At 69.1% G+C, this 56,964-nt stretch carries 54 protein-coding genes and 1 rRNA gene (1 of these 55 only partly in view); 32 read left to right on the forward strand and 23 right to left on the reverse strand.

From position 1 onward, the window contains the following. From rrf to DEJ05_RS11590, 12 genes are all read left to right on the forward strand, one after another. Window positions 1-103, forward strand: a 5S ribosomal RNA gene (rrf, locus tag DEJ05_RS11540); the annotation flags it as partial. 16 nt (window positions 104-119) lie between these two features. Continuing rightward, window positions 120-1,457, forward strand: coding sequence for a hypothetical protein (locus tag DEJ05_RS18120; protein ID WP_181440713.1), 1,338 nt, complete (start codon window positions 120-122; stop codon window positions 1,455-1,457). Beyond that, window positions 1,448-2,299, forward strand: coding sequence for a hypothetical protein (locus DEJ05_RS18125; protein WP_111110467.1), 852 nt, complete (start codon window positions 1,448-1,450; stop codon window positions 2,297-2,299). The genes DEJ05_RS18120 and DEJ05_RS18125 overlap by 10 nt, the downstream gene beginning before the upstream one ends. A 31-nt stretch (window positions 2,300-2,330) precedes the next feature. Beyond that, window positions 2,331-3,302, forward strand: a complete 972-nt coding sequence (locus tag DEJ05_RS11555) for an HAD-IIA family hydrolase (protein ID WP_258376142.1) — start codon at window positions 2,331-2,333, stop codon at window positions 3,300-3,302. Window positions 3,303-3,312: 10 nt separating this feature from the next. Next, complete coding sequence (locus tag DEJ05_RS18130; RefSeq protein WP_164941184.1) at window positions 3,313-3,480, forward strand: hypothetical protein; 168 nt, start codon at window positions 3,313-3,315, stop codon at window positions 3,478-3,480. After that, a complete protein-coding gene (locus DEJ05_RS11560; protein WP_111110469.1) occupies window positions 3,473-4,306 on the forward strand; it encodes a TlyA family RNA methyltransferase in 834 nt (277 codons plus the stop codon). The genes DEJ05_RS18130 and DEJ05_RS11560 overlap by 8 nt, the downstream gene beginning before the upstream one ends. Further along, complete coding sequence (locus DEJ05_RS11565; protein WP_071245131.1) at window positions 4,303-5,226, forward strand: NAD kinase; 924 nt, start codon at window positions 4,303-4,305, stop codon at window positions 5,224-5,226. The genes DEJ05_RS11560 and DEJ05_RS11565 overlap by 4 nt, the downstream gene beginning before the upstream one ends. Window positions 5,227-5,242: 16 nt before the next feature. Further along, window positions 5,243-6,937 (forward strand): DNA repair protein RecN, encoded by a 1,695-nt coding sequence (gene recN / locus DEJ05_RS11570; protein WP_111110470.1) that lies wholly within the window; start codon window positions 5,243-5,245, stop codon window positions 6,935-6,937. A gap of 126 nt (window positions 6,938-7,063) precedes the next feature. Further along, on the forward strand, window positions 7,064-8,779 hold the full coding sequence (locus DEJ05_RS11575; RefSeq protein WP_110864214.1) for a CTP synthase: 1,716 nt from the start codon (window positions 7,064-7,066) through the stop codon (window positions 8,777-8,779). Between the two features lie 179 nt (window positions 8,780-8,958). Further along, on the forward strand, window positions 8,959-9,534 hold the full coding sequence (locus DEJ05_RS11580) for an NUDIX hydrolase (protein WP_071245128.1): 576 nt from the start codon (window positions 8,959-8,961) through the stop codon (window positions 9,532-9,534). Next, the gene (locus tag DEJ05_RS11585) at window positions 9,531-10,130 is read left to right on the forward strand and encodes a DUF1349 domain-containing protein (RefSeq protein ID WP_111110471.1); all 600 of its coding nucleotides are present in this window, start codon (window positions 9,531-9,533) and stop codon (window positions 10,128-10,130) included. Before DEJ05_RS11580 ends, DEJ05_RS11585 begins: the two co-directional genes overlap by 4 nt. Window positions 10,131-10,166: 36 nt before the next feature. Continuing rightward, complete coding sequence (locus DEJ05_RS11590) at window positions 10,167-11,147, forward strand: site-specific tyrosine recombinase XerD (RefSeq protein ID WP_111087966.1); 981 nt, start codon at window positions 10,167-10,169, stop codon at window positions 11,145-11,147. Between the two features lie 12 nt (window positions 11,148-11,159). Here the strand turns inward: DEJ05_RS11590 and DEJ05_RS11595 are convergent, their stop codons facing one another. Further along, on the reverse strand, window positions 11,160-11,606 hold the full coding sequence (locus DEJ05_RS11595) for a DUF2510 domain-containing protein (protein WP_111110472.1): 447 nt from the start codon (window positions 11,604-11,606) through the stop codon (window positions 11,160-11,162). 124 nt (window positions 11,607-11,730) lie between these two features. On the opposite strand from DEJ05_RS11595, the gene DEJ05_RS11600 reads away from it, so the two are divergent. Continuing rightward, on the forward strand, window positions 11,731-12,189 hold the full coding sequence (locus DEJ05_RS11600) for an ASCH domain-containing protein (RefSeq protein ID WP_220037022.1): 459 nt from the start codon (window positions 11,731-11,733) through the stop codon (window positions 12,187-12,189). A gap of 25 nt (window positions 12,190-12,214) precedes the next feature. Here DEJ05_RS11600 and DEJ05_RS11605 read toward each other — a convergent pair whose 3' ends face one another. Further along, complete coding sequence (locus tag DEJ05_RS11605; protein ID WP_111104428.1) at window positions 12,215-13,252, reverse strand: LLM class flavin-dependent oxidoreductase; 1,038 nt, start codon at window positions 13,250-13,252, stop codon at window positions 12,215-12,217. A gap of 50 nt (window positions 13,253-13,302) precedes the next feature. On the opposite strand from DEJ05_RS11605, the gene DEJ05_RS11610 reads away from it, so the two are divergent. Next, on the forward strand, window positions 13,303-13,635 hold the full coding sequence (locus tag DEJ05_RS11610; protein WP_111047483.1) for a TraR/DksA C4-type zinc finger protein: 333 nt from the start codon (window positions 13,303-13,305) through the stop codon (window positions 13,633-13,635). 130 nt (window positions 13,636-13,765) lie between these two features. After that, entirely contained in the window at window positions 13,766-14,215 is a 450-nt protein-coding gene (locus DEJ05_RS11615) for a TIGR02611 family protein (RefSeq protein WP_071405873.1), read from the forward strand. A gap of 138 nt (window positions 14,216-14,353) precedes the next feature. Here the strand turns inward: DEJ05_RS11615 and DEJ05_RS11620 are convergent, their stop codons facing one another. Beyond that, complete coding sequence (locus tag DEJ05_RS11620; protein WP_111110506.1) at window positions 14,354-15,607, reverse strand: MFS transporter; 1,254 nt, start codon at window positions 15,605-15,607, stop codon at window positions 14,354-14,356. A gap of 102 nt (window positions 15,608-15,709) precedes the next feature. On the opposite strand from DEJ05_RS11620, the gene DEJ05_RS11625 reads away from it, so the two are divergent. After that, window positions 15,710-16,075, forward strand: a complete 366-nt coding sequence (locus tag DEJ05_RS11625; RefSeq protein ID WP_111110474.1) for a helix-turn-helix transcriptional regulator — start codon at window positions 15,710-15,712, stop codon at window positions 16,073-16,075. Beyond that, window positions 16,072-17,670: a methyltransferase gene (locus tag DEJ05_RS11630; protein ID WP_258376143.1), complete on the forward strand. Its 1,599-nt coding sequence runs from the start codon at window positions 16,072-16,074 to the stop codon at window positions 17,668-17,670. Before DEJ05_RS11625 ends, DEJ05_RS11630 begins: the two co-directional genes overlap by 4 nt. Window positions 17,671-17,673: 3 nt before the next feature. Here the strand turns inward: DEJ05_RS11630 and DEJ05_RS11635 are convergent, their stop codons facing one another. Then, window positions 17,674-18,537, reverse strand: a complete 864-nt coding sequence (locus tag DEJ05_RS11635; RefSeq protein WP_111110508.1) for an NAD(P)-dependent oxidoreductase — start codon at window positions 18,535-18,537, stop codon at window positions 17,674-17,676. 180 nt (window positions 18,538-18,717) lie between these two features. Then, window positions 18,718-19,308: a TetR/AcrR family transcriptional regulator gene (locus DEJ05_RS11640; RefSeq protein WP_111024889.1), complete on the reverse strand. Its 591-nt coding sequence runs from the start codon at window positions 19,306-19,308 to the stop codon at window positions 18,718-18,720. Between the two features lie 185 nt (window positions 19,309-19,493). On the opposite strand from DEJ05_RS11640, the gene DEJ05_RS11645 reads away from it, so the two are divergent. Next, on the forward strand, window positions 19,494-21,974 hold the full coding sequence (locus DEJ05_RS11645) for a glycoside hydrolase family 3 protein (protein WP_111110509.1): 2,481 nt from the start codon (window positions 19,494-19,496) through the stop codon (window positions 21,972-21,974). Window positions 21,975-22,464: 490 nt separating this feature from the next. Here the strand turns inward: DEJ05_RS11645 and DEJ05_RS11650 are convergent, their stop codons facing one another. Further along, on the reverse strand, window positions 22,465-23,478 hold the full coding sequence (locus DEJ05_RS11650) for an LLM class flavin-dependent oxidoreductase (RefSeq protein WP_111110475.1): 1,014 nt from the start codon (window positions 23,476-23,478) through the stop codon (window positions 22,465-22,467). A 122-nt stretch (window positions 23,479-23,600) separates the two neighbouring features. On the opposite strand from DEJ05_RS11650, the gene DEJ05_RS11655 reads away from it, so the two are divergent. Both DEJ05_RS11655 and DEJ05_RS11660 read left to right on the forward strand, forming a co-directional pair. Then, complete coding sequence (locus DEJ05_RS11655) at window positions 23,601-26,171, forward strand: RNA helicase (RefSeq protein ID WP_111030651.1); 2,571 nt, start codon at window positions 23,601-23,603, stop codon at window positions 26,169-26,171. A 64-nt stretch (window positions 26,172-26,235) separates the two neighbouring features. Then, window positions 26,236-26,487, forward strand: coding sequence for a DUF6458 family protein (locus DEJ05_RS11660; RefSeq protein WP_027465939.1), 252 nt, complete (start codon window positions 26,236-26,238; stop codon window positions 26,485-26,487). A 13-nt stretch (window positions 26,488-26,500) separates the two neighbouring features. Here the strand turns inward: DEJ05_RS11660 and DEJ05_RS11665 are convergent, their stop codons facing one another. Both DEJ05_RS11665 and DEJ05_RS11670 read right to left on the reverse strand, forming a co-directional pair. Continuing rightward, complete coding sequence (locus DEJ05_RS11665) at window positions 26,501-27,022, reverse strand: ribonuclease H (RefSeq protein ID WP_111110476.1); 522 nt, start codon at window positions 27,020-27,022, stop codon at window positions 26,501-26,503. A 94-nt stretch (window positions 27,023-27,116) separates the two neighbouring features. Next, a complete protein-coding gene (locus tag DEJ05_RS11670) occupies window positions 27,117-27,947 on the reverse strand; it encodes a hypothetical protein (protein WP_146245084.1) in 831 nt (276 codons plus the stop codon). A 118-nt stretch (window positions 27,948-28,065) separates the two neighbouring features. Between DEJ05_RS11670 and DEJ05_RS11675 the strand changes: the two genes are divergently transcribed. Beyond that, window positions 28,066-28,404, forward strand: a complete 339-nt coding sequence (locus DEJ05_RS11675) for a hypothetical protein (protein ID WP_111110478.1) — start codon at window positions 28,066-28,068, stop codon at window positions 28,402-28,404. Here DEJ05_RS11675 and DEJ05_RS11680 read toward each other — a convergent pair. From DEJ05_RS11680 to DEJ05_RS11690, 3 genes are all read right to left on the reverse strand, one after another. Continuing rightward, window positions 28,401-28,973: a hypothetical protein gene (locus DEJ05_RS11680; protein WP_111110479.1), complete on the reverse strand. Its 573-nt coding sequence runs from the start codon at window positions 28,971-28,973 to the stop codon at window positions 28,401-28,403. The two genes, DEJ05_RS11675 and DEJ05_RS11680, sit on opposite strands and share 4 nt — an antisense overlap. Before the next feature lie 56 nt (window positions 28,974-29,029). Further along, window positions 29,030-29,848 (reverse strand): aldo/keto reductase, encoded by an 819-nt coding sequence (locus DEJ05_RS11685; protein WP_111110480.1) that lies wholly within the window; start codon window positions 29,846-29,848, stop codon window positions 29,030-29,032. Between the two features lie 198 nt (window positions 29,849-30,046). Then, the gene (locus tag DEJ05_RS11690) at window positions 30,047-31,252 is read right to left on the reverse strand and encodes an MFS transporter (RefSeq protein ID WP_071405882.1); all 1,206 of its coding nucleotides are present in this window, start codon (window positions 31,250-31,252) and stop codon (window positions 30,047-30,049) included. 355 nt (window positions 31,253-31,607) lie between these two features. Here DEJ05_RS11690 and nrdH point away from each other — a divergent pair, with 355 nt between their 5' ends. From nrdH to nrdF, 4 genes are all read left to right on the forward strand, one after another. Next, window positions 31,608-31,841: a glutaredoxin-like protein NrdH gene (gene nrdH / locus DEJ05_RS11695; protein ID WP_017886897.1), complete on the forward strand. Its 234-nt coding sequence runs from the start codon at window positions 31,608-31,610 to the stop codon at window positions 31,839-31,841. A gap of 111 nt (window positions 31,842-31,952) precedes the next feature. Further along, a complete protein-coding gene (nrdI, locus tag DEJ05_RS11700; protein ID WP_027465945.1) occupies window positions 31,953-32,369 on the forward strand; it encodes a class Ib ribonucleoside-diphosphate reductase assembly flavoprotein NrdI in 417 nt (138 codons plus the stop codon). 17 nt (window positions 32,370-32,386) lie between these two features. After that, window positions 32,387-34,492 (forward strand): class 1b ribonucleoside-diphosphate reductase subunit alpha, encoded by a 2,106-nt coding sequence (gene nrdE / locus DEJ05_RS11705; RefSeq protein ID WP_110864196.1) that lies wholly within the window; start codon window positions 32,387-32,389, stop codon window positions 34,490-34,492. Window positions 34,493-34,582: 90 nt separating this feature from the next. Further along, entirely contained in the window at window positions 34,583-35,557 is a 975-nt protein-coding gene (nrdF, locus tag DEJ05_RS11710; protein ID WP_017886894.1) for a class 1b ribonucleoside-diphosphate reductase subunit beta, read from the forward strand. Window positions 35,558-35,878: 321 nt separating this feature from the next. Here nrdF and DEJ05_RS11715 read toward each other — a convergent pair whose 3' ends face one another. After that, window positions 35,879-36,172, reverse strand: coding sequence for a hypothetical protein (locus DEJ05_RS11715; RefSeq protein ID WP_111087954.1), 294 nt, complete (start codon window positions 36,170-36,172; stop codon window positions 35,879-35,881). Window position 36,173: 1 nt separating this feature from the next. Further along, window positions 36,174-38,645 carry a hypothetical protein gene (locus DEJ05_RS11720; RefSeq protein WP_146245086.1) on the reverse strand — a complete coding sequence of 824 codons (2,472 nt, stop codon included), beginning with the start codon at window positions 38,643-38,645 and terminating at the stop codon, window positions 36,174-36,176. 504 nt (window positions 38,646-39,149) lie between these two features. Here DEJ05_RS11720 and DEJ05_RS11725 point away from each other — a divergent pair. Then, the gene (locus tag DEJ05_RS11725; protein ID WP_146245087.1) at window positions 39,150-39,674 is read left to right on the forward strand and encodes a hypothetical protein; all 525 of its coding nucleotides are present in this window, start codon (window positions 39,150-39,152) and stop codon (window positions 39,672-39,674) included. A gap of 896 nt (window positions 39,675-40,570) precedes the next feature. Here the strand turns inward: DEJ05_RS11725 and DEJ05_RS11730 are convergent. Continuing rightward, complete coding sequence (locus DEJ05_RS11730; protein WP_146245088.1) at window positions 40,571-40,858, reverse strand: hypothetical protein; 288 nt, start codon at window positions 40,856-40,858, stop codon at window positions 40,571-40,573. Window positions 40,859-41,377: 519 nt separating this feature from the next. Between DEJ05_RS11730 and DEJ05_RS11735 the strand changes: the two genes are divergently transcribed. After that, window positions 41,378-41,770 (forward strand): hypothetical protein, encoded by a 393-nt coding sequence (locus DEJ05_RS11735; RefSeq protein ID WP_146245089.1) that lies wholly within the window; start codon window positions 41,378-41,380, stop codon window positions 41,768-41,770. 165 nt (window positions 41,771-41,935) lie between these two features. Here DEJ05_RS11735 and DEJ05_RS11740 read toward each other — a convergent pair whose 3' ends face one another. The 3 genes from DEJ05_RS11740 to DEJ05_RS11750 form a co-directional block, all read right to left on the reverse strand. Then, a complete protein-coding gene (locus DEJ05_RS11740; protein WP_181440714.1) occupies window positions 41,936-42,808 on the reverse strand; it encodes a carboxypeptidase-like regulatory domain-containing protein in 873 nt (290 codons plus the stop codon). 220 nt (window positions 42,809-43,028) lie between these two features. Then, window positions 43,029-44,264, reverse strand: a complete 1,236-nt coding sequence (locus DEJ05_RS11745) for an acyl-CoA dehydrogenase family protein (protein WP_111110486.1) — start codon at window positions 44,262-44,264, stop codon at window positions 43,029-43,031. Between the two features lie 415 nt (window positions 44,265-44,679). Then, window positions 44,680-45,105: a hypothetical protein gene (locus tag DEJ05_RS11750; RefSeq protein WP_111047495.1), complete on the reverse strand. Its 426-nt coding sequence runs from the start codon at window positions 45,103-45,105 to the stop codon at window positions 44,680-44,682. 254 nt (window positions 45,106-45,359) lie between these two features. On the opposite strand from DEJ05_RS11750, the gene DEJ05_RS17880 reads away from it, so the two are divergent. The 3 genes from DEJ05_RS17880 to DEJ05_RS11760 are packed head-to-tail and all read left to right on the forward strand — an operon-like array spanning window position 45,360 to window position 46,841. Further along, on the forward strand, window positions 45,360-46,109 hold the full coding sequence (locus DEJ05_RS17880; protein WP_146245090.1) for a hypothetical protein: 750 nt from the start codon (window positions 45,360-45,362) through the stop codon (window positions 46,107-46,109). A 5-nt stretch (window positions 46,110-46,114) separates the two neighbouring features. Continuing rightward, entirely contained in the window at window positions 46,115-46,384 is a 270-nt protein-coding gene (locus DEJ05_RS11755; protein ID WP_181440715.1) for a PLD nuclease N-terminal domain-containing protein, read from the forward strand. A 37-nt stretch (window positions 46,385-46,421) separates the two neighbouring features. Next, window positions 46,422-46,841, forward strand: coding sequence for a DUF1648 domain-containing protein (locus DEJ05_RS11760; protein WP_146245091.1), 420 nt, complete (start codon window positions 46,422-46,424; stop codon window positions 46,839-46,841). Window positions 46,842-46,979: 138 nt separating this feature from the next. On the opposite strand, the gene DEJ05_RS11765 is transcribed toward DEJ05_RS11760, so the two are convergent. Both DEJ05_RS11765 and DEJ05_RS11770 read right to left on the reverse strand, forming a co-directional pair. After that, window positions 46,980-48,029: a methionine synthase gene (locus tag DEJ05_RS11765; protein WP_111110489.1), complete on the reverse strand. Its 1,050-nt coding sequence runs from the start codon at window positions 48,027-48,029 to the stop codon at window positions 46,980-46,982. Between the two features lie 37 nt (window positions 48,030-48,066). Continuing rightward, window positions 48,067-49,023: a putative oxygenase MesX gene (locus tag DEJ05_RS11770; RefSeq protein ID WP_111030627.1), complete on the reverse strand. Its 957-nt coding sequence runs from the start codon at window positions 49,021-49,023 to the stop codon at window positions 48,067-48,069. A 119-nt stretch (window positions 49,024-49,142) separates the two neighbouring features. Between DEJ05_RS11770 and DEJ05_RS11775 the strand changes: the two genes are divergently transcribed. After that, window positions 49,143-50,084: a LysR family transcriptional regulator gene (locus DEJ05_RS11775; RefSeq protein ID WP_111030626.1), complete on the forward strand. Its 942-nt coding sequence runs from the start codon at window positions 49,143-49,145 to the stop codon at window positions 50,082-50,084. 65 nt (window positions 50,085-50,149) lie between these two features. On the opposite strand, the gene DEJ05_RS11780 is transcribed toward DEJ05_RS11775, so the two are convergent. Further along, window positions 50,150-51,550, reverse strand: a complete 1,401-nt coding sequence (locus DEJ05_RS11780) for a family 20 glycosylhydrolase (protein WP_111110490.1) — start codon at window positions 51,548-51,550, stop codon at window positions 50,150-50,152. Between the two features lie 223 nt (window positions 51,551-51,773). Further along, window positions 51,774-52,607 carry an ornithine carbamoyltransferase gene (locus tag DEJ05_RS11785; protein WP_111110491.1) on the reverse strand — a complete coding sequence of 278 codons (834 nt, stop codon included), beginning with the start codon at window positions 52,605-52,607 and terminating at the stop codon, window positions 51,774-51,776. A gap of 271 nt (window positions 52,608-52,878) precedes the next feature. On the opposite strand from DEJ05_RS11785, the gene DEJ05_RS11790 reads away from it, so the two are divergent. Beyond that, on the forward strand, window positions 52,879-54,147 hold the full coding sequence (locus DEJ05_RS11790; RefSeq protein ID WP_111110492.1) for an MFS transporter: 1,269 nt from the start codon (window positions 52,879-52,881) through the stop codon (window positions 54,145-54,147). A gap of 16 nt (window positions 54,148-54,163) precedes the next feature. On the opposite strand, the gene DEJ05_RS11795 is transcribed toward DEJ05_RS11790, so the two are convergent. Then, window positions 54,164-55,897 carry a glycosyltransferase gene (locus tag DEJ05_RS11795; RefSeq protein ID WP_111110493.1) on the reverse strand — a complete coding sequence of 578 codons (1,734 nt, stop codon included), beginning with the start codon at window positions 55,895-55,897 and terminating at the stop codon, window positions 54,164-54,166. Between the two features lie 3 nt (window positions 55,898-55,900). Continuing rightward, window positions 55,901-56,964, reverse strand: the 3' portion of a protein-coding gene (locus tag DEJ05_RS11800; protein WP_111030669.1) for a hypothetical protein. The gene runs 124 nt beyond the window's last position; 1,064 of the gene's 1,188 nt are visible here — the last part of the coding sequence; the start codon falls outside the window, past its right edge; it ends in the stop codon at window positions 55,901-55,903.

Below are 56,964 nucleotides of genomic sequence, written 5' to 3' on the forward strand. Positions count from 1 at the left end.
CGAGAGGGAAACGCCCGGTCACATTCCGAACCCGGAAGCTAAGCCTCTCAGCGCCGATGGTACTGCAAGGGGGACCTTGTGGGAGAGTAGGACGCCGCCGGACTTAACGTATGAAAGATGTGGCCATCGGCCCTCCATCGAGAATTCGCAGGGGAAACCCTCGTTCTCGGTCGGGGCCGGTGGCCATTTCTGTTTCTGCCGCCGTTCACTCGACGCCGGCTCCGGTTCGTGATGGACTGGAGGCCGACGTCGGGAAACTGACGCGGCACCCAACACAACGACACAGCGGACGAACGCCCGAGGCACTGCACCGGGCACGCGATGAGGAGCAACGGTGGCGAACGACGACGATCAGCGGCGGAACGACGGGGGCCGCGGAGATCGACCCCGACGGGACGGCGACCGGTTCCCGCGTCGCGACGGCGCTCCGCGTCGGGACGGCCAGAGCGATGGTCGTTGGTCGTCCGGTCCTCGTGAGTTCGAGCGGCGCGAAGGTGACCGTCGTGATCGTCCGCAGGGTGGAGACCGTCCGTTCCGGGACGGCGCACCCCGCCGGGACAGCGCTCCGCGTCGCGATGGGGATCGTCCGTTCCGGTCCGGCGACCGGAACGACCGTCCGTCGTGGCAGGGTGACCGCGGTGACTCCGGCCGGCCGCCGCGCGGTGATGGTCCGCGCGGTGCCGATCGTCCGCGACGCGATGGCGATCGTCCGTTCCGTGGTGGCTCCGACCGCCCGGCTCGTGACGGTGATCGTCCGTTCCGTGGCGGGAGTTCTGACCGTCCGCGCCGTGACGGTGACCGCCCGTTCCAGGGTGGTTCAGACCGTCCGCGTCGTGATGGCGATCGTCCGTACCGCGGTGGCTCGTCAGGACGCCCGGCGCGTGATGGCGATCGTCCGTACCGCGGTGGCTCGTCAGACCGCCCGGCGCGTGATGGTGATCGTCCGTACCGTGGCGGGTCCTCTGACCGGCCCCGCCGTGACGGGGACCGACCCTTCCAGGGCGGTTCTGACCGTCCGCGTCGCGATGGCGACCGCCCGTACCGCGGGGGCTCCGACCGTCCCGCTCGTGACGGGGACCGCCCGTACAGCGGGGGCTCCGATCGTCCCGCTCGTGACGGGGACCGCCCGTATCGCGGGGGCTCCGATCGTCCCGCTCGTGACGGCGACCGTCCGGCCCGTGGTGGTTCGTCCGACCGTCCGGCCCGTGGTGGTTCGTCCGACCGTCCGTTCCGCGGGGGTTCATCGGACCGCCCGGCTCGCGACGGCGGTGAGGACCGTCGTCGTTTCGGTGACGGCAGCCGTCACGCCGGCGCCCGTTTCGGTGAGGCCGCGCGCGACGACTGGGAGGACCGTGACCCCTACGGCACCAAGTCGATCCGTCCGCGCCACGACGACCCGGAGATCCCCGAGGAGATCCAGGCGCGCGACCTCGACCCTGCGGCCCGGATGGAGTTGAAGACCCTCAGCAAGGACAACGCCGACTGGGTTGCGCGTCACCTCGTGGCTGCAGCGCTCTTCGTCGACGACGACCCCGAGACGGCGAACCAGCATGCCCTGAGCGCTGCTCGTCGTGCCGGTCGTGTCGGTGTCGTCCGCGAGACGGCCGCGATCACCGCGTACCGCCTCGGCGACTTCGCCACCGCGCTCCGGGAGCTCCGCACCTACCGTCGGATCTCCGGTCGCAACGACCAGCTCCCGATGATGGTGGACTGCGAGCGTGGCCTGGGCCGTCCGGAGCGGGCACTCGAGCTCGGTCGTTCGGTCGAGCGCTCGGCCCTCGAGACCCCGGTGCAGGTCGAGCTCGCGATCGCCATGTCCGGCGCTCGTCTCGACCTCGGGAATCCCACAGCCGCCCTCGGCGAGCTGGAGATTCCACAGCTCGACCCGTCCACCGCCTACACGTGGTCCCCGGCGCTCTACAGTGCTTACGCGGCCACGCTCGAGGAGCTCGGTCGACAGGACGAGGCCGACGAGTGGTGGGCCCGTGTGGACCGCGCGGCAGCGGCCCTCGCCGAAATCGCGGACGACAACGCTTGGGAGACAGTTGATGTGGTCGAGGAAACGCTCGAAGTCGAAGAACACGGAGACGCCGGAGACGACGAGGCCGATGACCTCGGAGCCGACGACGTCGCGACCGACGAACTCGACGGCGACGACGAATCCGCCGACGACATCGACGACGACCTCGATGACGAACCCGCCCTCGACGACCTCGACGACGACACCTCCGCAGCCGACGAGCCCGGCGAGATCGACGACGACAACCCCCGCGACGTCGACGGCTCCGCAGCCGGCTGAGCACTCGGCGGCCTTGACCGAGGGCGTCGACGTGGTCCTCACCGACCTCGACGGCGTCGTCTACCGGGGCCGCAACGCCATCCCGCACGCGGTCGAAGCCCTGACCCGGGCATCGCTCACGGCGCGGGTCGGCTACATCACGAACAACGCATCGCGTCGGCCGATCGACGTCGCCGAGCACCTCGAGCGCTACGGACTCGAGGTGTCCGAGGGCGACGTCGTCACCTCGTCACAGGCCGGCGTCCAGCTGCTCGCGACCCTGGTGCCGGCCGGAGCGACCGTCCTGGTCACCGGCGGGCTCGGGCTGTCCAGCATCGTCGAGGAAGCCGGGTTCACCGTCACCTCGAGTGCCGAGGACTCCCCGGCCGCGGTCATCCAGGGATTCTCACCGGACCTCGGTTGGAAGGAACTGGCCGAGGCCTCCTTCGCCCTGGCCGACCCGGACGTGCCGTGGGTGGCCACGAACATGGACTGGTCGATCCCGGTCGAGCGGGGCATCGCGCCCGGCAACGGCACGCTCGTGTCCGCCGTGCACCAGGCGGTCGGCCGGATGCCCGTGGTCGCCGGCAAGCCCGAGCGGCCGATCTTCGACACGGCGGTCGAGCGCTTCGGCGGCGGTCGGACCCTGTTCATCGGGGACCGGTTGGACACTGACATCAAGGGCGCGAACGACGTCGGGATCCCGAGCGTGCTCGTGCTCACCGGCATCGACAAGGCGAAGCAGGTGCTCGCGGCCGACCAGCGCTCGCGTCCCACCTACGTGCTCGAAGACCTCCGGGGGCTGTCCCAGCCGTACCCGGAGACGGTGCGGCGCGAGGACGAGGACGGCACCCGGTACGTGACCGTCGGTACTGCGACGGTGGCGATGCGCGGGCACGTCGTCCGGGTGCTCGACGCCGGGACGGACATCGATCGGCTCCGTGCCGGCTCGACGCTCATCTGGGAGTCCGGGTTGGCCATCTACGGCCTCGACGTGGACCCGCAGCTGTACGGCGGCGAGTAGCGTGTCGGACGTGCCGAACCCCGAGCAGCCGTCCGCCGAACCCGAGCAGCAGGACGCCTTCGCCGCGCGCACCGCCGAGGCCGAGGCCCTGCCGCTTGCCGAGCGCGCCGACGCCTTCTCCGCCCTGCACGACGAGCTGCGGACGCGGCTCGAGAGCGGCGGCTCCGCGAGTGCCTGAGCCGGACGGAGCCGTGCACGACGCGACCCCGGTCCGCCTCGACGCCCTCCTCGCTGCACGCGGGCTCGCACGGTCGCGCACCGTCGCCAGCAAGCTGATCCAGGACGGCCGGGTGCTCGTGGGTGGCCGTGCCGTCCTGAAGCCGTCGACGCCGATCGCATCCGACGCGGACATCGAGGTCGACGCCGCGGACGAGTGGGTCTCGCGCGCGGCCCGGAAGCTCGTCGGCGCACTCGACGCGTTCGACGTCGACCCCGCCGACCGGGTCGTGCTCGACGTGGGCGCGAGCACCGGCGGGTTCACCCAGGTGCTGCTCGCACGCGGCGCGCGCCGTGTCATCGCGCTCGACGTGGGGCACGGACAGCTGCACCCCACCATCGCGCTCGATGAACGCGTCGCCGTGGTCGAGGGGACGAACGCGCGGAACCTCACGCGCGCCGACTACCTGGCGCTCGACGGCACCGCTGCCGAGACGAGCCTGGTGGTGGGGGACCTGTCCTTCATCTCGCTCCGACTCGTGCTGCCGGCGCTGGCCGAAGCCGTCCCCGCGGACGAGTTCGTGCTCCTGGTGAAGCCCCAGTTCGAAGTTGGTCGTGGCGGTGTGCGCGAGGGCATCGTGCACGACGCCGGGCTCCGGAACGACGCGCTCATGAACGTGCTGTGGGCGGCGTGGGACCTGGGCCTCGGCACCAGTGGGCTCGCCGCGTCCCCGATCGTCGGGACACACGGCAACCACGAGTACCTGGCCCGCTTCCAGCGCGGTGTCGGGGGCAATCCGACAGAATGGAGAGTCCGGGCGACCGAACTCACGGAAGGGTCTTCATGAGTGACGAACGGCACATCCTGCTCGTGTCCCACACGGGTCGCCGCGACTCGATCGACGCTGCGGTCGAGGTCTGCGACCTCCTGCACGCAGCCGGTCTCACGCCCGTCATGCCCTTCGACGAGTACGCCGACATCCGTCGTGCCGAGGCGTCGGTCGGCAAGGTCGACATCCTCGGCGTCGACGTCCAGCCGAACCAGCTCGAGATCGTCATCGTGCTCGGTGGCGACGGCACGATCCTCCGCGCGGCGGAACTCGTGCGGAACACCGGCGCTCCGCTGATCGGGGTGAACCTCGGGCACGTCGGGTTCCTGGCCGAGAGCGAGCGTGACGGCCTGTCCGAGACGGTCGAGCGCGCGCTGTCCGGCGAGTACAACGTCGAGGAACGCGTCACCCTGCAGGTCGACGTGGTCGTCGGCAACCAGATCGTCTACTCGAGCTGGGCGCTGAACGAGGCCACGATCGAGAAGGCCTCGCGGGAGCGGATGCTCGAGGTCGTGACCGAGGTCGACGGCCGCCCGCTGTCGTCGTTCGGCTGCGACGGCGTGGTCGTGTCGACCCCGACCGGCTCCACGGCGTACTCGTTCTCCGGCGGTGGCCCCATCGTGTGGCCGGACGTCGACGCGCTCCTCATGGTGCCGCTGAGCGCCCACGCCCTGTTCGCCCGACCGATCGTCGTCGGGCCGGACTGCACGCTCGCGATCGAGGTCCTGCGGCGCACGAGCGGCGTCGGTGTCCTCTGGTGCGACGGCCGACGGACCCACGACCTGCCGCCGGGCGCCCGTGTCGAGGTCCGGCGTTCGCCCGACCCGGTGCGGGTCGCCCGACTCAAGGACGCTCCGTTCACCGACCGCCTGGTCGCGAAGTTCCAGCTGCCCGTCGCCGGGTGGCGCGGCCCCCAGAGCGACGAGGACGACCGATGAGCACGGAGGACGACCGATGATCGAGGAGATCGCGATCCGCGACCTCGGTGTCATCGGTGAGACCACGCTCGAACTCGGGCCGGGCTTCACCGTCGTCACCGGAGAGACCGGTGCGGGCAAGACGATGATCGTCACCGCGCTCGGGCTGCTGCTCGGTGCGCGGGCCGACGCCGGTTCGGTGCGCCGCGGTGCGTCGAGCGCCGTCGTCGAAGGTCGCTGGCACGTCCCCGAGCAGGACGCCGTCGCCGAACGCGTCGAGGACGCCGGCGGCACCGTCGAGGACGGCGAACTCATCCTCACCCGCACGGTCTCCGCCGAGGGGCGCAGCCGTGCCACGGTGGGCGGTCGGAGTGCGCCCGTGGCGGTGCTCGGCGAGCTCGCCGACCAGCTCGTCACCGTGCACGGGCAGTCGGACCAGATCCGCCTGACCTCGGCAACGGCGCAGCGGGCTGCCCTCGACGGGTTCGGGGGAGCCTCGCTCGAGAAGGCCCTCGCCCGGTACGTCGCCGCGTACGACGCCTGGCAGCAGCACGTCGGTGACCTCGAGGTCCTGGTCCGCGACCGGGACGACCGCGTGGCCGAGGCCGAGCGGATCCGCGCGGCCTCCGACGAGATCGAGGCCGCCGACCCGCAGCCCGGCGAGGACGTCGAGCTGGCCGAACGCGCCGAGCGGTTGGGCAACCTCGAGGAGCTCCGGTTGTCCGCTGCCCTGGCGCACGAGGCGTTGTCCAGCGAGTCCCTCGACGGCGTCTCCGACGTCGTCGGCCTGGTCGAGTCCGCACGCCGTGCCGTGGAGCGCGTCGCGTCGTCGGACAGTGCCCTGCAGCCGGTACTCGAGCAGCTCACGGAGCTCGGGATCCAGGCGGCCGAGGCCTCGGCGAGCATCTCGAGCTACCTCGGTTCCCTGGAACCCGAGGCCGGGCACGATCTCGAACTCATCAACGAACGCCGTGCCCTGCTGGCCGGCCTCACCCGCAAGTACGGCGAGACGGTGGACGACGTCATCGCCTACGGACAGCGTGCGAGCGACCGGCTGCTCGAGCTCGACGGCGACGACGACCGGATCGCGGCGTTGCAGCGGTCGGTCGAGCAGGACGAGCAGGCGCTCGAGTCCGCCGCCGCCGCGCTCACGACGGCGCGCACCAAGGCGGCGACCGACCTGGCGAAGCGCGTGACCGCTGAGCTGAAGACCCTCGCGATGGGCGGTGCGACGCTGGTGGTCGAGGTCACCGACGCCGGCGAGTACCGCCGGCACGGCCGTGACCAGGTCACGATCCTGCTCCAGCCGCACTCCGGCACCGACCCCCGGCCGATCGGCAAGGGGGCGTCCGGCGGTGAGCTGTCGCGCGTGATGCTCGCGATCGAGGTCGTCATGGCTGGCAGCACCACGGTGCCGACGTTCGTCTTCGACGAGGTCGACGCCGGTGTCGGCGGGGCGGCGGCGATCGAGATCGGCCGACGGCTGGCGAAGCTCGCAGAGCGCACGCAGGTCATCGTCGTCACGCACCTGGCCCAGGTCGCGGCCTTCGCGAACAACCACCTCAACGTCGTGAAGGACGCCAGTGGGGCCGTCACGTCGTCGAGCGTGCGCCGGCTCGAGGGCGAGGACCGGCTGCAGGAGATGGCACGGCTGCTCTCCGGACTCGGTGACAGCGCCAGCGGCATCGAGCACGCCCGCGAGCTGCTCGACGTGGCCGGCCAGCGAGCCTGACGACCAAGCAGGCGGGTGCCGCCCGCCGACCCGGCCACGGCCCGAGGACCCGGCCACCCACCCGCGCAACGCCCACGGCGAACCGAGGTCGCGCCTCCCGGCAGTTCTGACGTACGATGGAATCCCGTGGCGGACACTCTCAGCGGCGGTACCAATTCTTCGAACTCGACCCCGAAGGTGACGAAGCAGATCTTCGTGACCGGCGGGGTCGTCTCGTCTCTCGGCAAGGGCCTGACGGCGGCCAGCCTCGGCAACCTGCTCACGGCTCGCGGCCTCAAGGTCGTCATGCAGAAGCTCGACCCGTACCTCAACGTGGACCCGGGCACCATGAACCCGTTCCAGCACGGCGAGGTCTTCGTGACCGACGACGGTGCGGAGACGGACCTCGACATCGGGCACTACGAGCGCTTCCTCGACATCAACCTGTCGCAGGCCGCGAACGTCACGACCGGTCAGGTGTACTCGACGGTGATCGCCAAGGAGCGTCGCGGCGAGTACCTCGGCGACACGGTGCAGGTCATCCCGCACATCACCGACGAGATCAAGCGCCGGATGCGCGAGCAGGCGCAGAACGACCCGCAGCCCGACGTCATCATCACCGAGGTCGGTGGCACCGTCGGCGACATCGAGTCGCAGCCGTTCATCGAGTCCGCCCGTCAGGTGCGGCACGAGCTCGGCCGCAACAACGTGTTCTTCGTGCACGTCTCGCTGGTGCCGTTCATGAACGCCTCGGGTGAGCAGAAGACCAAGCCGACGCAGCACTCCGTCGCCGCTCTGCGCTCGATCGGCATCCAGCCCGACGCGCTCGTGCTGCGCAGCGACCGGCCGGTGTCGGAGTCGAACAAGCGCAAGATCGCGCTGATGTGCGACGTCGACGAGGACGCCGTGGTGAACGCCGTGGACGTCCCCTCGATCTACGACCTGCCGACGCTGCTGAACAACCAGGGCCTCGACCAGGTCATCGTCGAGGCGCTCAAGCTCGACGCCGGTCCGGTCGACTGGACCGCGTGGACCCCGGTGCTGAAGGCCGTGCACGAGCCGAAGAAGGCCGTCACGATCGCCCTGGTCGGCAAGTACATCGACCTGCCGGACGCCTACCTGTCCGTCACCGAGGCGCTGCGTGCCGGCGGATTCGCGCACGACGCCAAGGTGACGCTGAAGTGGGTCGTGTCCGACGACTGCACCACGCCCGAGGGTGCGGCGAAGCAGCTCGGCGACGTCGACGGCATCTGCATCCCCGGTGGGTTCGGCGTGCGCGGCATCGAGGGCAAGCTCGGCGCGCTGAAGTTCGCGCGTGAGCAGGGCATCCCGACGCTCGGCCTGTGCCTCGGCCTGCAGTGCATGGTCATCGAGTACGCCCGCCACGAGGTCGGTCTGACCGACGCGTCGAGCACCGAGTTCGACCCGGAGACCTCCACCCCGGTCATCGCGACGATGGCGGAGCAGGTCGACATCATCGCCGGCGGCGACCTGGGTGGCACGATGCGCCTGGGCCTGTACCCGGCGTCGTTCACCGAGGGCTCGCTGGCGGCGGAGCTGTACGGTGCGCCCGAGGCCTCCGAGCGCCACCGTCACCGCTACGAGGTGAACAACAAGTACCGCGAGCAGATCGCGGACGCCGGCCTCGTCTTCTCGGGCACCTCGCCCGACGGCACGCTGGTGGAGTACGTCGAGCTCCCGCGCGACGTGCACCCGTTCTACATCGCCACGCAGGCGCACCCGGAGCTCCGCTCGCGTCCGACCGATGCGCACCCGCTGTTCGCGGGGCTCGTCGCGGCCGCGATCGAGCGCCACGAGGCGTCCAGCCTGTTCGACCCGCAGACCGAGGAGCAGGTCGCGTAAGCACCGGGTCACCACGATCGGACGGGAGGCGCGGTGCCAGCTGGCACCGCGCCTCCAGTCCGTCCGGGGTCGCGTCCACGGCACCTGGTTCCGGACACGGAACCGCGGAACGACGCGGTGCTGTGTCCGGAACCTGGTTCCGACGGGGGCGTCAGGGGGGCGCGTGCTTGGATGGGGACGTGACAGACGCACCGATCGCTGACGAGTCCGCCTCCTTCGAGGTCACCGAATCCACCGTCGTGTACGAGGGCGCCGTCTGGGACGTGCGCCGCGACACCGTCGCGTACAACGGCGACTCGATGGTCCGCGAGTACATCGACCACACTGGCGCCGTCGCCGTGTACGCCGAGGACGACGAGGGCCGCGTCCTGGTCATCCAGCAGTACCGGCACCCGGTGCGGCTGCGCGACTGGGAGCTGCCCGCCGGTCTGCTCGACATGGAGGGCGAGGACCACCTGACGGCCGCGAAGCGCGAGCTGGGCGAGGAGGCCGACCTCGAGGCCGACACGTGGGAGCCCCTGGTCCGGTACAACACGTCCTCGGGCGGCAGTGACGAGTTCATCCAGATCTACCGGGCGCGCGGTGTCCGGTCGACCGAGTCCGCATTCGAGCGTGAGGCGGAAGAGGCCGACATCGTGACGCGCTGGGTCCCGCGGGCGGAGCTGCTCGAGGGGATCCTGGGCGGTCGGCTCAACAACTCGGCCCTCGTCGTCGCGACGCTCGCCGTCGAGGCCATCGAACAGCGCGGCAAGTGAGCGGGTCCGCGGCCGACGGCCTGCGCGAGCTGGTCGCCACGGGGACGTGGACGCACGAGCCGGAGGCCGCCGAGTTCGACGGCGACGTGTTCCGCGTCACCGCGGTCGAGGGCAGTGACGCCTGGCGGACGACCTCGTACGGGTTCGTGCACGACTCCGAGCACGCGCTGCTGCAGCCGACGGACGGGCCGTTCTCGGTCGAAGCGTCGTTCGTGCTCGACTACACCGAGCAGTTCGACCAGGCCGGGGTGTTCCTGCGCGTCGACGAACAGACCTGGATCAAGGCCGGCGTGGAGTTCTCGGACGGAGCGCCGCAGCTCGGCGCCGTCGTGACGCGTGGCTTCTCGGACTGGTCGGTGTCGCCCGTGCCGGAGTGGGCGGGCCGGGTGGTGACCGTCCGCGCGAGCCGCGATGGCGACGCCGTGACGATCCGGGCGTGGGCCGAGGGTGAGGAGCCCCGCCTCGTCCGGGTCGCGTACCTCGACCCGGACGCCGTCGTGTCCGCGGGGCTGCTGTGCGCCGGGCCGACGCGGGCCGGGCTGACCGTGACGTTCACCGGGTTCCGCGTGGGCACGCCGGACGAGGCGTTGCACTGACGGCAGGTGACCCGCGCCGGTTAGCCTGCTGAGGTGATGCCCCTCGACCGTGCCGCGGAGACGTACCTGCGGCACGTCGCGATCGAGCGAGGACTCTCGCAGCACACGTTGTCGGCGTACCGGCGGGACCTCGCCGTGTTCACGTCGTGGTTGGCGGACGCTCCGGTCGTCGAGTCGGACGGTGCGGACCGGGCCGGGGGCTCCTCGGTGCTGCAGGACGTGGCACGGTTGGCACGGGCGGACGTCTCGGGGTTCGTGACGCACCTGGCCACCCGACCGGAAGGTCCGCTCGCACCGCGGTCGATCGCGCGGATGCTCAGCTCGGTCCGGTCGTTCACCGCCTTCGCCGCGGGTGAGGGCTGGTTGCCGCTCGACCCCGGCACCGCCGTCCGACCGCCGAAGGCCCCGATGCGGCTGCCGAAGGCGATCCCCGTCGAGGACATGGAACGGCTGCTCGGGGCGGTGTCCGTCGACGCCGACGACCCCGTCCAGCTGCGGGACAAGGCCCTGCTCGAGCTGCTCTACGCCACCGGTGCGCGGATCTCCGAGGCGGTGGGGCTGTCGGTGGACGACGTGACGACGCTGTCGGACGCCGACGGCGAGCTCTCGGTCGTGAAGGTCACGGGCAAGGGCAACAAGCAGCGCATCGTGCCGCTCGGCAGCTTCGCCCGTGCAGCGATCGACGCGTACCTGGTGCGGGCACGGCCGGTGTTCGCGGCACGAGGGCCGTCGACGCCGGCGCTGTTCCTCGGCGCCCGTGGAGCGCGGCTGTCGCGGCAGAGCGCCTGGCTCGTGATCCAGGCCGCCGCTGCTGCCGCCGACCTGGAGGCGCACGTGTCACCGCACACGTTCCGGCACTCGTTCGCGACGCACCTGCTCGAGGGCGGTGCCGATGTGCGCGTGGTGCAGGAGTTGCTCGGGCACGCGAGTGTCGCCACGACGCAGATCTACACGATGGTCACGGCGGACATGCTGCGGGACGTGTACCAGACGGCGCACCCGCGGGCGCGGCGGTAGGCGGGCCCGCGCTCAGAACAGGTGGAACTGGGCCGACGCGGCGATGACGGTCGTCGTCACCGCGACGACGTGGGCGCTCGCCGAAGCGCTCCGCGCCAGGACCGCCCAGGCACCGACGGCCCCGGGACGGACGATGCCGATGACCCCGCACGCCACGGCGAGCAGCCCCGCCAGGCCCCAGGGGTTCGCGACGACCGAGACCACGGCGAGCAGCACCGCGAGCACCGTGAACACGCAGAGCCGACGGTCGCCGGCGGTGCCCGATGCCCACGCGTCCGTCCGGATCGCCGCGGTCTGCACCGAGAACGACGGCCCCACCGGCGCGACGACGATCGGCGTGACCGGGTCAGCAGCAGCCGCGGGGACCCGCGTGGCTGCGCCCCAGGTGCGACCGTCCCACCAGCGCAGACGACGGGCGTCCTGCGGGTCCGGGAACCAGCCTGCGGCCGGCAGCGTCACGGTTGCTCCTCGAGGTGCGGGGTGGATCGACGCTCCCGAGCCTAGGAGCGCGGTCGGCCTCGCCCCAGTCCCCAGCCGGGTGTCAGCACAAGGGGGGACCGGACCGGTGCACTACGGTCGGGGCGTGCCCTCGACGCTCGACGACTTCTGGACCGCGCGACGCAGCGAGCGTCCGAGCCTTCCGGAGGCCGTGCCGGAGGCGTGGTCCTTCGGCGCGACCCCGGAGCAGGCGGACGCGCTCCTGCAGCTCGTGCTCGACGGGGTCAAGGTCGGCACGGCGTCGTCGCTCTGGGACTACGAGGCGACCGGCGATCCGCTGCCCGCGGCCGACGAGGTGAGCATCGTGACCGACGGCTCGGGTGCGCCCCGTGCCGTCATCGAGACGACGGCGGTCCGGGTGGTTCCGTTCGACCAGGTCGACGCCGACCACGCCTGGGCCGAGGGGGAAGGCGACCGGACGCTCGACCACTGGCGGACCGTGCACGAGGCGTTCTGGCGCGCACACTCGGAGAACCCGCGCGGGTTCGCGCCGGACATGCCGGTCGTGTGCGAGCGGTTCCGGCTGCTCTGGCCGAACGGCTGAGCCCGAGCCCGAAACCGATCCGGGGTCAGGCGGGGACCGGCTCCGCGTCGACCTCGGTGAACACGTCCTTCACGGCGGCGAGCAGCCGGGCGTTGAAGTCCACACCGAGCTGGTTCGGCACGGTGACGAGCACGGTGTCGGCAGCACGGACGGCCTGGTCGGCCGCGAGCTCCGCGACGAGCTGTTCGGGCTCACCGATGTAGGACCGGCCGAACCGGGCCAGCCCGCCGTCGAGGTGCCCGACCTGGTCCTGCCCCTCGACCTGCGCGCGCACGCCGAAGTAGTGGCGCGACTCGTCGTCGATGATCGGGATGATGCTCCGCGAGACCGAGACGCGCGGTTCGCGGTCCCAGCCCGACTCGGACCACACCCGGCGGAAGCGCTCGATCTGCTCGGCCTGCAGCTGGTCGAACGGCACACCGGTGTCCTCGGTCAGCAGGGTCGAGGACATCAGGTTCATGCCCTGCTCGGCGGTCCACTCCGCGGTCGCTCGGGTGCCGGCGCCCCACCAGATCCGGTCGCCGAGCGAGTCGGACAGCGGGGAGATCGGCAGGGACCCGACCGAACCGGTCATCTGCGGGTTGGCGTTGGCCATCGGCTCGCCGGCGATCGCGCGGCGGAACACGTTCGTGTGCGCTCGGGCCATGTCGCCGCCGTTCTCGTCGGAGGCGTCGGGCACGTAGCCGAACTGCTGGTAGCCGGCCAGGGCGGTCTCGGGTGATCCCCGCGAGACACCGAGCTGCAGTCGGCCGCCGGAGATCAGGTCGGTGGCCGCGGCCTCCTCCGCCATGTAGAGCGGGTTCTCGTAGCGCATGTCGATGACGCCGGTGCCGATCTCGATCCGGCTGGTCTTCGCGGCGATGGCGGAGAGCAGCGGGAACGGCGCGGCCTGCTGCGGCGCGAAGTGGTGGACGCGGAAGTAGGCGCCGTCGACGCCGGCTTCCTCGGCTGCGACCGCGAGGTCGATCGCCTGCACCAGGGCCTCCCGCCCGCTGCGCACCTTCGACCCCGGCACGTCACGCCAGTGTCCGAACGACAGGAACCCGATCTTCGTCATGTGCATGCGAACGCATCCGGAGGCGGGGCCATTCCACCGCGACTACCGTGGCGGGGATGGAGGACCCCCGCCCCGCACTCGAGGCCGAACGCGCCCGCAACGAACGGCTGCTCGCCGAGGTCGAGCGGAGCATGCGTGACGTCAGCGACGCCCGGCAGGACGCGAACTCCGACGACGAACACGACCCGGAGGGTGCGACCCTGGCCTGGGAACGCGGCTCGCTCGGTGCGGTCCGCGACGGCGCCCAACTGCGGATCCGCCAGGTGGACGCAGCGCTCGTACGACTCGACGACGGCACCTACGGGCGCTGCACGGTCGGCGGCGAGCCGATCCCGGAGGCCCGGCTGGCCGCCGTCCCGTGGGCGGCGACGTGCGTCGCGCACGCGTGAGGGGCACGCGATCGGTGCCGCCTGACGGCCTGGAGGCGCGGGCTGTCCCCGCCACGCGCCTCCCGGCATGCGCACCCCGCGTCCACCCCGTGCGCCGCTGATTCCCAGCCGCGCGCCCTACGTTTTCGGCATGGACGGCGACCCGAACGACCGACCCGGCGAAGCCCGGGCCGACGGCGCGCCGCGCCAGCGCTTCCAGTGGTTCCACCGCCTGCGCACCTGGATCCACGCGCGGCCGCACGTGCACCTGCTCTACAAGGTGCTGGTCGGTCTGGTGGGCGGGCTGGTCGTCATCATCGGGCTGATCCTGGTGCCGCTGCCGGGTCCGGGGTGGCTCGTGGTGTTCATCGGCCTCACGGTGCTGGCGAGCGAGTTCCACTTCTTCCACAAGATCATCACGTGGCTCAAGGCGCAGCTGCACCGCTTCTGGGACTGGGCCAAGCGGCACGGGCCGAAGCGTCTGCGCGATGCTGCGGACCGGGGCAAGGCCGACGTCGATGCTGCGCACACCGGTGCGGCGCGGACCGTCGGCGTGCGTGCACGCGCTCGCGGGACGAACTCGGCGCGACCGGGCCACTAGTCGGGCCGCCGGGATCGGGCGCTGGTGCGATCGGCACCGTGCGGTGCCGGCCACCGCGTGCGAGGTTGATGGCTCCGTGCGGCGCTGCAGGCCCGCACCGAGCGATCAACCTCGCACCGAATGCGCGTCGGACCGTGCCTACTCGGCCGCGACCCGGATCGAGCCGGTCGCGGTGCGCTCGATGACCTCGGCCGCGCGCTCCTCGACCTCGGCGGCGTCCTTCGACGACAGCTGCAGCACGAGGGCGACGACCGCGGCGAGCACGATGAATCCGCCGTACCCGGCGATGACCGGGACGAACCCGACCGAGGGCTCGAGCAGGCCTCCGATCACCGAGGGCACCCCGAACGCCAGGTAGCTGACGACGTAGATCGTGGAGAGCAGCCCGGCGCGGTGGGTCGGGGCAGCGGTGGCGAGCAGCATCCGCAGCGGCGCCTGGAACCCGGCGCCGAATCCGACACCGGCGATCGCGCTGCCGACGACCATGCCCGGCAGGGAGTGTGCGAACACGAACGACACGGTGACGATCGGGCCGAGCACGAGCGCGACGAGCCCGAGCAGGACCGCGCGACGGGTGTCCATCCGCTGGATGGCCAGGCCGGTCAGGGCGCCGACTCCGGTGACCACGGCGATGAGCGCACCGGCCGCGAAGTGGTTCGTGATGCCGAACACCGTGCCGAGCGCCGAGGGGACGAGCGACAGGAACATGCCGCCGAGGGCCCAGCTGGCGACGAGCGACCCGGCGACGCCGCGGAACAACCGGCGTGAGGACCGCGGCACGCTGATCGTCGGACGCAGGGAGCGGAGTGCGCCGGGACGACGCTGCACCTGCTCGGGGACGACGAACAGCGCGAGCACCAGGAGCACGAGGAGTGCGCCGAACAGCAGGTAGACGAGCTGCTCCGGTGCCGGACCCCACTGCACCAGCGCGCCGCTCGACATGGCGCCGGTGGCCAGGGCGATCGGCGGGATGACGCCGTTCAGCACGCCCGCCATGGTCGGGTGGCGTTCGAGGGAGTTGTCGATGAGGGCCGCGCCGAGGGCCCCGATGAGCAGCCCGACCGAGACACCCTGCACGATCCGGTCGACGATGAGCGCGACGACCCCGTCCGCCATCGCGAACAGGCCGAGTGACAGTGCGACGCCCAGGCCGCCGACGACCAGCACGGGCTTTCGGCCGACGTGGTCGGACAGGCGACCCGCGACGAGCAGGCTCGCGAGCAGGCCGGCGACGTAGATGGCGAAGACCCCGGTGAGCATGAGCGGGGTGAGGTGCCACTCGGCTGCGTAGACCGGGTAGATCGGCGACGGCACGGCCGACGACGCGACCGAGACCAGGAGCATCGCCGCCAGGATCCAGAACCCGGCGACCGAACGAGCTGACTGGTGCATGCGCACCCCTTCCATCTCCGTGCAGTACGACTGCATTCGTACCTCACTCGAACAGTACGACGCAAGTCGTACAGCAAGCCGAACGGTGGTAGCGTCCCGTCCATGCCCGCGCACGTCGATGCTCCTGAACGGCTGCCGCAGCCGTCCGTGGCCGAGATGGACCTCCCGGTCGTGATGGACGCCCTGAGCGATCCGATCCGGCTCGCGATCCTGCACCGCTACCTGGTCGACGCGGCCGGGGGTGAGCGCAGCTGCGGCTGGGTCGGCATCGACCGGCCGAAGTCCACGCTGACCCACCACTTCCGGGTCCTGCGCGAGGCCGGTCTGCTCGAGCAGCACCTCGAGGGCCTGACCCGCGTCAGCCGCGTCCGCGTCGAGGACGTGCAGCAGCGGTTCCCCGGGCTCCTCGACCTGGTGCTGGACTGGCAGGTCCCCACGGCCCTGCTGCGCGAGGGGATCGCCTCGTGAGCGACGGTGCAACCGCCGGCGTGGACACGGTGCACACGCTGCCGTCGATCGTCGCGGACCCCGCCGTCACCACGGCGCTCGCCGCGGACCTGACGGCCGCTGGCTTCACCGTCGACCGGCTCGACTCCCTGTGGGGTACCGAGGCCGCCGCATCGCTGCACCGGGGTTCGCGGGTCGCCGCGCTCCGTGCGCTCGCCGCCCGCGAGCCCACGCCGCTCGGCACACTGGCGACACTGTTCGTGCTCGGCCTGCCGGTGGCGCGGTCCGAGGCCGCCGCGGCGTTCCCGACCGCCGCGCTCGACGCCGTCATCGCCGCGGGCCTGCTGCGCAGTGATGGCGATGGCGACGGCAGCGGCGCCGACGCGCTCGTCCACCCCACCGTCGACCTGCGCCCCTACGCCTTCGTCGACGACCTCGGCGCCGGCAGCTGGTGGATCGTCTCCGACCTCGGCGAGCTCGCCCTCGGGCACGCCATCAGCGAGGAACACGTCCTCGGCATCGGCGGCGCCACCACGACGCTGAGCGGCCTGCAGGTGCCCGTGCCGGTCGAGCGGGTGCTCGACCTCGGCACCGGGTGCGGCATCCAGGCCATGCACGCGCGGCGCTTCGCCGACCACGTGGTCGCCACCGACATCTCGCGCCGTGCCCTCGACATCGCCCGGTTCAACGCCCGGCTCAACGGCATCGACGGCATCGACTTCCGGTTCGGTTCACTGTTCGAGCCGGTCGCGGGGGAGCGCTTCGACCGGATCGTGTCGAACCCGCCCTTCGTCATCACACCCCGTCGCGAGGGCGTCCCGTCGTACGAGTACCGCGACGGCGGCATGGTTGGCGACGCCCTGGTCGAGACGGTGCTCCGCGGCCTGTCCGACCACCTGGAGCCCGGCGGCACCGCTCAGCTCCTCGGCAACTGGGAGAACCACTGGGGTGTCGACGGCCTGGACCGCGTGCGCGCTTGGTTCGCCGAAACCGACCTCGACGTGTGGGTGATCGAGCGCGAGCGGCAGGACCCGACGTCCTACGCGGAGACCTGGATCCGCGACGGCGGGACGAAGCCCGGCACGGCCGAGTTCGACACCCTGATGGGCGCCTGGCTCGACGACTTCGCGGACCGGCGCGTCACCGGCGTCGGCTTCGGCTACGTCGTGGTGCGTCGACCCCTGCCAGGAGGCCCGTCCGGCCTCCGCCGGTTCGAGCGGGTCCCCGAGGCGCTCGGCTCCAACCCCGCGGGCCTCGGCGCGACGGTCGCCCGCGTCCTCGACGCAGCCGCCTGGCTCGCCGCGCACGACGATGTCGCGCTCGCCGCCGCCCACCTGTCGGTGGCCGGTGACGTCACCGAGGAGCGGTACTACTGGCCGGGCAACGACGACCCCACCGTGATGACCCTGGTGCAGGGCGGCGGGCTCGGGCGCCGGGCGGACGCGGACACCGCACTCGCGGCGTTCGTGGGCGCGTGCGACGGTGACCTGTCCATCGCGGCGATCATCGGCGCGCTCGCGCAGATCACCGGCGTTGACGAGCAGGCGCTCGCCGCCGACCTGCTGCCGGCGGCGCGCGACCTGGTGCTCGACGGGCTCCTCGTCCCCGCCGCCTGATGTTCAGGCGCGGTGGTCGCGCCAGCTGTGCTCGGGCGTGTAGCCGAGGAGTTCGCGGGCCTTCTCCGACGACAGCAGCGAGCTGACACCGTCGATGTCCGCACGGCGCTCGATGTCCGGCACGAAGCGCTCGACGAGCTCGATGGTCGGGGTGTCCATCACCGTGTCGGGGCTGGCGATGACGAACGCCTCGAACCCGGTGAGGTCGGCCTCGAGTGCCCGGCGGACGGCCTGGGCCCCGTCGCGGGAGTCGATGTACGACCACAGGTTGAACGTCTTCGCCTCGGGGGTGGCGTCCCACGGGAACGCCGGGTAGTCGGTCTTGTCCATCACGTTCGAGAAGCGCAGACCGATCATCTTCAGCTCCGGGTCCCAGCGCGTGAAGTGGCGGGCCATCTCCTCCTCGACTGCCTTGCCGAGGGAGTACGACGACTGCGGGCGGACCGCGAACTCCTCGTCGACCGGCAGGTAGGGCGGGTGGTGCTCGCCCATCGGGATGCCGAGCAGGGTCTCGCTCGACGCCCACACGACGTTCTTGATCTTCGCGGCACGGGCGGCGTGGAAGACGTTGATCGACGAGGTCACGTTGTTCGTGATGAGGGCCACGTCGGGAACCTGCCCCGGGGCCGGCACCGCCGCGAGGTGCACGACGGCGTCGACGTGGTCGTACCGGTCGTCGATGCCGAGCAGGGCGTTCAGGACCTGGCCGTGGTCGGTCAGGTCGATCCGCACGAACGGGACTCGCTCGGGCTTGTCGGGCGAGGGGACACGGTCGAGCAGGACCACGTCGTACCCGTGCGCATCGAGGTCACGCACCACCGCTCGTCCGAGCTTGCCGCTGCCACCGGTCACCACTACACGCGTCATCGCGTCACTCCACATCGTCGTCGGAACACACCCTGGCGGGCATCGACCATCCTGCCCCGCCGCACCTGACGCGACCAGGCCCTGTCCGTACCCCACTGCGGAACCAGGTTCCGGACACGACACCACGGGATCGCGCGGTGCTGTGTCCGGAACCTGGTTCGGGCGGGGCGGGGGAGCCCGTCAGGCGGTGGGGGCGACCTGGGCGATCGCGAGGCGGGCGACGAGCTCGACGTGCTCGGCCATGTCGCGGGTGGGGTCGAAGAGCCACTGGATCTGCATGCCGTCGGACACCGCGAGCAGGACGCTGGTGAGCTCGTCGGGGTCGATGTCGGTACGCAGCCGACCGTCCTGCTGCATGGTGCGGAAGTCGGCGGACAGGTCGCGGCGGCTGCGTTCGTAGCGCTCGCGGAAGTACTCGTGCGCCGGGTGCTCGGCGTCGGTGGCAGCGGCGGCGGACAGGTTGACGAACATCTGCACCAGGCCCGGGACCTCGGCGTTGTGCCGCACGATCGCGGCGAGCAGGGCTGCCGGGTCCGCGGCCTGCCAGTCGTGCGCGAGGTCGAGCTCGTCGCGCCGGCGGAGGATCTCGACCCAGAGCTCGTCCTTGGAGTCGAAGTAGTGCAGCAGGCCGGCCTGGGTCAGCTCCACGGCGTCGGCGATGTCCTTGATGCTCGTCCGCCGGAAGCCCTGGGACGCCACGAGGTCCAGCGCGACCGTGAGGATCTCCTCGCGCTTCGCGATGCCCTTTGCGTACGAACCCCGTCGTGCCATGGCCAGACTGTACCGCCCGCTGGAGACCCGAGAAAACCAAGCAACGGTTGGTTTTGGGTGGTACGGTGCAGGAGCTGCCAGCGCGGGCGGCGAACCCGGTGGATGGTGGGTGTGGGCGACGAGGCCCCGGCTGTCCAGGCGGCGCCCCGCGGCCCTGAACGAGAGGACCGACCACCGTGACCACCGTGACCACCGTGAACGACGCGAGCACCGCCTCCAGTCCGTCGACGCCGCTGACCGAGCGCATCGATGCGCTCCTCGGCCAGCTGACCACCGACGAGAAGGTGCAGCTGCTCACCGGACGTGACTTCTGGACCACCTGGCCCATCGAGAAGATCGGGCTGCGCCGGATCCTGATGTCGGACGGACCGTCGGGCGTGCGCGGCGAGGTGTGGGACGAGCGTGACCCGTCCCTGAATCTGCCGTCGGCGACCGCGCTGAGTGCCTCGTGGGACCGCGCGATCGCGAAGCGCTACGGCGCCGCCGCCGCGGTGGAGGCCCGACGCAAGGGCGTGGACGTCGTGCTCGGCCCGACCATCAACCTGCACCGGTCCCCGCTCGGTGGCCGGCACTTCGAGGCGTTCAGCGAGGACCCGGTGCTCACGGGGGACCTGGCCGCGTCGTACGTCGACGGCGTGCAGGAGAACGGTGTCGCTGCCACCCCGAAGCACTACATCGCGAACGACTACGAGACCGACCGCTTCACCGCGTCGACCGAGGTGTCGGACCGCGCGCTGCGCGAGCTGTACCTGCTGGCGTTCGAGAAGGCCGTGACCGAGGCACACGCCTGGGCGATCATGTCGTCGTACAACGCGATCAACGGCGTGACGGCGTCGGAGAACGACCTGCTCGAGACCCCGCTCAACTCGGAGTGGGGCTTTGACGGCATCGTCGTGTCCGACTGGACCGGGGTGCGTTCAGTGGACTCGGCGAAGGCGTCGCAGGACGTCGCGATGCCCGGGCCGAACCCGTGGTGGAGTGAGGGCCCGCTGCTCGCCGCCGTGCAGTCCGGCGAGGTGCCGATGGCGGCGATCGACCGCAAGGTCCGCCGGATCCTGACCCTGGCCGCACGCGTCGGCGCGCTCGAGGGCTTCGAGCCCGTCGCCGCGTCGCCCGTGCACGTCGAGGACGGCATCGCGTTCGTGCGCGAGGCCGAGGCCGAGGGCACGGTCCTGGTCCGCAACACCGGTGTCCTGCCGCTCGACGCCCCCGCCGTGTCGCGCATCGCGGTGATCGGGCACAACGCCGACCAGGCCCGCACGCAGGGCGGTGGCTCGGCCACGGTCGTGCCGTCGCAGGTCGTGTCACCGCTGGACGGCATCCGTTCGGCGTTCCCCGGCGCGAGCGTGGACTACGCGATCGGCGCCGTCGTGCAGGAGGGCATCGCGGAGTTCCCGCTGTCCACCATCACGAACCCCGGCACCGGGGAGCCCGGAGCCCGGGTCGCCTTCGTCAAGGACGGCGAGGAGCTGTTCGTCGAGGACCGCCGCGCGACGGCACTGTTCTGGTTCGGCGGCGACGCCCCGACGCGCGAAGCCGACCGGCTCGACATCACCACCACGTACACGGCCGAGTCGACCGGGACCGTGCGGTTCGGCATCGGCGCGGCCGGACGGTCACGCATGTGGATCGACGGCGAGCTGCTGCTCGACGAGGACGTGCCGTTCGAGGGTGACCAGCTCGGTGCCGCGTTCCTCAACCCGCCGGCGCGGTCGGTGCCGGTCGAGGTGACCACCGGCCAGCAGGTCGCGATCCGCATCGAGTACGACATCGTGCAGGACGAGACGCTCGGCGGCGTGCTGGCGTACCAGTTCGGCACCGAGCCGTCGGACGACGACCCCGCTGTGCTCATCGAGGCCGCGGTGGACGCCGCCCGTGGTGCGGACGTCGCCGTCGTCGTGGTCGGGACGAACTCCAAGGTCGAGTCCGAGGGCTACGACCGATCCTCGCTGGCACTCCCCGGTCACCAGGACGACCTCGTGCGCGCGGTCGCCGCGGCGAACCCGAACACGGTCGTCGTCGTGAACGCCGGGTCGCCGGTCGAGATGCCGTGGCGGAACGACGTCGCCGCGGTGCTGCTGACCTGGTTCGGCGGGCAGGAGTACGGCAACGCCCTGGCCGACGTGCTGACGGGGGCGCAGGAGCCCGGCGGACGCCTGCCCACCACGTGGCCGGTCGCGATGGCCGACGTCCCGGTGCTCGACGTCACCCCGGTCGACGGGAAGGTCGCCTACGACGAGGGCGTCCACGTCGGTTACCGGGCCTGGCTCCGCGCCGGCACGGAGCCGGCGTACCCGTTCGGCCACGGCCTCGGCTACACCACGTGGTCGATCGAGGGCGTCTCCGCGACCCCGACCGTGCGCGAGGGCGACGCCGTCATCGTCACGGCGACCGTCGCGAACACGGGCGACCGGGCCGGCAAGCACGTCGTGCAGGTCTACGCGTCCCGTGCGGAGTCGGCGGTCGACCGCCCGGTGCGCTGGCTGGTCGGGTTCGCCCCGGTCCGGCTCGCCGCGGGCGCCTCGACGGAGGTCTCGATCGAGGTCCCGGCGCGTGCCTTCGCCCACTGGGACGGCTCGTGGCAGTACGAGTCAGGGACCTTCACGTTGCACGTCGGCGCCTCGGTCGTCGACGACGCCGGAACCGCGTCCCTCGAACTGGAGTGACGAAGTCGTCCGGTTTCCGCGCAGCTCCCGACTCCGTTCAGTAACATCGTTCTGCGCGAGTCGGCTGGTTACCGTCCGCGCACGCACCGACTACGGGGTCGCTGGGTGAGCGACTCGGTCTCCTGATCCGGCCGTTGTTGCCCTGGCCTCCCCGGTGCGTCCCAGAATGCGTCCCCGCGTCCGCGCGGGGACGCATTCGTTGTTCCGGCCCCGATGCGCACCGGTGAACCGGTTGCCGCACTTCGTCCCGGTTCGGAAAAACGAGTGACACTTGGTCAACTTCATACGTCCCAGGTGCGCGGAACGGTGTGACAAACCGCTCGGTAGGTGGAACGATGGGTGCACCATCTCGTGCGGATCAGGGACGAGATGGTCATCCGGCCGGGCTCTCGGGCCTCACCAACTCGATCAGAGCCCCGCCGGATGCCCTTGACTCTCGGTGGTGGTGCGGCGGCGGGACCGCGGATGGTCGAACCCGCGGCACCGGCCCTCAGGCCCGCAGCGCCGGGGCGATCTCCTCGGCCACGATGCGCAGGATCCGCTCGTGCGCCGCACGGTCGCCGTTCGCCGGCAGGGTGATGACCAGTTCGTCGGTTGCGGTGACCGCCGGGTCGGCGAGCAGGCTGCCGACGATGGCCGCCGGTTCGCCGGACACGACCTTGCTGAAGCGGAACGGCGGGTTCCCCGAGAGCGGTCGACCCTCGTCGTCCATCCCGGAGGCGTACCCGGTCAGGAACTCCTCGTGCACCTCGCGGTCGTGGTCGTCGAGGAGCGGCACCACGATCCGGCCCACGGCGACCTTGGACTCGCGCTGCGGGTGCAGCTCGGCGAACCGCTCGCGGTAGGCGGCGATCTGATCGGCCTGCGCCTGGGCGAACGGCGCGCCGGTGTCCTCGGTGTTCAGGGTCGAGCAGTGCAACAAGAGGCCCTTCTCGGCCGTGCGGACCGCCGTGCCCATGCTGCCGCCGCCCCACCACACGCGGTCGCGCAGACCCGGGCTGAGCGGCTGCAGGGTCAGGTCGGCCCCGGCGGGGATGCTCTCGTAGCCCTTGCCGGCGCTGCCGAGGGGCTCGCCCTGCAGGACCTCGAGCAGCCGTGCGGCGCGGGCCTCGGCCTCGTCACGGAAGCTGCGGTCGACCGTGCCGAACACCGGGTCGAGGATCGGGCCGTACCCGGCGATGCCCGTGCTGATGCCGAGCTGCACTCGGCCACCGCTGAGCAGGTCGACCGTGCTGGCGTCCTCGGCCAGGCGCACCGGGTCCTCGTAGCGCATGCCGAGCACGGCGGTGCCGAACGCGATGGTGCTGGTGCGCTGCGCGGCTGCCGCGAAGAAGGTCATCGGGCTCGTCAGGTACGGCTCGAAGTGCCGTCCGCGCACCCAGCCCGTGCCGTAGCCGAGGGACTCGGCGGTCTCGAACAGGCGCAGGCCGTCCTCCAGGGCGCCGGCGGCGCCGTCGGTGCCGCCGTGGTTCGGGACGAAGGAGAGGAAGCCGAGTTCGCGCATGTCGCGAGTCTATGCGCACGTATCAAAATGCGCCTGAGTCGGCGACGGGGCGGACGGGAGGCCCGTGGCGGCGCCGCCACGGGCCTCCCGCCCGGCACATGCGCACCTGGGAGGATGGGCGCATGACCGACGTCACCGCCCTGCCCCCGCTCGTCGCCGCGATCCCGGCGGCGGTGGACGGCGTCGTCGACCCCGACGAGGTCTACGAGGCCTTCGCGGCCTGGGCCGCGGAGGGCGGCCGACCGCTGTACCCGGCGCAGGACGAAGCGGTCATCGAGCTCGTCTCCGGCGCGAACGTCGTGCTGAGCACGCCGACCGGTACCGGGAAGTCGCTCGTCGCGGCCGGCGCGCACTTCGCCGCGCTCGCCGAGGGAAAGCGGAGCTACTACACGGCACCGATCAAGGCGCTGGTGTCCGAGAAGTTCTTCCAGCTCGTCGAACTGTTCGGTGCGCAGAACGTCGGCATGGTGACCGGCGACTCGAGCGTCAACGCGGACGCCCCGATCGTCTGCTGCACCGCCGAGATCCTGGCGAACCTGGCGCTGCGACAGGGGCCGGACGCCGACGTGGACGTCGTCGTGATGGACGAGTTCCACTTCTACGGCGACCCCGACCGCGGCTGGGCGTGGCAGGTGCCGCTGCTCGTGCTCGAGCGTGCGCAGTTCCTGCTCATGTCGGCGACCCTCGGCGACGTCACGACCATCGCCGACGACCTGTCCCGCCGGACCGGTCGGCCCACCGCCCGCGTGACCGGTGTCTCGCGACCCGTGCCGCTCGAGTACCAGTACGTGATGACGCCCGTGCAGGAGACGGTCGAGCGGCTCCTCGAGGAGGGCAAGGCGCCGATCTACATCGTGCACTTCGCCCAGGCCGCCGCACTCGAGCGGGCGCAGTCGCTGATGTCGGCGAAGGTCGCCTCGCGGGAACGCCGTGACCAGATCGCTGACGCCATCGCCGGCTTCCGGTTCAGTGCCGGGTTCGGACAGACCCTGTCGCGCCTGATCCGGGCCGGCATCGGCGTGCACCACGCCGGCATGCTCCCGAAGTACCGACGACTCGTCGAGCAGCTCGCCCAGCGCGGCCTGCTGCCCGTCATCTGCGGCACCGACACCCTGGGCGTCGGGATCAACGTGCCGATCCGGTCGGTGCTGTTCACCGGGCTGACGAAGTTCGACGGCACGAAGATGCGCCAGCTGTCCGCGCGGGAGTTCCACCAGATCGCCGGCCGTGCCGGCCGTGCCGGGTACGACACCGAGGGCGACGTCGTCGCCGAGGCACCCGAGCACGACATCGAGAACGCCCGCGCCGTCGCCAAGGCCGGCGACGACCCCAAGAAGAAGAACAAGATCAAGCGGAAGAAGGCGCCCGAGGGCTTCGTGTCCTGGGGGCAGGCATCGTTCGAGCGGTTGATCGCGGCCGAGCCGGAGCCGATGGTCTCGCGCATGCGGATCACGCACGCGATGGTGCTGTCCGTCGTCGCCCGTGGTGGCGATGCCTTCGCGGACGTCCGGTCGCTGGTCTACGACAACCACGAACCGCGCTCGCGACAGCTCGCGATGGCCCGGCGGGCACTCGTCATCGCCCGGACCCTCATCAACGCGCGGGTGATCGAGAAGGTCGACGGCGCCTACCGCCTGACCGTGGACATCGCGCCGAACTTCGCGCTCAACCAGCCGCTGTCACCGTTCGCGCTCGCCGCGTTCGAGTTGCTCGACCCTTCTTCTCCCACTTATGCACTGGACATGGTCTCGGTCGTCGAGGCCACCCTCGACGACCCGCGGGCGATCCTGTCGCAGCAGCAGTTCAAGGAGCGCGGCGAGGCCGTCGCCCGCATGAAGCAGGAGGGGATCGAGTACGAGGAGCGGATGGAGCTGCTCGAGGAGGTCACCTGGCCTCGCCCGCTGTCCGAGCTGTTGGAGGCGGCGTACGAGGCCTACGCCGCCGAACAGCCCTGGGTGCTCGACTTCCAGCTGTCCCCGAAGGCCGTCGTCCGCGACATGTACGAACGCGCGATGACCTTCGGCGACTTCGTGCGCTTCTACCAGCTCACCCGCTCCGAGGGGCTCGTGCTCCGCTACCTGTCCGACGCGTACCGGACCATGCGACAGACGATCGCCGAGGAACAGCGGACCCAGGAGCTCGACGACCTGATCGAGTGGCTCGGCGAGGTCGTGCGGCAGACCGACTCCTCGCTCGTCGACGAGTGGGAGGCGCTGCTCAACGGCGACGTCCTGCTGGCCTCCGAGGAGCACGAGGAGATCGCGCCGCCGCAGCCCGCACGACTCACCGGCAACCCGCGGGCGTTCCGGGTGCTCGTGCGCAACGCCCTGTTCCAGCGGGTGCTGCTCGCCGCGGCCGACGACATCGACGGGCTCGGGGAACTCGACGCGACCGCGGGCTTCGACCGGGCCGCGTGGGACAACGTGCTCGAGGAGTACTACGAGGAGCACGACAGCATCGGCACCGATGCCGATGCGCGCTCGATGCAGTACCTGGTGCTCGACGAGAGCGGCGCCACCGCATCACCCCGGGTCTGGAAGGCGCGGCAGATCTTCGCCGACCCCGAGGGCGACAAGGACTTCGGGTTCTCAGCGACGATCGACCTGGACGCCTCGGACGAGGTCGGCGAGGCCGTCGTGCGGGTCACCGAGATCGGGCGGTTCGACGGGTGGGCCGAGGTGGACGTCGACTGATCGGCGCTGGGGTTGTCGGACGTGTACCGTCTCCGGCACCACCCCCACCCGAGAGGACTGCGTCATGCGCATCGGATCCAGCATCGCCCTGATCGTCATCGGCGCGATCGTCGCCTTCGCGCTGAACATCCAGCTCGCCGGTATCGACCTCCGCCTGATCGGCTACATCCTGATGGCAGCCGGTGTCGTGCTGCTCATCATCAGCCTCGCCGTGGCCTTCGGCGGTCGCCGCACCACGACCACCACGCGCTCGGGCGTCGACCCGGCGTCGGGGGAGCAGATCACCCGCCAGGATCGGCGCGACGGGACCTACTGACCTGCGCGAAGGGTCAGAAGAGGGTCGCGGGCGGGGTCGCGTCGGGCAGCGCGGACGGCTCGGGGACCTCGGCGCCGGGCCAGCCGGGACCGTGCGGCACGTCGGTGCCGTTCTGGAACGCGGTGGCAGCACCGCGGGCTCGCACATCGGCGGCCTCGTTCATCTCGTGACCGACGTGACCGCGGACCCACTCGAACGTGACCTTGCGGCCCTGCAGTTCGGCGTCGAGTTCCTTGATGATCTCGACGTTGAGGACCGGCTTGCCGTCGGCCTTCCGCCAGCCCTTGCGCTTCCAGCCGGCGAGCCACTCGGTGCACGCCTTGATGGCGTACTGGCTGTCGCACAGGATGTGCAGCGGCTCGCCGGTGTCCTTCGTGGCGCGGATCAGCTGCAGCACGGCGGTGAGTTCGCCGATGTTGTTCGTCGCGCGGGGCCAGCCGCCGGCCGCCCACCGGTCGTCGTCGACGTACCAGGCCCACCCGGCGGGGCCGGGGTTGCCGAGGGCTGAGCCGTCTGCGGCGGCGACGATCGTCACGATGGGACCTCCTGGTGGTGCCGAGTGCTCGCGAGTGCTGGTCAACCGTAACCGACCGTACGGACGGGCTCTGCGCGGCGGGGCGGCGACCGGATCAGCGCGCTGCGGGATCCAGGTTGAGATCGGTGTCCGTGATGAGCTGGTCGCCCGCTCCCGTCTGCAGCGACGGGTTCAGCCAGCGGAGTTGCGCGACGGTGATGCCCAAGCGTTCGGCGACCGTCACCTGCGCGTCGTCGCTCGACACCTGGTAGGACACCGGCACGCTGCCACGCTCGTGCACCCATCCGTTTGCCCCGGGCCGCGCTGCGCCCACGTCGACCTGAAGGTGCGGGTACGGGTCGGGGATCGTCCAGCGCAACGGAGCAACTGCAAGCACGGAGCCGATGCCGGTGCGTCCGGAATCGTCCCCGTCATCAGACGGCGCCGGCACGAGCGCGACGCTGTGCAGGAAGTCCGGAGTGGACCCAGCCTCGGACAGTCCGACCGAGTCCGGTGCACCGGTCTCCGGGTCCCAGATGACGACTCCGGCGCGGTACCCGCTGGCGTCGCCGCCACCGTCAGCGTCACCACCGCGGAACTCCAAGCTCATCCACTGCGGGTTCGTCGTGTGGTAGCCGGACAACTCGGCGTCGAAGGTGCCGCTCTCGTTCGCGACGACCCGAACGTGGATCCGGGTGTCACCGCTCGCCGAGACGACATCGGTCTCGGCGGCGACCGTGCCGGCCGCCAGGACCTGCGGCGTGCTGACCTGTTGTGCGGCCGGAGTCGGGTCCGCTCCCTGGCTTCGGTCCGTTCGGTCGAGTGATGCCTGTCGCGTCGGTGTCGGGATCGCGTCGTCGCCGCCGAACGCCGTGCACCCGGCGAGCAGCAGCCCCACCAGTGCCGAGCTGATCACCGCGGTCGTCACGGTCCGTGTTCGTCCCATCGTTCCCCCTCGTCGGCAGCGTAGCGGGGGCCAGGGACGTCATCGAGTGCGGGGAGCGGACCGAGCCAGACTCGTTACACGGGGCCGAGGACTACCGTCCGCTGCAGGAGGAAACACCATGAGCGACAGCATCCCGAACGCCCCCGGCCCCGAGCCGTCGGACGACCGCGCACGGAACGACGCGCTCCGCGACGCCGCGCACAGCGACGACGTCGACGGGATCAGCGGACGCGAGCAGCGAGCAGCGGACACGTCGTACAGCCCGTCGAGCGAGCGCGAGATGGACGCGTCCCAGACGAAGCAGCGCGACGACGCCGACCTGCGTGCGGACGGCATCGACCCGTCCAAGGTCATCGCGGCTCCCGGGACGGGCGGCGCGGACGACGCCGGCGACGTCGAGCCCGAACCGGGTGACCTGCACTTGCCGTGGCAGTCCGAGGAGGACCGCCGGGGCTAGCTCGACGCCCGGTCGAGTTCGCGCACGAGAGTCTCGCCATCGGTGACGTCCCAGAACGCCATCGGCTGTGGCCCGAAGAAGCCGTCGAGACCGGTGTTCGCGTAGACCTTCGCGTTCGTTCCCCAGCCGAAGAGCATCGATCCCGGTCCGCCTCCCGTCGCGTCCCACTCGACGTTGCAGTGCCGTCGGTCACCGGTCCAGCTCACGGTGCGGTCGGTGCGGCCGATCGGGACCTCACGCGTGCCGCGAGGGGTGATCACGAGGGCCCGGCGATCGGTCACGGCGTAGACGGTCGTCCGCTTGCGGTACCGCTTCACGAGGAACCGTCCGACGAGCAGGTGCAGGCCCATCAGCGTGAACAGCGACCCGACGACCAAGAAGAAGGGCGGCGCCCCGCTGGTCACGGCCGAGACGGTCCAGAACGCCACGAATCCGCACCAGAGCAGCGAGAACGGGATGAGGAAGCCGTCGCGGCCCGAGAGGAGCCTGGCCGGATCGCTCGTGCCGGCCCAGTACAGGTGCTCGTCGGGGCGCAGGTGTTCACGGGCGGTCTGTTGAGGATCGATCACCCCTCGACAGTACGGCCCGTCACTCGCTGTGGCTGAACAGTGCGTACCCCGCCCGGCTACGACACCGAGTCCGGGTGGGAGCCCGTCCGCTGCCCGGACTCGAGCGTCGCGATCGCTGCGAGCTCGTCGTCGGTCAGCACGAAGCCGTCGATGTCGAGGTTCGACCGGATCCGTGACGGCGTGACCGACTTCGGCAGCACCACCACGCCCTGCTGCACGTTCCACCGCACGAGCACCTGCGCCACACTCACGCCGTGCGCGTCCGCGATGTCGGTCAGCACCGGCTCGTCGATCAGGCGCCCACGGCCGAGCGGCGACCACGCCCCGGTCACGATGTCGTGCTGCCCGTGGAACGCGATGAGTTCGCGCTGCGGCAGCCACGGGTGCCGTTCGACCTGGTTCAGTGCCGGCACCTCGCCGGTCTCGTCGATGAGCCGCTGCAGGTGCGGCACCTGGAAGTTCGAGACTCCGATGCTCCGCGCCCGCCCTGACTCACGCAGTTCCACCAGAGCCCGCCAGGTCTCGACGTAGCGGTCGTTCGCGGCGGCCGGCCAGTGGATCAGGTAGAGGTCGACGGCGTCGATCCCCAGCCGCTCGAGGCTGCCGTCGAACGCCCGCAGGGTCGCGTCGCGCCCCTGGTGGTCGTTCCACACCTTGGTCGTCACGAAGACGTCGTCACGGTCCAGCCCGGAGGCCCGGATCGCCTTGCCGACGCCGGTCTCGTTGCCGTACATCTCGGCGGTGTCGACGTGCCGGTAGCCGGCGTCCAGCGCGAGGCCGACCGCCGTCTCTGCTTCGGCATCGTCGACCTTGTAGACGCCGAAGCCGATCGCGGGGATCGAGCGGCCGTCGCGCAGGGGAACTGAGGTGACCATGCACCCATCCTGCCGGTGCCTGGCGGGCGCGCGCCGAGCCTCCAGGCCATCTGTGGAGAACGCGACCTGGACGCCGGGCGCACGTTCCTTCCCATACCGGCCGCGATGGCGAGTGGAATCGGGCGTACCTGGTCAGAACTTCCGACCAGGTACGCCCGATTCGACCAGGTACGCCCGAAACCGCCCGCCGGCCCCCGCTCAAGTCGGCAGGTGCACCGGCTCGGTGTCGGGGAGGGGGCTGGCGTCACGGCCGCGCAGGTCGGGCAGCCAGCTGCGCATCGCCAGGGGGAGCAGCACGCCCAGGCCGGCCATCACGGCGCCGACGGTGAAGCCGCCGACGGGGCCGCTGCCGTCGATCAGGAAGCCGGCGATCGCCGAACCGCCGGCGGCACCGATCAGCTGGCCGGTGCCCATCCAGCCGTATGCCTCGGCCGTGTCGGAGAACTTGACCGTGGCGGAGACCGAACCGAACATCACCGCGAGGGCCGGCGCGATGCCCACACCCGCGATGACCAGGGCGAGGCAGAGCCACCAGAAGCCCGTGCCGCCGAGGGCCAGGGTGAGGCCGACGAAGACGACGGCCATGCGCGTCCACAGGGTGTTGCGGGAGATCGGGCGGTGGCCGAACGCCAGGCCGCCGGCGAGCGAACCGACCGCGAACACCGCGAGGACGATGCCGGCGTTCGGGCTGCCCTCGCCGAAGACGCTGGTGACGCTCGCCTCGACCGCGGCGCACGCCCCGATCAGCAGCAGACCGGTCAGGGTGGCGACGACGACGGCGGGGCGCTTCAGCACGACACCGAAGGCGCGCTTGGAACGGGGGATACGGACGCGGCCGAGCTCGGGGGAGGCGATGAACCACGCGCCGCCGACGACCAGGAACACCATCGCGACGACGATCGCCTCGACCGTGCCGACCTGGGTGGCGACGAAGGTGGTGATGACCGGGCCGGCGACCCAGATGAGCTCCTGCGCGCTGGCGTCGAGGGAGAAGAGGGGTGTGAGCTGCGCCGACGTCACCATCTTCGGGTAGATGGTGCGCACCGCCGGCTGCACGGGCGGGACCGCCAGGCCGCCGAGGAACCCGACCACCACGTAGCCCCAGAGCGGCATGACCACGAACGCGATGACCACCATGCTGATCAGCGCGACGATGCTCGTCAGGATGAGGACGGGGCGCATGCCCCAGCTGCCCATCCACCGGCTCGTCAGCGGGCCGGCCAGTGCCTGCCCGATGCTCGTCGTCGCGAGCACCAGACCGGCCGCGCCGTAGGAGTCGAACACGTGCTCGACGTGCAGCAGGTAGGCCAGCGACAGCATGCCGAACGGGAACCGCGCGGTGAGCTGTGCGGCGATGACACGACCCACGCCAGGGGTCTTCAGGAGGGGCCCGTACGTACTCACGAGACGAGTGTACGGACCGGCCGGACGGGGGTGTCCCCCGTCCTGGGGAGGGGCGGTTCGCGACACGCCGACGCGTTGATTCCACATCTGTGGATCGGGACTGTCCACCGGTGTGGGGAAGTGTCGGTGGTCGGGCGCAGACTGGCGGAAACTCGGGTCTCCCGGGAATCCACAGACTGTGGAGGACGTTGTGGAGAACTACATGGCTGTAACACTTCCTCTAGTGGTCGGTGCTGCGGCTAGCCACTAGATGTAGTGTGGAGGCATCGCAGCGGCCCCTCCCGGACACGACTGCGGACAGACATCAGCACCACCTCCACAGCACAGCAGAAACCAGTAGGAACCAGGGGAGAACATGGCCGTCACCGTCTACACCAAGCCGTCCTGCGTCCAGTGCACCGCGACGTACCGGGCCCTCGACAACAAGGGCATCGAGTACGAAGTGCACGACGTCTCCACGGACGAAGCAGCGCTCGAGCACGTCAAGAGCCTGGGCTACATGCAGGCCCCCGTCGTCGTCACGGACGACGACCACTGGTCGGGTTTCCGCCCCGACAAGATCGCGACCCTCAGCGCCGAACTGGCGTAGTCGTTCTGCGGGCCCCGAAGGGGCCCGCAGGCAGGGCATCTCGGGAGGAGCGACTCGCCTCTCCTGGCCCGTCCGGTCCGCCTGTCCGCACCTTTCCACGAGGAGCGCACCATGAGCCGATTGGTCTACTTCTCGAGCGTGTCCGGTTACACCGCGCGCTTCGTCGAGAAGCTCGGCCGCGACGCGGACCGGATCCCGCTCTACCCGAGCGAACCGTTCCTGCACGTCGACGAGCCCTACGTCCTGGTCCTGCCCACCTACGGTGGCGGCAACGGCGAGGGTGCAGTCCCCAAGCAGGTCATCAAGTTCCTCAACGACGCCCACAACCGCTCGCTCATCCGCGGCGTGGTGGTGGGTGGCAACACGAACTTCGGCGAGGCGTACGGCCTCGCAGGGGACGTCATCGCGCAGAAGTGCAACGTCCCCCTTCTCTACAGATTCGAACTCTTCGGGACCCCTGACGACGTGTCGGCGGTCAACTCAGGATTGGATGCATTTTGGACGCAGCAGTTGCAGACGTCGATCTGACGTCGCCGCAGACGGGGATGGACTACCACTCCCTCAACGCGATGCTCAACCTCTACGACGCGGACGGGAACATCCAGTTCGACAAGGATCGTGAGGCCGCCAAGCAGTTCTTCCTGCAGCACGTCAACCAGAACACCGTCTTCTTCCACAACCTGAAGGAGCGGCTCGACTACCTGGTCGAGAACGAGTACTACGAAAAAGCCACGATCGACATGTACTCGCTGGACTTCATCCAGCGACTCAACGACCTGGCGTACTCGAAGAAGTTCCGGTTCCAGACGTTCCTCGGCGCGTTCAAGTACTACACGAGCTACACGCTCAAGACGTTCGACGGCAAGCGCTACCTCGAGCGCTTCGAGGACCGCGTCGTCATGACCGCCCTCGGCCTGGCCCAGGGCAACGAGCAGCTCGCCATCGACCTGGTCGAAGAGATCGTCGCCGGCCGCTTCCAGCCCGCGACCCCCACGTTCCTCAACACTGCGAAGGCACAGCGCGGCGAGCTCGTCTCCTGCTTCCTGCTCCGCATCGAGGACAACATGGAGTCGATCTCGCGCGGCATCAACTCCTCGCTGCAGCTCTCGAAGCGCGGCGGCGGCGTGGCCCTGCTCCTCTCCAACATCCGCGAGGCCGGCGCCCCGATCAAGCAGATCGAGAACCAGTCCTCGGGCATCATCCCCGTGATGAAGCTGCTGGAAGACTCCTTCTCCTACGCGAACCAGCTCGGTGCGCGTCAGGGTGCCGGCGCGGTCTACCTCAGCGCCCACCACCCGGACATCATGAAGTTCCTCGACACCAAGCGCGAGAACGCCGACGAGAAGATCCGCATCAAGACGCTGTCCCTCGGCGTCGTCGTGCCGGACATCACGTTCGAGCTCGCGAAGAACAACGAGGACATGTACCTGTTCTCGCCGTACGACGTCGAGAAGGTCTACGGCGTCCCCTTCGGTGATGTCCCGATCTCCGAGAACTACCGCGCGATGGTCGACGACTCGCGCATCAAGAAGACGAAGATCAAGGCGCGTGACTTCTTCACGACCATCGCCGAGATCCAGTTCGAGTCGGGCTACCCGTACATCGTGTTCGAGGACACGGTGAACAAGGCCAACCCGATCAAGGGTCGGATCAACATGTCCAACCTGTGCTCGGAGATCCTGCAGGTCAACACCCCGACGACCTTCAACGAGGACCTGTCCTACAAGGAGATCGGCAAGGACATCTCCTGCAACCTCGGCTCGCTGAACATCGCGCTGACGATGGACTCGCCGGACTTCGGCAAGACCATCGAGACGGCCATCCGCGGCCTGACCTCGGTCTCGCAGATGTCGCACATCACCTCGGTGCGTTCCGTCGAGGACGGCAACGACAAGTCGCACGCCATCGGCCTCGGCCAGATGAACCTGCACGGCTACCTCGCTCGTGAGCGCGTCTACTACGGCTCCGAAGAGGGCATCGACTTCACGAACATCTACTTCTACACGGTGCTGTTCCACGCCCTGCGTGCGTCGAACAAGATCGCGATCGAGACCGGCGAGACCTTCGACGGCTTCCGCGACTCGAAGTACGCGTCGGGTGAGTTCTTCGACAAGTACACCGACCAGACGTGGACCCCCGCGACCGCTCGTGTTGCCTCGCTGTTCGACAACGCGAACATCACGATCCCGACGCAGGACGACTGGAAGGCGCTGAAGGCGTCCGTCCAGGAGCACGGCATCTACAACCAGAACCTGCAGGCCGTCCCGCCGACCGGTTCGATCTCGTACATCAACCACTCGACGTCGTCGATCCACCCGATCGCGTCGAAGATCGAGATCCGCAAGGAAGGCAAGCTCGGCCGCGTCTACTACCCGGCGCCGTTCATGACGAACGACAACCTGGACTACTACCAGGACGCGTACGAGATCGGTGCCGAGAAGATCATCGACACGTACGCCGCGGCGACGCAGCACGTGGACCAGGGCCTGTCCCTGACGCTGTTCTTCAAGGACACCGCCACCACGCGTGACATCAACAAGGCGCAGATCTACGCATGGCGCAAGGGCATCAAGACGATCTACTACATCCGTCTCCGCCAGCTCGCGCTGGAGGGCACGGAGGTCGAGGGCTGCGTCAGCTGCATGCTGTAGAGCTGCCGCTCTGCTCCCTGGAGGCGCGGTGCCAACCCGCACCGCGCCTCCAGTCCGTCACTTAGTCACCATCTCTGTAAGGAACACACGTTGGTCGAGAAGCTGAAGCTCATTGATCGGGTCCAGGCCATCAACTGGAACCGCATCCAAGACGACAAGGACGTCGAGGTCTGGAACCGTCTCGTCAACAACTTCTGGCTGCCCGAGAAGGTGCCGCTGTCGAACGACGTGCAGTCGTGGAACACGTTGACGCCGGCCGAGCAGACCCTGACCATGCGTGTGTTCACCGGTCTGACCCTGCTCGACACCATCCAGGGCACCGTCGGCGCCGTGTCGCTCATCCCCGACGCGATCACCCCGCACGAGGAAGCCGTTTACACGAACATCGCGTTCATGGAGTCGGTGCACGCCAAGTCCTACTCGTCGATCTTCTCGACCCTCGCGTCGACGCGTGAGATCGACGAGGCCTTCCGCTGGTCCGAGGAGAACCCGAACCTGCAGAAGAAGGCGTCCATCGTGATGGACTACTACCAGGGCGACAACCCGCTGAAGCGCAAGGTCGCCTCGACGCTGCTCGAGTCGTTCCTGTTCTACTCGGGCTTCTACCTGCCGATGCACTGGTCGTCGCGCGCCAAGCTCACGAACACCGCCGACCTGATCCGCCTGATCATCCGTGACGAAGCCGTCCACGGGTACTACATCGGGTACAAGTACCAGAAGGGCCTCGAGACCCTCACGCAGGCCGAGCGCGACGAGCTCAAGGACTACACGTTCTCGTTGCTGTTCGAGATGTACGAGAACGAGGTGCAGTACACGCAGGACCTCTACGACGAGGTCGGTCTGACCGAGGACGTCAAGAAGTTCCTGCACTACAACGCCAACAAGGCGCTGATGAACCTGGGCTACGAGCCGATGTTCCCGAAGAACATCACGGACGTGAACCCGGCCATCCTCTCCGCCCTGTCGCCGAACGCGGACGAGAACCACGACTTCTTCTCGGGGTCCGGCTCGTCGTACGTCATCGGCAAGGCCGTGAACACTGAGGACGAGGACTGGGACTTCTGATCCTGGTCTGACTCGATGGGGACGCCCCGCTGGCTTCGGCTGGCGGGGCGTTCTCAGTTGACGGACACCGTCGCCGGTGCGGCCGGATAGCGGTCGCTCATCGAGATTCGTTTCGGACGGGCTATGTGAGACGCGAACGCCGTCATGTGCGTGCCGCGGGAGGCCGTCTCCGCTGAGGGACCCTCAGCTGACCCTCAAGGAACGTGCACGGTCACGCACAGAGTAGTGACGTGTCGGGCGTCATGTCTCGGTACAGACGCCGATGGCCGGCCACCTGCTGTTGCAGGGTGGCCGGCCATCGGGCCGTACATGGCCAGGGGGTCAGCGCTGTCTTGTGCTGAGCCGTCCGAGGACGTATCGAGTGACGGCGCCTACGACAAGAGCGGCGCCGACAAGCAGTACGTACTGCAGCCAGATCGGATCGATCGCGGGCCGGCCGGCCAGTTGCAGCGAGCACACCACGACAACGATCCCGCAGGTGAGCAGGGTTTTGCCGTCAATGCCTGTGCTCTCCTCGGTTCCGCGTTCGTCGAGTCCGTGGACGATCAAGAAGCCAATCATCGCGGAGGCTACGGGCAATGCGCCGATGGATAGCCAGTGGAGAAATTCCGACACGTCAGTACTTCGCCGTCGCGAGTGACCAGCAAGATCCGAGGCCGATGATATTCAAGAGTGTTTTCCCACCTTCATGGAAGAGGCCTGATACAGCCTCGACCTGCTCTTCCGAGAGGCTGTGTCGGTTTTGGACGTACTTCTTGAGCAGGCCGACCACCTTCTTCATCGAGCCTCCCAACTTGTTGTACCAGTAGATGGCTTTCCTGATCCCCCTGAGGATCTTTTCGGCCTTCACGAAGGTCTCGAGCACCTTGGCGCCGGCGAAAGCGAGGCTTGAGATTTCCGCAGCACAGCCGACGGCGCTACCGATGACCGACCAGAGGCTCGGGTCCGCGACGACCGGGAACTGCACGCCGGGCGCGCTGGTGTCGATCTGTTGCGTGACGACATTACCGGAGACTACGAACTTGGTTGGCACGTCGGCGCCGTTCGCGTCCACGGCCCAGGGCGCATCGACGAAGCCGACCGGCATGCCGCTCGCATCCTCGATCTGCACTGCACCGTTGTCTTCTACGCTCACGGAGCCACCCTTGGGGAGTTCCAGCGGGTAGGCGAACGACGTCGGCGATGACGGCCCGGTCAGGACCGTGTTGATCGCGAGGCTGCCATCGGCGTGTGAGACCGGCACGGTGTAGGAGCCGTTTCCGTTGTCGAAGCTGACGATGCCGTTCGCTTCGGACCGTGCTGTGCTCGCCGTCGCGGCGAACGGCAATCCGGCAGACAGGTTGGACGTCGCACCAGTCTCAGTGTCCGTCGAGGTCACGGTCACGTCGTCGTCGGCGTTGCTCGGAACACTCGACGTCTGTTCACCGCTGGTCTGCAGCGCGTATCGGGCTGTGACGTCGGGCGCCGTTGGCGAGAGGCCGAGGAAGACCTCCGGGTTGGCGGCCTCGATTGCGCGGACCGTCGCGCTCGGGGCGCCATCGTTCAGTCCGAACGCGATGCTCTCTGTGAAGCTGCTTCCGTCGGACTGCATGACAATCGCGTCCACAGTGTGCCAGCCGGCAGCGGCGGTAACCGGCGTCGCGACGGTGGTCTTGCCCGAGGGGCTCAGCGGGTACTCCTGGCTGCTGTCGCCATCGACGAGAGTGAACAAAGTTGCGTCCGAGGACAGCGCCGCGGGTGCGGACACGGTGCAGCTCACCGGGGATGCCGGGAGGGAGTCGACCCAGGAGCCGTTGGCGTACTGAGCGGGGCAGGAGATCGTCGGCGCCTGCGGGTTCGCGTACCACCCTTGGACATCGACAACGTAGTCAGTCGCCTTCGCCGAGTTATGGAGCGAGATCTTCCCGTTCGCGCCCAGCGGGACGGTGATGGTGTTGGTCTCGATGTCGTTGGTTTGGAAGTTGATCGCAGTGGTGTTTGGCTTGATGGTGCCGTCTGCCCAGACGTCAGCGTTGCCGTTGCTGCCACCGTGCACGGCGATCAGCGTGAGCACGACCGCCGTGATTCCGGAGCCCATAACGGGAACGCCTGCGGTGCCAGCGATCTGGATCGATCGAGTCTCGTTCTCCGCCAGCGCCGTGTTACCCGTGGCACGCGAGTCATACGCTCGCCCGTAGGACGGTGTGAATACCGCACCACCCTTCCCGGCGGCGGTGAAGTAGCCCTGCAAGTCGACGATGAGGTTGGTCGTCGTCGTGGAGTTCGCGATTGTGATCTTGCCGTCCGCGGACAAGGGAATCTGAGCTTGGATCGAGGTTGTCGCCGACGGTGCGTAGTGCAGCGAGTTCACCGGCTTGGTCCCACCGGTCGCGTACGGAGTAAGGTACCCATCCGCGTCAGTCGCGTTGACTGCGACCACGTTCACCACCGCACCGGATGCTCCCGCGGGGATCCCATTGGCGCCGGTGATCTGCACGTCGATGCTCTTGCCCGGCGCGATTGCGACTTTGGCTGCACCCATGCCGGAACGGGTATCGACGATGCGCTTAGCGACCGGAACGAACCCGCCAGCAGCGGTCCCGTCCGTGTTCGCCGTGTAGTAGCCCTGCACGTCCAGGATCAGCCGTGCTGAGCTCTCCGTCATGACCTGGATCGTGCCGTCAGCACCGACCGCAACAGTGGCCGTATTCGAGGTGTACTCCCCCGAAACGCCGTTGTAGATCAGCATCGTAGTGCGACCAGAGTCCGCGTCCGGGCGGCCGAAGAGGGTGCCATTCCCAGCTGACGCGCCAACCGTTGCGTTCAGCGAGACCGCGCCGACAGAGCCATCATCCGGCAGGCCAGCGAGACCAGCGACCTTGATAGTGCGGTACTTACCCGCCTCCATCGGCGTGCTGAAACCTCCAGTGCCCTTCGCCGTGTCGAGGACACGGCCACTTGTCGGCATGAACACCCCACCAGTGCCGGTGTCATTCAACGCGTTAGCCGGTGTCGCCACCAGCAGAGAACCAAACAACGCCAGCGCACCGAGCATCGCAGCAGCCAGGCTGCGCTTCCTCGTTCGCGGATCGTGCAGCATCGAGCGCACGGAACCCCCTCAGTCATGCAGACAGCACGAGCTGCCGTCAGCCTGCGCAGCATAAGAGGAAGCTGAAAGTCGCTGCTTGGCACCCATCTGGGGGTGGAAGACAAAAGACCTGATGAGAAACGATCGTACCGGACCGGGCTTAATGGTTCCTCATGCAACTTGGGCAGCGACCGTTCGAAGTTCGTCCCCTCATGACTCTGAATCAGGGACGCGCTCCCCGGAGCCCAAGGGCTACTCAAGGACACCGGGCGCGACATCGACTGCTCGCGATCGTCAAGTACATCGACTGCGCAATCGATCAGCTGCCGAACGGTCGTCCGGTGCGGGATCCGCCTGCGTTCGGTTCGAACGGGACGCCGTCGTTGTGCTCGTCGGCGATTCGATCGACTTCTCGCTCGCGCGCCTCCTCAGCCACGAGCACCGCCCGTTGAAGGATCGGTTAGCGGTCACTTCCGCCGAGATATCGAGGGCTGGCGCCCTCTCTAGGCGGATAGCCTTCGAGACATGCCGCCCGAACAGCGTCCGTCGAAACACGTAGTTATCCCCGCGACAGCGCACGCTTTGTTCGCCGGTGCCCCTAGCTTCGTTGACCCGGCAGCTGTACGGCGACAACCCTGCGTCGTCCCGTCGGAGAGTATCGTGCCGCCTCTGGGAGACGGGGAGCGCGACGTCTGGCTCATCGAGTGGCAGGTCGCGGAGGACGCTTTCAACGTCGCCGTCGGCGAGCAAGTTAGGTGGGACGTCGTCGACGCGGACCCGATTCGTCTCGGCCACTTCGGAGGCCGACGCACGGTGACCGAGGAACGCAACACCTATGCGAAGCAGCTTGGTGCCGGGCCAGAGTGCCCAATCGACGGCATTATCACTCGGATCGACCAGGTGTCGGTACGGTACGGGTCGTCCGCGAACGGCTCGGGGCAGGAACCGATCCCAGGCTCTGAGATGCAGCACGCGGCGCGAACCTTAGCCCCGCGAATCCCGCACGAGGGGACGATCGTCGGCTGGGTCGTCCGCATCCGGCTCGACTGAAGTCGACTGGGGTCGCGCCCGGTAGGGCCCGAGTCAGCCGCCTCGAGTTCTCGTGGTCTGAGGACTCTGGACCTTTCCGTCGCAGGTGCTTCGTGACCACTGAGCCATCGGCCAACGGGCGCTCAGGTCCGAACGCGTCTCCCTTGTGGGTCCCAGAATTCGCGAGCGATCGGGAGCGGCCGTGAATCGGGCCAGCACCATCGGCTCATTGTGCCCTCATGGGTCCGGCCTCGGTCATCGACGATGCTGGTGACGACGGTGAACCACCAGGTGGGGCGGTCGAGGGCGCTTCGTGGTTGCAGCCATACCTCTCGCGTCCAACTCGGTTCGCGGGGCAAGTAGTGCAGCGTGAGCGTCCCACCGCTGGTCCAGTGCTGTGGCAGGTGTAGCCGGTTTGTGATGCGGATGCGCGCCTCCGCGGCGTAGGCGCCGGCTGCGCTGAGGACTCCGAGGCCGCCGGCAGTCTGCACGAGCGAGAAAGAAAGCTTGCGGTAGGGCCCCTGTTCGTGGAGCAGCACACCAGGCAGCCAGGCGCCCCTGTATCGGTTGTTGCCGCTGCAGAACGAACTCGCGACACCTCGTGCGACATCACGGAGCTGCCGATGGGTGCTCATTCTCGCTCCGTTCCGATTGAGGGTTTCGGTCCCCACCATGGTCCCGCCCCGCTCGTGTTCCTCACGTACCCCGTCCGGAGCGAGCCAAGCGCCCGGTCGAGCATCGGCCAATGAGACGTTAGCCGGCCACCCGATGCACGCCGCCGGCAGCCTGACCGGACAGCTCAATTCGGCTGTGCTGCAAAATGGACGACGGTCGCAGCGAGGGCAAAGAGGGCGACGATGGTGAGGATCGCCCCTGCTCCAGACATCCACGCGCGACGACGGGCACGCCGACGGCGTTCAGCAACCGACACCCAAACCACTGTGCTGACGACGGCCGCGATCGGGAAGCCAATGTAGGCGACCGATCCGGCGGCGTAGTTGCACCCCCCCAGCGCTGCACGCGTCGAAGGCGAACATCGAGAGCACGACGCCGAACCAACCGACAACGAGCATCGGCAGGCACAGACCGAACAACGTCAGCGTGACTGCTAGATCCTGCCAGCCTGCTGGAGCCTGGATCGAGTGCCTGCGGCGGTCAGGAGCCCCGAGCGGGAAGAGCTCCTCATCGATGTCGTCCTGCCTCATGGCCTCAAGTGTGCCGTGGAGCACCGCTACGCTGCCTGCCACTTTCGATCAAAGGGCCAGGCAGTCCCGAGTTGGTCGAGCTGACGCGGGCGTTGTGTGTCGAGTACCCCAGTGTCTCGCTGGATATCTTGCAGACCTACAGACGCCAACCCACTGGCCCGTCTTCGCCGGCGCTCGCATCAAGGCGTCTCGAAAGTCAATCGTCGTGCGAGACAATGTGTCCGCCGTTACGTTGAACTGGTGAAGCCGCCGAAGTATCCGCGCCCCGTTTGCGTGGTTCATGGTGATCGCAGCCAGTCTTCTGCTCGCGCTCGGACTGCTGAACCTCATCGTCAACACCACCCGACCGGGGTCGTGGCTTCTGGTGATCGTGCTCATGCCGTGGCCGCTTTCCGCGGGCTTGAAACGCTTGCGTCTGTCGCCTACGAGCACGTGGAGTAGCCCGCCTTGATCATCATGAAGTCCAACGGGTCAGTCAGCAGTGTGCTGAACGACACGTTTCGCCCGCTCCCGGACCAGGTGCGACGCAGCCTCGGCCTCCTCGACAACGACGACCACTTCGCGTGGCTCGTCTTCTCCGCGCCGATCGACGACCAGACCTGGCGCGCCGGCCCGCAGTCGGTCATCGACGAGCACGGCAACTCCTACCTGCAGGCCGGTGGCACCGCCGAGAAGATGAGCGTCGAGCTGCGCCGCCGCGAGGACGACGGGGAGTACCGCTTCTACATCGTCGGCCGTGACCACGACCTCACCGAACCGCTCACGGAGACCATCGACGTGCAGGCCGCGCACGAGCCGCGGCATCCTGCCGAGCTGTTCACGGCCGACCAGGCTGCGCCGGTGTTCGTGCACTACGTCGAACACCAGACGGTCCCCGACGGCTACACGCTCCGTCTCGTCGCCGACATGTAGAAGGTGGCGACGCCACCGTCGCGTGTCCGCGACCGTGTGCCGGACAGGAGGCGCGGTGCCAGCTGGCACCGCGCCTCCTGTCCGTTGCTGCTCACGTGACCGCGTGCAGTCACGCAGCCAACCGCGTCCGGCCAGCCCTGGGCTGGGGCTGGTGCTGGGGCCGGATCACCCGAGGGCGCCGCCCCAGAAGTTGCCACCGCCGAACACGACCTTCACCGGCACGGCCTGCGCTCGGTCGGTCACGTACCGGTACGTGCCGCCCGGACGTCCGAGCCACAGCACCTGCGCGTTCGTTGTGGTCGTCGCGACGGTCCGGAGCTCCACCACGTACTGCCCGGTGGGGATCTGGAACTGCGCCGTCTGCTCGCTGTCGAGCAGCGTCGAGAACCGGGTCGAGAACGACGCACCGGTCGTCGCGTTCGTCACCGTGACGGTCGCACCGCTCAGTTGTGCCGACGGGCTGCGGGACGCCGAGGTCGCGTAGACGACCAGGTCGTAGTCGCTGTGTGCGTAGTGCCGTGACAAGGTGACTCGGGAAGCCGGGAGCGTTCCTCGCTGCTGGTACACCCGGGTCTTCCAGACGGCGGGCGACGCCGTTCCGCTGGCGTAGGCCTCGATGCGGTACTTCCCGGTGCTCAACCCCACGAACCGGTACTGGCCCGTGCTGTCCGAGGTCGTCCGGAACACCTGCGAGGTGTCCTCGTTCCAGGCGTACATCAGGCGCCCGGCGGCGGGTCCCGTGGGGCCGACCACACCGCCCTGCACGGTGGCGCCGATCACGAGCGGCACGGTGACCGCGACTGTCGAACCGCCGCGGACGGCGATGCCCGAGCGGAGTCCTGGGGCGTAGGTCTCCGTTCCGTGCGGCGGGAGCTGCCGCGTCGTCACCGTGACGGTGTCCGGTGCGGGGATGCCGGTGAACGTCGCGGCGCCGTCATCGTCGGTGGTGGCGTTCCCGACGACGACGTCGGTGCCGATCGCTGCGAGTTCGACGTCCGCCAGCCGGATCGCGGTGCCGTCCGGCGTTGCGAGCTGCACGGTGATCGTTCCGGATCCGGCCGCAGTCGCTGGTGGCGCGAGGCCGATCAGCGCACCTGCTGCCAGCGCAACGGCCAGTGTCGTCCCTGTGATCAGTCGCATCGTGTTCCCCGATCGTTGGCCAGCCGTGCGTTGCCAGGGACTGTACGCGGGCGGGCGGCCGGTGGGGCAGGCACATCGCAGCAGCGGTCACGCAGAAGCGTCTCGGCTTCGACAGGCGTCACGAGGTCCGGGTCGCACCGATCGCCCAGACGCGGGGCGGTTCGGCACCGTTCACCGCGTGGTCACCGATGATCCGCGCCTTGAAGACCCACGGGTTGTGGCTGCCCGCGGTGCGAGCGTTCCGCCAGTGCCGGTCGAGGTTCTTCGTCGTGCTCACCCCGGACGCCGCGAGCGCGTCGAACAGGTGCGAGGTCGCCGTCGTCGCCAGCGTGGTCAGCGCCACCTGCGCCTGCGCGGTCGCGAGTTCGGCGCGGTCGTTGCGGCGCTCGTCCTCGGCTGTGTCGAGCCCGGCTCCCTCGTACGCACCCTGCAGGGCTGCGGCGGCCCGGTCGACGATGGCGGTGGCGGCGAACCCGGCCGCCGACACCTCGCCGACGACCTGCAGGATCTGGGGGTCTGCCGCGAACGTGTCGGCGTTGCCGTGGGAGAAGACGCGGGTGCGGTTGCGGACCTCGCGCGCGATCTCCCGCTCGGCTGCGAGTACGGACCCGGCGAGGACGCTCAACAGCACGCCCTGGTAGAACGCCGTCTGGTACTTGAACCGCTCGTCGAAGGGGATCACCCCATCGGCCTGCACGACGGCGTCGTCGAAGGTGCTGGTACCGGAGCCGGTGGTGCGCTGCCCGAACCCGTCCCAGTCGTCGGTGTGGGTGACCCCGGGCTGGTGCGCGTCGACGATCGCGATGACCCGCTCGCCGGTGTCCGTGCGTTCGGCGTAGGTGTCGATCCAGTCGGCGAAGATGCTGCCCGTCGAGTAGTACTTCTGCCCGGTGATCCGGAACGTCCCGTCCGGCTGCGGGGTCACCTTCGTGATCACGTCGCCGACCTGCACCGACCCGACCTCGGTCCACGAGTTGCCGGCGATCTCACCGCGGCCGAAGCGGTCCAGCCACACCTCACGTTCCCCGGACCGGGCGACCAGCCGATCCTCCACCAGTGCGAAGTGGCCGCGGAGCGCCTGGGGGATGTTGCTGTCAGCGGCGGCGAGTTCCGTCAGCAGGCGGAACAGCTGGGGCAGGGTCGCCCCGGCTCCGCCGTGGGCGACGGGGACGCGGAGGGCGCCGAATCCTGCGGCGGCGAGTTCGCGGATCTCCTCGAACGGGAGGCGGTGGTCGCGTTCGCGCTCGGAGGCGCCGGCAGCGATGCGGTCGAAGATCGGACGGAAGCGGGCGAGGAGCTCGTCGTCGGCGCCCTCGTCGATCGTGCGGTCGGCGGTCTGGTTGCTGATGGTCACGAGGACTCCTTCGTGCTCTGGGTTGCTACCTGTCGCGTGGTGTGGCGCCGGGTGGTGTCGATTCGTCCGGTGTGGGCGGACAGCTCGACCAGATGTGCGCCATGGCGAGACTGTGACATCGCCGAACGCCCGCGAGAAGGGTTGTGTCGATGTGTGTCGGAGGGTGACTTCCCATGACACGTGACCGCGCAGTGACGAGGTGGGGTTCGCAGCAGCGCCTTCGCGGTGCTGCGCGTGTGCGATGGCCGCGGAGCCCGTCGGACGGAGACGGGCATGCTCTTCCGAGAAACCCGCGTAGGCCACGCTCAGAGCAGCGCGCATCAACGACGGAGCACGCACCAGCCAGAGGACCGGCCACTGCCTGGCTGGGTGTGGGCGAAAGCCGTGGTCTCGGCGTCGTTCACTCCGGTGACGTTCAGGCCGGCGGGGTCGTCCCTGCGCCTTCGGTGTCGTCGGCACCCGCAAGACCTGTCCCAGCCTGATCGAGGTTCTCGTGGGGGTCGCCCATGTCTCCGGTCGCAGCGCCGGTGCGGGACAGCCCGAAGTGTTTGCGGACGGCGTTCGCCTCGGCGGGGGACAGGGTACGTCCGGCTCCGAGGGACGGCGCGTCCTTGATCGCGTCCTTCGTGTACCCGACGTGCACGTCCGTGCCGTCGAACGTGGCATCGTCGGCGGGGACGAGCGCCTGGTGTCGCCCGAGCAGTCCCGTCGCGACACAGACGTAGGCCGCACTGCCGTCCTCGTCGGAGGGGAACACCTGCACGACCTTGCCGACTGATACGCCGTTGCGATCCCGGACAGTCGCACTCTCGACCTGGTGGATGACGCCCTTGGTGATCATGAACGTAGTCAACGCCCTCGAGTCTGACGCTTCGCAGACGCCGTCCTGCAGGCTGGCGCTGTGGACCTGATCCTCGGAGTCTGGGGCCGCGTTGCCACGCCACTCGATCGGCCGATCGCCCTCTGCGCGTCAACGACACGCCCGGAACATCTCTGAAGTTGCAGATGTGATGTATCACTGAGTTGACTGCTCGTTGTCGGCAACGCCGCCGACGCGAGAGTCGGCTTTGATGCCGGGGAACGAGGGGAATTTCCATGAAGCAGTCGTCCTACGGACGCGTCGTCTCGATCGGCGCAGCCTGCGCCGTCGTCGCCGGTTCCGTCATCGTCGCCGTTCCGGCAAACGCCACGGTCACGCCGCCCGCCGGCAGCAACGCTGTTGGACCGCGAACGCCGTCCGAGGTGTTGTCGGCTGTCCGCGCTGACCTCGTCGCTTCCGGAGCCCCGTCCGACATCACGGCCTTCGACCGCCTCAGCGCTGATCAGCGCCATGAGCTCGCTTCGTACTTCTTGGATCCGAGCATTGCGTCCGCGGCCACCGCAGCCGCCGATGAGAGGGTGCTCGGGCCGGAGACTGTTCGGACGAACGGGGACTTTGAATGGGGAGAAACGCAACCGTCGGGCGCTGGACAGGCAGGAAACGGCGTCGGGGTGGGGACCAGGGCCGCATCCCGGTCGTCCTGGGGGAAGCAATGGTTCGCCTTCGCTGGAATCCGTCTCACCGAGACGAAGGTGTCGATGTCGTACCAGTACAGCGGTACTACAGCGAGGAAGATGCTCGGTTACTCGTGCACCGTCGTCAGGAACGTCCAGCCGTTCACTGAAGTGAGGACCTCCAAGAGCAGCGGTTACATCAGCGGCGGACAGGCCACTGCGAAGTGCAAGGTCGTCGTGAAGCGCGGTGTGCCGACTCCATGGGGCACGGTTGCGTGGAGCACCTACTCCTCGATCCAGCGCCTCAGCGCCAAGGGCAACGGCGCGATCACATACAACCGCTGGGAGTGAGCGGAATGGCGTCTTGGCAGGAGGAGCAGATGATGAATCCAATTGTTCCAACAGCGCTCGACGGCGTGCTGATGGCCGTATCCCTCTTCGCGCTGTTCCTCGTACTCGCAGCGTTCATCTCGCTGATCCGATCTCGGTCGACCTTTGGCCGTCGTTTGCTCGGATGGACTCTCGTCGTCCTGTTCGCTCCGATCATCGGGCCGGCAACGTGGTTCGTCGCTCGGCACCGCGAACGGTCGATCGAGCCCAGAAGTGACGACGTTGGCCAGCGGTGAGGGGAACTTTCGGTCGGATCACCACCCTGTCCGCAGCATGAATCCGCGTGCCTTGTTCGCAGCCGTCGCTGCTGCGTTCCCCGTCGTGGTCGAGGTCGCGGTCACCAGCGTCTGGTGGGATCGGTTGCCCGACCGGATCGCGACGACGTTCGGCCCGGATGGCAGCCCGAGCGGGTACGGAACTCCGTTGGGAACCGCGATCCTGCTCGCGGCGGTACAGGCGCTGTTCCTCGTGGGGGCGGTCGGCTCCGCTTTTGCTCAAGACCGGCGCAGAGGTCGCATCTCGTGTGCGGTCACCGCAGGGTTCGTTGCGGCTCTCGCGATGAGCTGGCTGATCATTGTGGGATTGGCGTCTTCGACGTTGAGTCCGACGGCTTGGTGGCTTCTCGCGGCGGCGCCCGTGTGGGCGTTTGTCCCGTACTGGTTGCTTTCCCCCGCGAGGGGCGGTGGAAGGTGACGCCACTGCCGGCGTGACCTGCCAGCCGGAGCGCAGCCGCGCCTCCAGGCCGGACCGAAAGCCGCGCACGCGGCGGACGCAACACGAACGGCGGCTCTCCTCCTTCCGGAAGAGAGCCGCCGTGGTGTCTCGCGGTGATCAGTGGGCCGACGGGACCGCCGTGCCGACGAGCTCGGCCCGCACGATGTCCGCACCAGCCGACAGCGCGCCGAGCTTGTCCAGCGCCGCACCTCGTGCCAGGGGCGCCATCCCGCAGTTGGAGCTGGGGATGAGCTTGTCCGCATCGACGAACTCGAGCGCCCGACGCAGCACCTCCGCGACCTCCTCCGGGGTCTCCACGGTCTCGGTCGCGACGTCGATCGCCCCGAGCATGACCTTCTTGCCGCGGATGAGCTCGACGAGCTCGAGGGGAACGTGGGAGTGGATGCACTCGAGCGAGACGATGTCGATCGGCGACTGCTGCAGCAGCGGGAAGGACTGCTCGTACTGCCGCCACTCCGCGCCGAGGGTCTCCTTCCACTTGTTGTTCGCTTCGATGCCGTAGCCGTAACAGATGTGCACGGCGGTCTCAGCGTGCAGGCCCTCGGCTGCGCGCTCGAGCGCGGCCACGCCCCAGTCCTGCACCTCGTCGTGGAAGACCGTGAAGGCAGGCTCGTCGAACTGGATGATGTCGACGCCGGCGTCCTGCAGTTCGCGCGCCTCTTGGTTGAGGATCGTGGCGAACTCCCACGCCAGCTTCTCGCGGCTCTTGTAGTGCTGGTCGGAGAGGGTGTCGATCATCGTCATCGGGCCGGGGAGCGCCCACTTGATCGGCCGGTCCGTCTGGGCGCGCAGGAAGCGGGCGTCGTCCACGAACACGGGCGCACGACGGCTGACGGCACCGACGACGGTCGGGACGGCCGCGTCGTACCGGTCGCGGATGCGGACGGTCTCCTTGCGCTCCAGGTCGACGCCGTCCAGGTGCTCGATGAACGTCGTGACGAAGTGCTGGCGGGTCTGCTCGCCGTCGCTGACGATGTCGATGCCGCGGCGCTCCTGCTCGTGCACGGCGGAGCGCAGGGCGTCCTGCTTGCCCTCGGTCAGTGCTGCTCCCTGCAGCTCCCAGGGGGACCAGAGCCGTTCGGGCTCGGCGAGCCAGGACGGTTTCGGCAGGCTGCCGACGATCGAGGTGGGGAGGAGAGAACGCATGGGGGTGATGGTCCAGTCAGTCGAAGGGCAGAGGAAGTCAGCTCGCGAGGGCGGGGTCAGCCCACCGGGCGAGGAGTGCGTGGTGCGGCCGCACCAGGTGCTCCTCGGTCCACCGGCCCTGCGTGATCCCGAGGCGGCCGCGCTCCTCGCGGTCGTACGTCACCGGGGTGGGCGTGAAGTCGGCGTGGTCGAGGGTGGGGCGGTAGGTGCTCTCTGCCGGGGTGTTCGCGGCGTAGACCTCCGGGCGGTAGATCTTCTGGAAGGTCTCCATGGTGGCGATCGTGCCGATGAGCTGGAGGTCCGTGTAGTCGCCGGTCAGGTCGCCGCGCGTGTAGAACGCGAGCGGGGCAGCCGCCCCGGCGGGCTGGAAGTACCGGACCCGCATGCCCATCCGGCCGAAGTAGTCGTCGGTGAGCGAGGAGTGCTCGTGCTCGTACTCGGCGCCGAGCACCGGGTGGACGTACCCGTTCCGGCGGTAGGTCTGGCTCGTCGAGACGCTGATGCAGACGACGGGCTCGGCAGTGAACTGCGATCCGAACACGTCTGACTCCAGGAAGCGCTGGAAGAGCGCCCCGTGCAGCTGGCCGAAGTCGGACGGCAGCGACGGCGACGACGGCAGCAGCACCGAGAAGTCGTAGTCGCGCAGGTACGACGAGAAGTTGTTGCCGAGGATCCCCTGGTGGCGCTCGCCGGTGTGCTGGTCGAGGATCGTGACGTCGAGCATCTCGAGCAGCGGGAACTCCGCGTCCGACCCGCTGTCTGAGAGCTCGAGCGCCACCGAGACGATGTCGAGCTGCAGACGGTAGCGGTCGTGCGCCGCGGCCAGCTCGTTCGCGCGCCCGTCGATCATCGCCAGCGCAGCGCGGAGGTTCTGCTGACGGTGCTCGCCGCGCGCCAGGTTGGCGAAGTTCGTGGTCAGCCGGGAGCTGTCGGCGGGGGAGTAGTCCTCGTCGAACCGGGTCCGGGTGATGCTGAAGGTGAGGTCGTTCGCCATGGTCGGCAATCTGTTCGTCGAGCGCCCGCGGGCGCTGGGGAAGGGGTGCCTCGATCATGACGGGAAAGGCGAGCCATCAGGTAATACCGAGACGCTATGCACCGGTATAGCCTCGGCCTATGGCCCGTGTCTCGAACGACATCACCCTGCAGCAGCTCCGGTACTTCATCGAGGTCGCGACGGAGGGCTCGATCAGCGCAGCGGCCGACCTGCTCTACGTGTCGCAGCCGACGATGTCCGCGGCGATGAAGGACCTGGAGACGCGGATCGGGCGCCCGCTGTTCACCCGCTCGGCCAGAGGAGTCGTGCCCACCGTCGACGGCGTCGAGTTCCTCGGGTACGCCCGGCAGGTCGTCGAGCAGGTCTCCCTGCTCGAGCAGCGGTACGTCGGCGGCCAGCGGTCGCGTCGGCTGCTCGGGGTGTCCGCCCAGCACTACTCGTTCGCGGTGGAGGCCTTCGTCCGTATGGTCGAAGCGGCTGCTGCGGAAGAGTACGAGTTCTCGCTGCGCGAGACGCGCACCTGGGACATCATCGAAGACGTCCGCACGCTGCGCAGCGAGGTGGGCATCCTCTACCGCAACGACTTCAACAAGCAGGTGCTCGGCAAGCTGCTGCGGGACGCCGGCGTCGTGTTCACGCCGCTGTTCGTCGCGCAGCCGCACATCTTCGTGGCCAAGCGGAACCCGCTCGCGTCACGGGAGCGTGCGACCCTCGAGGACCTCGCCGACCTGCCTCGGCTGACCTTCGACCAGGGCGCGAACAACTCCTTCTACCTGGCCGAGGAGATCCTGTCGACGATGTCGAGCAAGCGGGAGATCCGGGTGTCGGACCGGGCGACGATCTTCAACCTCATGATCGGTCTGGGCGGGTACACGATCTCGACCGGGCTGATCAGCGACGACCTCGACCCCGAGATCGTCGCCATCCCACTCGACGTCGACGAGCGCATCGAGATCGGCTGGATCGCGCACGCCTCGGTTCCCCTCACCGTGCAGGCGCAGGCATACCTGGACGAGTTGCGTGCGGTGGTCACCAGCTACGGCGTCGAGCCGCTCGGGTAGGCAGGCGGCGGGTCCGGCGGGTCCGGCGGGTCCAGCGATCGGCCTGGAGGCCCGACATGCGTCCGTCAGGAGGCTGCGGTCTCGAGCATCGCCGTCACGTGCGGTGCGCTCCACCGCAGGAGCGCGTCAGATGGCGGGTCCTCGAGGTCCTCACCCCAGATCGCGACGGCCGCGCCCGACATCGGAGCCGCGAGCAGCGAACCGGAGTCGCCGTCCCACGTCCGGAGTGACCAGTTCTCGCGGAGATCGGCGACGGTGTACTCGCTGTCGGCCGGGTTGAGGTCGGTCGGCACCTCGTACAGGTAGTACGAGTTGTAGTTGAGCAGGTCGATCCCGGCCTGCTGCAGGTCGACCGCACTCGCCCGTCGCGCTCGCCGTTCGCGCCGCTCGGCTGCGTCCTCGGTGTCGCCGTCGAAGCTCCAGTAGGTGACGTGGATGCGCGGATCGAGTCGCCCGATCGCGACCCGATCGATCCCGTCGTTCCAGGCCCAGACCTCGCGGTTGCCGACCGTGGCCGCCATCGCGTTCATCCAGGCGACGCGCTGGCCGGCGGTGACGTCGTCGCCCCATTCGTCGCCGCCGATGTGCACGGTTCGGCTGGCAGGGAAGGTCCGCTGCACCTCTGCGTACAGCTTCTTCGCCAGGGCGAGACTCTCGGGCGCCGACGTGTCGAGCTCGTTCTCGCCCGAACGGATGCGGTCGACCCACTTCGTGCCGTGCTGCGCCTCGAGCAGGGCGAAGGCGGCGGCCATGTGTCCGGGAGTGTCGATCTCCGGCACGATCGCGACGCCCCGCTTCGCCCCGTAGGCGGCGATCGAGCGTGCCTGCGCGGCGCTCAGGAACGGGCGATGGGTCACGCGGCTCGTGTACACGCCGTCGTCGAGATCAGCGTTGGCGAGGGTCTGGCCGAGCACCGTGCTCTCGATCCCGACGTTCTGGTCATCGGTGAGGTGCAGGTGCAGGAAGCGGCCGCCGTCGTCGGCGAGGAGGTCGATGTACCGCTTGAGCAACGCCACGGGGTAGTAGGCGCGAGCGACGTCGAGCATCACGCCCGTCTCCGGACGCGCGCGGGTCGTCGGCTTGGTGGTGACGGTCGCGGTCGACGTGCGGCACTGCTTCGCCGAGTACGCACCGGCGCAGGCGAGGATGGAGTAGTTGCCGGCCGCGGTCCGGGAAGGGGTCCCGCGCACTGCGGTGGCCGAGGTGCTCGACCCAGCGGGGAGCGCCTTCACCGCGACCCGGCCGAGCGTGTACTTCTTGGCGCCGGCGGACAGGTACAGCCAAGCGGAGGAAGCCGGCTTCCGCACGGCGGCAGTGTTCTTGACCTTGAGGGTGGTGCGCACGGCACTGCCGGTCGAGGTGACGGTGGTGGTCGCGGTGACCTTCGTGACCGTCACGGTCGAGGTGTTCGACCCGGCAGCCGACCCGGCGATCGCATCGATGCCGATCAGGGCTGCCGCACACACCGCGATCGTCAGACCGGCTGCGACGGTTCGTCTGACGTGGTGTGGCGCAGGCGCTGTGAACGATCGGGACGAGGTCCTGTTCTGACGTACCACGACGCTCTCCCTCGGCAATGGGCGTCGTTCACCTGCGCGACGGCGTCACCTTTCTACCGCAGGTGGATCACGTGGCTCGGGTTCGTGTCCGAACCCCGACGAAGGTGCACCGTGGCACACCGGCCTCGCGTCAGCGGTTCGCGGACAGCAGTTCGAGGCAGTGCGCCATTACGGCTTGCTGAACCGGCAGCAGGGCCGCCTTGAAGGCGTGGCCGACGAAGGCAGGGTGCTCGAGCGCGTCGGCGCTGACCTCCCGGCCGCGCAGGAAGGGCGGGCAGGGATCGAGCACCACCCCTTTCGGTGCGAGATCGAGGAGGGCCGCGGTGATCTGGAACGGTTCGAGCGCCCGGGCGTGCTGGCCGGGGCCGTCGGTGAGGATCACGTCCGCTGATCGGACGGCGGTCTCCAGGTCGTCCGTCCACACTGCACCCGGGGAAGCCAGCTCGGCGGGGCAGCACTGGACCACATCGAGCTGCAGGACCCGAGCCGCTTCCTGCCACGCCCGAGCGATGTTGCCGTCAGCACCCACGAACAGGTATCGGAGCGACGAGATGTCGCCTCGCTGCCGCAGCGCGTACAGGTCCGCGAGCACCTCGCAGGGATGGTTCTCGTCGGTCATCGCGTTCACCACGGGCAGTGCCGCTGCTGCGGTCAGGCCCTCGACGACGGCGAGGTCGTGATGGCGCACGACGAGGATGTCCGCCCACGCCGCCAGGTACTGCGCCACGTCCGTCAACGCTTCCGGCTTGTCCAGCGTGGTGTCGGGGAACACGATCGGCTGCAGGCCCATCAGGGACGCGCCCCGTTCGAACGTGACCCGGGTCCGCAGGCTCGTGGACGGGAAGAACATCACCGCGGAGCCCGCCGTCGCGGGCCCTCGGCCGTCGCGGTAGTCGTCGGCCAGGCTGAAGACGGCCTCGACGTCGGACCTGCTCCAGTCATCGAGCTTGGTGAGCGATCGCATCCCACCACCCTAGGGACGCGCCGGCGCGCTCCCGACGTGACCGGAAGGCGGCCTGGAGGCGCGTGGCTGCGCCGCCACGCGCCTCCAGACTGCCCTGTGGTCGGTCCGACAACGCACCAGCGCCGTCGGCACCGCTTGGGTGGTTCCCTTTCCACTCCCTCATGGGAAGGCGCGAGCAGGCGTCCTACTGTCGTCTCAACCCGAGGTGCCCGAACGCCGACTGGGACGTCGGCGGCGGCTGCGGGGCTCGGCGGAGGTGAGGAGGACGGCGATGCCCCTGCGCGTCTTCTTCCCCCTCGTGTCCCTGACGTACGGGATCGGGAACTGGTTCACCTACCTGGCGCTGATCGTCTACGTGCAGACCCAGGCCGGATCGACCGCGAGTGCGGGGCTGTTCGTGGCACAGACGGTCCCGGCATTGCTCGTCGCCGGTCACATCGCTCGAGCTGTTCCGATCGAGAGCGTCCGCACGGCGTGGATCGGCTGCCAGGTCACCCTGGCCGTGATGACGGTCGGCGCGGCGTTCTTCGTCGAGCACCTGTGGGTGGTCTACGTGTACGCGGGGTCGAGCATGATCGTCCGTGCGGTTGCGAATCCGCTCCTGCTGTCGCTCGTGAGCTCGTCGGTCAGTGCCACTGAGCGTCCGGTGGTGCTTCGCTCGGTGAGCGCGACGTCGGCAGTCACCCTCGCCGTCGCGCCGGCCGTGGGGGGTTCACTGCTCCCGGTGATCGGGCCGACGTGGTTGCTGCTCCTCAATGCGCTGATGTTCGTCGGCGTCGGAGCAGCCATGTGGGCTCACGGCGGTGTCGGACGTGCGTTGCGAGCGGCTCGTGATCATGGCGGGAGGACGGCGACCGAGCTGCGCACGGGGAGCTGGTTCCGCTTGCCGGGGTTCGCCGCCCTCGTTCGCGTGGAAGGGTCCGATCTGTGGGCCTGGCGACAGCCCTACACACGGCTGTGGATGCTCCTCCTCATCGCAGGCGCGATCCTCAACATCATCGAGACACCCCTCGTGTTCGAGGTCGTGAAGCTCGGCGAAGCCGCGTACGGATGGATGCTCGCCGCCTACGGATGCGGCGGCCTCGTCGTGCTGCTCAGCAACCTGCGCCGTGGTCGCGCCCGGGACCTGGCGCACGGGAACGATCGTCTCCACACTTCGATCTCAGGAGTGGCGCTGGCCGCAGGCTTCCTCGCGGTTTCAGTTGTTGCGTTGGTGGGGCCGTCGGAACTCGCCACGGTGGTGACAGCGGTCGGCGCCTTCTTCCTCCTCGGGTACGGAGCGAGCTGGCTCTCGGGGACGTCGCGGGCGTGGCTGAACTCGTCGTTCCACGATCAGGGTGACTCCGTCACGAAAGCGATGTGGACCTGGGCTTCGCAGGTCACGCTCGCGATCAACCTCGTCGTCTACCTCGCGTTCTTCGTCATCTACGCGCTGGTCCCGACCGGAGCGTGGATGCTGGTGCCTGCGCTGGTCGCCTACGGCACGCTCCTGGTGGCCCTTGCACGGACCCGATCTCCACGAACGCTCCTCGTGGGCTGAGTCGAGGGCCTGTACCTCAGCCCGTCGCGTCCGACGCAGACCCCTGTGTGGTCAGCCCGTGCTCCGTCTTCTCCCAGTAGTGCGGCCGGGTCAGGAGCTGCCAGAGCGCCTTGTAGGCGGCGATGGAGTGCAGCGTCCAGTACACGGGGTTCAGGAGCGACCAGAGGATCAGGTGGAAGGTCCCGCGCTTGAACGGGCCCATCATCGACAGGTAGATCATGATCGCGTTGCCGACCAGGAAGTTGAACAGGCACAGCCACAGCACCCACACCGGGAACAGTGCGTCGACGGTCTCCCGCGGCAGGAAGAACGTGACGGCGGTGAGCGCGTAGAACGGCAACACGCAGAGGAACGTCGCCGGGGTGCCCGCGATGAGCAGGACGAACGCCGCGAACCGGACGATTCCGATCTCACGGACGAGTGCGAGCGGCCGACGGGCGTGGACCAAGCTGGTCTGCATGTAGCCCTTGATCCAGCGGGACCGCTGCCGGATGAAGTTCGGCACCGAGGTGTTGGCCTCCTCCATGGTGGTGGAGTTGATGACGCCCACGCGGTACCCGACGGCGCTCGCCCGGATGCCGAGGTCGGCGTCCTCGGTCACGTTGTAGGGGTCCCAGCCGCCGAGCTCGATGAGCGATGCCGTGCGGAAGTGGTTCGACGTGCCGCCCAGGGGGATCGGCAGGGACGCGTGGTCCAGACCGGCCAGCATGTAGTCGAACCAGTAGGAGTACTCCAGCGTGAACATGCGGGTGAGGACGTTCTCGCGAGCGTTGAAGTAGTTCAGTGCCGCCTGCACGCACACCGTGGCCTCGCCACCGCGCTCGAACGCGATCAGTGCCTTCTTCAGCTGGTCGGGGTCTGGTGTGTCCTCGGCGTCGTAGATCACGAGGTACTCGCCGGTCGCGACGTAGAGTCCGACGTTGCACGCACGTGGCTTTGTCTGCGGGTGCCCCTTCGGCACGGTGATGACCCGGAAGTGCGGTGGTGGGTTCGCCGCGGCGATCGCGTCCCGTGTCTCCTGGTCCTCTTCCTCGGTCAGGATGATGACCTCGAGCTTGTGCACGGGGTAGTCCAGGCCGCCGAGGTTGTCGATCAGCTGGGCGACGATGTTCGCTTCGCGGAACACGGGCACGAGGACGGTGTAGCCGGGGAGGTCGGCGTCGTCCAGGGCAGAGACCTCGGTGTCGGTGATCCGTTCGACGACGTCGTAGCGGGCTCCCTGCGTGGCGACGACGAACTTGAAGCCCGTCCCGGCGAGGAACACGAGGCTGGCTGCGATCAGCGCTGCGATCGCGGTCTGGACGGGCCAGATGATCCCGCACGCCACGGCGATCACGGCGAGGACGATGCCCGAGGCCTTCTGTGACCGCGAGAAGACGACGCGGGCGGAGAGCGTCGGGTTCCGGTCATGGAGTTGGTTCGCAGCGGCATCGGCCACGGCCCCGTGGAACTGGCTCAGCACGGCACGGCGGAGGGTCCAGCTGTCGACCGAGACGAACGTGACCGGAGCCCCGAGCTCCTCGGACAACGCATCCCCGAGTGCGGCGTCGTCGGCCCGGCCGGAGGTGAGGACGAGGATGCTGCCGTCCTGCAGCACGCGGACCGGCATCCAGTCCTCGGCGAGGTACCGCTGCCCGGATCCGGGGCGCTGCAACGCCGGGTCGATCCCGGAGGCCTCGAGCTCGGTGAGTTCATCGGGGCGGGACGTGGCTGTGTGCCGGCCGGGCCCGGAGAGGTGCGGGGTGGTCACTCGTCACCACCACCCGAGGGAGTCACCGATGGCGGCCATCCACTCCAGCGTGATCGGCCGGTTGAACGCAGCCGCCCACGCGATCACGATCTGCGCCGCGCCCACGGCGGCGATCAGGCCGCTCACCCGGGTGGTCCGGGCGGCCGGGACCACGGCGATGCCCATCATCGTCATGATGAGGAACACGTTGCCCGCGGAGTTCACCGGGATGAGGCCACCCACGTAGCCGATGATCAGTGCCCCGAAGACGAACACCGAGATCAGGACCGAACCGGGCCGACGACTCAGCAATGCCAGGGCGCAACCGCTCGCGACCGGGGCGAGGATGAGCAGCCCGTTGAGCGTCGTGACGAGCTCCGGGACCAGCCCCCAGAGCGCAGGGTCGTAGTGGACGGCGTTCTGGAACACCAGCAACGGGTTCCGTCCGAACAGTGCCTCGAGGAACATCACCGCACCGAAGACCGCGATGGTCGGGAACAGCACGATGAGCACGTTCGACCATCTCGCGCCCGACTCGCTCCGCCGTGCGACGGAGAGCAGCGGGGCCGTGATCGCCGCCGCGACCACGAGGACGAGCCCCGAAGCGTCCGCCAACGCCGCGAGCATGAAGAGGATCCCCGACTCGAAGCCGGCCTTGGTGTTCCGGCTGGAGACGAAGCGGACCATGTTGATCGCGCCGATCCCGAACAGCGCGATGCCGAGGAGCGCCTCGAAGTTGCCCGTGGCGGTGTACGCGAAGAGCGGGTTCGCGCCGATCGCGACGAGGAAGACCGTGCTCTTCCACCACGGGAAGCGCCGTTGGACCATGGCCTCGAGCAGCTGCTGCAGCAGGATCCCGGCGACGAGTGCCCCGGCGACCGCGAGTCCGGCGGCGCCGCCGGGGATGAGCCGCACGAGGATCGTGCCCAGCGGTGGGTACAGCTCGCTGAGCCACGAGACGTCTGCGCGGTCCCAGCTCAGTGTCGCGACATGGTCCACGACGGAGCGGTTGACGGTGACGTCGGCCACTGTGGGGTCGGCGCTGACGGCTGCGAGCACCAGGAACGGGACGGCGAACGCGAGCCGGA

It is taken from the genome of Curtobacterium sp. MCLR17_045, assembly GCF_003234405.1.
Taxonomy (GTDB): domain Bacteria; phylum Actinomycetota; class Actinomycetes; order Actinomycetales; family Microbacteriaceae; genus Curtobacterium; species Curtobacterium flaccumfaciens.

What these genes read in the sequence shown, in the direction of transcription:
- DEJ05_RS11605 (WP_111104428.1), bottom strand. Translation starts at nt 13,252, where the DNA reads ATGCACATGACGAAGATCGGGTTCCTGTCGTTCGGACACTGGCGTGAC.
- DEJ05_RS11790 (WP_111110492.1), top strand. Translation starts at nt 52,879, where the DNA reads ATGCCCCTGCGCGTCTTCTTCCCCCTCGTGTCCCTGACGTACGGGATC.
- DEJ05_RS11565 (WP_071245131.1), top strand. Translation starts at nt 4,303, where the DNA reads ATGAGTGACGAACGGCACATCCTGCTCGTGTCCCACACGGGTCGCCGC.
- DEJ05_RS11590 (WP_111087966.1), top strand. Translation starts at nt 10,167, where the DNA reads ATGCCCCTCGACCGTGCCGCGGAGACGTACCTGCGGCACGTCGCGATC.
- DEJ05_RS11765 (WP_111110489.1), bottom strand. Translation starts at nt 48,029, where the DNA reads ATGCGTTCTCTCCTCCCCACCTCGATCGTCGGCAGCCTGCCGAAACCG.
- DEJ05_RS11625 (WP_111110474.1), top strand. Translation starts at nt 15,710, where the DNA reads ATGCCCGCGCACGTCGATGCTCCTGAACGGCTGCCGCAGCCGTCCGTG.
- recN (WP_111110470.1), top strand. Translation starts at nt 5,243, where the DNA reads ATGATCGAGGAGATCGCGATCCGCGACCTCGGTGTCATCGGTGAGACC.
- DEJ05_RS11755 (WP_181440715.1), top strand. Translation starts at nt 46,115, where the DNA reads ATGGCGTCTTGGCAGGAGGAGCAGATGATGAATCCAATTGTTCCAACA.
- DEJ05_RS18125 (WP_111110467.1), top strand. Translation starts at nt 1,448, where the DNA reads ATGGAGTTGAAGACCCTCAGCAAGGACAACGCCGACTGGGTTGCGCGT.
- DEJ05_RS11615 (WP_071405873.1), top strand. Translation starts at nt 13,766, where the DNA reads ATGGACGGCGACCCGAACGACCGACCCGGCGAAGCCCGGGCCGACGGC.
- DEJ05_RS11725 (WP_146245087.1), top strand. Translation starts at nt 39,150, where the DNA reads ATGCCGCCCGAACAGCGTCCGTCGAAACACGTAGTTATCCCCGCGACA.
- DEJ05_RS11785 (WP_111110491.1), bottom strand. Translation starts at nt 52,607, where the DNA reads ATGCGATCGCTCACCAAGCTCGATGACTGGAGCAGGTCCGACGTCGAG.
- DEJ05_RS11660 (WP_027465939.1), top strand. Translation starts at nt 26,236, where the DNA reads ATGCGCATCGGATCCAGCATCGCCCTGATCGTCATCGGCGCGATCGTC.
- DEJ05_RS17880 (WP_146245090.1), top strand. Translation starts at nt 45,360, where the DNA reads ATGAAGCAGTCGTCCTACGGACGCGTCGTCTCGATCGGCGCAGCCTGC.
- DEJ05_RS11770 (WP_111030627.1), bottom strand. Translation starts at nt 49,023, where the DNA reads ATGGCGAACGACCTCACCTTCAGCATCACCCGGACCCGGTTCGACGAG.
- DEJ05_RS11760 (WP_146245091.1), top strand. Translation starts at nt 46,422, where the DNA reads ATGAATCCGCGTGCCTTGTTCGCAGCCGTCGCTGCTGCGTTCCCCGTC.
- DEJ05_RS11655 (WP_111030651.1), top strand. Translation starts at nt 23,601, where the DNA reads ATGACCGACGTCACCGCCCTGCCCCCGCTCGTCGCCGCGATCCCGGCG.
- nrdE (WP_110864196.1), top strand. Translation starts at nt 32,387, where the DNA reads ATGGACTACCACTCCCTCAACGCGATGCTCAACCTCTACGACGCGGAC.
- DEJ05_RS11685 (WP_111110480.1), bottom strand. Translation starts at nt 29,848, where the DNA reads ATGGTCACCTCAGTTCCCCTGCGCGACGGCCGCTCGATCCCCGCGATC.
- nrdH (WP_017886897.1), top strand. Translation starts at nt 31,608, where the DNA reads ATGGCCGTCACCGTCTACACCAAGCCGTCCTGCGTCCAGTGCACCGCG.
- DEJ05_RS11670 (WP_146245084.1), bottom strand. Translation starts at nt 27,947, where the DNA reads ATGGGACGAACACGGACCGTGACGACCGCGGTGATCAGCTCGGCACTG.
- DEJ05_RS11650 (WP_111110475.1), bottom strand. Translation starts at nt 23,478, where the DNA reads ATGCGCGAACTCGGCTTCCTCTCCTTCGTCCCGAACCACGGCGGCACC.
- DEJ05_RS11675 (WP_111110478.1), top strand. Translation starts at nt 28,066, where the DNA reads ATGAGCGACAGCATCCCGAACGCCCCCGGCCCCGAGCCGTCGGACGAC.
- DEJ05_RS11620 (WP_111110506.1), bottom strand. Translation starts at nt 15,607, where the DNA reads ATGCACCAGTCAGCTCGTTCGGTCGCCGGGTTCTGGATCCTGGCGGCG.
- DEJ05_RS11640 (WP_111024889.1), bottom strand. Translation starts at nt 19,308, where the DNA reads ATGGCACGACGGGGTTCGTACGCAAAGGGCATCGCGAAGCGCGAGGAG.
- DEJ05_RS11635 (WP_111110508.1), bottom strand. Translation starts at nt 18,537, where the DNA reads ATGACGCGTGTAGTGGTGACCGGTGGCAGCGGCAAGCTCGGACGAGCG.
- DEJ05_RS11750 (WP_111047495.1), bottom strand. Translation starts at nt 45,105, where the DNA reads ATGATCACCAAGGGCGTCATCCACCAGGTCGAGAGTGCGACTGTCCGG.
- DEJ05_RS11775 (WP_111030626.1), top strand. Translation starts at nt 49,143, where the DNA reads ATGGCCCGTGTCTCGAACGACATCACCCTGCAGCAGCTCCGGTACTTC.
- nrdI (WP_027465945.1), top strand. Translation starts at nt 31,953, where the DNA reads ATGAGCCGATTGGTCTACTTCTCGAGCGTGTCCGGTTACACCGCGCGC.
- DEJ05_RS11730 (WP_146245088.1), bottom strand. Translation starts at nt 40,858, where the DNA reads ATGAGGCAGGACGACATCGATGAGGAGCTCTTCCCGCTCGGGGCTCCT.
- DEJ05_RS11610 (WP_111047483.1), top strand. Translation starts at nt 13,303, where the DNA reads ATGGAGGACCCCCGCCCCGCACTCGAGGCCGAACGCGCCCGCAACGAA.